Raw genomic sequence first — 55,384 nt, forward strand, 5'->3', positions numbered from 1 at the left:
CGTGGAACTCGTTGGGAATGCCCAGGTCGCGGAGGGGGACGTCCACATCGGAGTCGCGGAGCAACGCGGCCAGGGACCAGCCGAAGCCGCCGTGCCTGCCGCTGTCCTCGACGGTGACCACGAGTTTGTGGCGGGCGGCGAGGTCGGCGAGTTCGTGTGGGACGGGAGCGACCCAGCGCGGGTCGGCGACCGTGACCCCGATGCCCTCGGCGGCCAGGCGTTCGGCGGCGGCGAGGCCCAGTTCGGCGAAGGAGCCGACGGTCACCAGGAGGACGTCCTGGTTCTCGTCGCGGCGCAGGATGTCGACCTGGCCGAGGCGGGTCACCGCCGGGATGTCGTCGCCGACGGTGGCCTTGGGGAAGCGGAGCACGGACGGGCCGTCGTCGATGGCGACGGCCTCGCGGAGCTCCTCGCGGAGGGTGGCGGCGTCGCGGGGGGCGGCGATGTGGATGCCGGGGATGACGCCCAGGATGGACAGGTCCCACATGCCGTGGTGGCTGGCGCCGTCCGGGCCGGTGATGCCCGCGCGGTCGAGGACCACCGTCACCGGCTGGCGGTGCAGGGCCACGTCCATCAGCAGCTGGTCGAACGCCCGGTTCAGGAACGTCGAGTAGATCGCCACCACCGGGTGCAGGCCCGCCATGGCCATGCCCGCCGCCGAGGTGATCGCGTGCTGTTCGGCGATGCCCACGTCGAAGCAGCGGCGCGGGAAGCGCTCGGCGAACGGGGCCAGGCCGGTGGAGCGCAGCATCGCGGCGGTGACCGCGACGACGTCCTCGCGCTCCTCGCCGATGCGGGCCAGCTCCTCGGCGAACACCGACGTCCACACCGTGCCCTTGGACTTGCGCGGTTTGCCGGTGACCGGGTCGATCGGGTCGGTCTGGTGCATCTGGTCGAGCACGTCGTTCTCGGCCAGCGGGTAGCCGTTGCCCTTGCGGGTGACCGCGTGCACGATCACCGGGCCGCCGAAGTCGCGGGCGCGGCGCAGGGCCTGCTCCAGGGCCTCCAGGTCGTGGCCGTCGACCGGGCCGAGGTACTTCAGGCCGAGGTCCTCGAACATGGCCTGCGGGCTGAGCGCGTCCTTGATGCCGCGCTTGGCCGCGTGCAGGGCGGCGTAGATCGGCTTGCCGACGACCGGCGTGCCCTGCAGCACCCGCTTGCCGCCCTCCAGGGCGCGCTCGTAGCCGGGGCGCAGCCGCAGGGTGGCGAGGTGGTCGGCGAGGCCGCCGATGGTGGGCGAGTAGGAGCGGCCGTTGTCGTTGACGACGATGACCACGCCCCGGTCGGTGCCCGCGGCGATGTTGTTCAGCGCCTCCCAGCACATGCCGCCGGTGAGCGCGCCGTCGCCGACCACCGCGACCACCGTGCGCTTCTCGCCGCGCAGCTGGTGGGCCTTGGCCAGGCCGTCGGCGTAGGAGAGGGCGGCGGAGGCGTGGCTGTTCTCCACCAGGTCGTGCTCGCTCTCGGCGCGGCACGGGTAGCCGGAGATGCCGCCCTGCTGGCGCAGCTCGTCGAAGCCGTCCCGGCGGCCGGTGAGGATCTTGTGCACGTAGGCCTGGTGGCCGACGTCGAACACCAGGGAGTCCCGCGGGGAGTCGAACACCCGGTGCAGGGCCATGGTCAGCTCGACCACGCCAAGGTTGGGGCCAAGGTGACCACCCGTCCTGGTGACCTTGTCCACCAGGAAGGAGCGCACCTCGACCGCGAGGCGGTCCAACTCCTCCGGGGTCATCCGCCTCAGATCGGCCGGTCCATGCACGGAATCCAGCAGGGTCACCGCGTTGTCACCTCGTCCTGTCGTGGATGGCTGCTCTCCTGATCTCGGCCGGGTTCCCGCCCCGCGCGCCGGCTTCGGACCAGTCTACGAGTGCCCCGGGAGCACCGACCTTCGGTATCGGCCCCCGGACAAGTGACGAAGATCCCCCGATCGGGTCGTGTCGGTCACTGGCTGTTCCTTCGACTCGCACCTTTCGGACCTGCCCACCGGGTAGGGTTCCCGGCACGTCAGGGGGAGGGGAACAGCAGTGCGGGGGAAGTCATGACCGAGCCGGGACCGGTGCTCGACCAGCGGGAACTCGACCGGCTCACCAAGGCCGTCGGCCGCGCCATGGTGCGTGCCGCAGGCGAGCACTGGCGCCGGATCCGGGCCGAATACCGCTCGGTCGGCCGACACATCGAGGTGGATGTCCTGATCACCGGCCGCGACGGTGTGCCGCGCGCGGTCCGGCCACCGGCCGAGGTGGTGGAGGGGCTGGGCAGGCTGCGCGCGGGGATGTACCGGCCGGGTCGGGGGACCTGGCTCGGCGCGGCCTACGAGATCGAGCCGCCGGGGACGTTCTCGGCCGAGTTCGAGCCGGACCAGGAGCCGGTCTGGCGTCGGCTGCCGCCGCCGATCGGGTTCCAGGACGAGCTGCGGACGTTTCCCCGGTCGGAGGAGTTCATCCCGGACTGGTTCCGGGTCCGGGCCGGGATGCCGCCCGCCGTGCCGCCGGAGACGCAGGACGCGGGGACGCCGCCGCGTGGGATCGAGCGGCCCGGTGCCTCGGGGCATGGCTCCGGGCAATCCGTTCCGGGACAGGCGGATCAGGGGCAGGTTCGGTCGGGGCAAGCGGGTCCTGGGCAGCCGGGACCGGGGCACGGCGGGGCTCCCACACCCGGCCAGGGGACGCCTCAGCAGCCCGTGCCGTCCGGTGGCCGCCATGCCGCACCGCCGCCGCCCTGGGAGAACCCGCCCCCGGGGAACGGACCGGGTCGTCACGCCGCAGGTCCGTACCGACCGCCACAGGGCGACCCGCGCGCGTACCCGAACGCGCCCCGAAACGACCCCCGGCACGGCTGAGCCCGGGACCTGTCCGACCGAGTTCGCGAGATGATCTTCTGGCGGCCGGATGGATCACTCGGCAGGATGGGAGACATGTCCGCCATTCCCGGGAGTTCCGCCGACATGGCCATGGAAAACGACTACGACGGCTTCGCCGAGGCTTACACGATCGAGAACGAGACCAGCCTGATCAACGCCTACTACGCCAGGCCCGCGATCGTGGACCTGGCAGGTGATGTGGCAGGCCGACGGATCCTCGACGCGGGCTGCGGCTCCGGTCCCGTCTCCGCCGCGCTACGCGACCGGGGCGCCGTCGTGAGTGGCTTCGACCGCAGCGCCAGGATGGTGGAGCTGGCCCGGCAGCGGCTCGGTGACGACGTGGACCTGCGGGTCGCCGACATCACGCGCCCGTTTCCCTACCCCGACGGCGCGTTCGACGACGCCGTCGCCGCTCTGGTGCTGCACTACCTGGAGGACTGGACCGCGCCGCTGGCCGAGCTGCGGCGGGTGCTGAAGCCCGGTGGCAGGCTGATCGTGGTCGTCAACCACCCCATCATGCTCAAGATCGTGCATCGCGAGACCGACTACTTCGCGATCACCCGGTGGTCCGACGAGTACGACTTCAACGGCCAGAAGGCCGTACTCACCTACTGGCACCGGCCGCTGCACGCGATGACCGACGCCTTCACCGCGGCGGGTTTCCGCACGGCCATCATCAGCGAGCCGCCTCCGGCGCCGGAGGCGCACGAACTCTTTCCCGATGAGATGGCCGGATTCCCCTCCGGCGCCTTCATCAGTTTCCTGTTCTTCGTCCTGGAGGCTGCCTGACCGCGCGCCGCAAAGTCCGACCGGACAGGTCAGGTAGATCCGGACACTCCGCTCGGAGAACCTTCCGGATCTACCTGGCGAGATCGACGCGCGCGGCCAGCACCGCGTCGGCCAGTTCGGCCGTGGTGAGCCGGTCCGAGCGCAGCACGACAGTCCCTTCCGGCTGGCGGGCGGCCGCGCCCGGGTCCAACCGGCTCAGGGCCCAGGCGAGGGTCTCCTGCGGATCACCCGGGGACGGCCGGGCCATGATCCGCTCCCGCAGCACGTCGACGTCCGCGTCCAGGAAGACGTGCAGGATCTCCTCGCCCGCGTCGGACAGGCCGCCGAGGATCTCCGCCCGGTAGGCGTCGCGGACCAGGGACATCGGCACGATGAGCGTGTCCGTGTGGTGCCTGCGCAGCGACCGGGCCGTCGCGACGACCAGTTCCCGCCAGCTCGGCAGGTCCTGGAAGTCCTCGTTGGGCGGCACCCACTGCCACAGCGTGATGCCGAGGTCCTCGGGGTTGAACACCAGCGCGTCCGGGAGCCGCCGGTGCAGCTCCGCCGCCAGTGTCGTCTTCCCCGCCGCGAACCCGCCGTTGAGCCAGATGATCACAATCGCAACCTACCCGCGTGGTCCGCGCCCGCGCCACCGCCATCCGAAATGGACAGAAGGCCGGGCGCGGCAGTCAGCGGGTCAGGAGGGCCACCGTCTCCACGTGGTGGGTCATCGGGAAGGTGTCGACGGCACGCAGGTCGGCGAGGCTGTAACCGTGGGTCGCGAAGGTGGCGATGTCCCGCGCCAGGGCGGCGGGATCGCAGGCCACGTAGACGATCCGGCTCGGGCCTCGGGCGGCGATGGCGTCGACCACGGGGCGGCCCGCGCCCTTGCGGGGCGGGTCGAGGACGACGACATCCGGCGCGGGCAGGTCCGACAGCAACACGTCCTCGACCTTGCCCGCGAACACCCGGACCTGCGGCAGGTCGGCCAGGTTCTCCGCACTGTCCTCGGCCGCCTGCCGCGAGGACTCCACCGCGATGACCGTCCCTTGTGGACCGACCTGCCCGGCCAGCACCGCGGCGAACAGCCCCACACCCGCGTAAAGATCCCAGGCGACGCCACCATCAGGCACCGCCGCCCACTCGCCGACCACCTCCGCGAGCACGTCGGCCGCGTCCGGGTGGACCTGCCAGAAACCGTGTGCCGCCAACCGCCATTCGCGGCGGGCGGCCTGTTCGACGGCGACCGACGAGCCGAGCACCCGGTGCGGGCGCAGCACCGGTTTGCCGCTGCGCAGCTTCCCCCGGTCGGGCAGCAGCTCACTCGCGTGGGTGCGGCCGGTCGCGTCCACCGACACATCCAGCTCCGCGCCCGGCGTCCATTCCTTGTCCGCCAGCACATCCACCGTGCCGGGTGCCGCGATCACGCAATCGTCGACCGGCACAACCCGATGGCTTCGGTGTGCACGGAAACCGATATGCCCCGCCCGATCCACCGCCAGCCGGGTTCGCGTGCGCCAATGCGACAGCCCGCCCGCGAGTTCCTCGACCTCGACATCCCACTGCACATCCGCCAGCCGGGACAGCTGCTCCTCGATCACGAAAGCCTTGAGCCGCCGCTGTTCCGCCGCCGACGCGTGCTGCCAGTCGCATCCCCCGCAACCGCCGGGACGGGCGAACACACACGGCGGTTCCACACGTTCCGGAGAAGCCGACAAGATCTCCACCGCGTCGCCGCGACAGAAAGACCCGCCTTTGTCCTCCGTGATCGAGACGACGACCCGCTCCCCCGGCAACGCGTGGCGGACGAACACCACGCGCCCCTCCGCGCGAGCGACGCAATGGCCGCCATGGGCGACCGCGCCGATCTCGACCTCCAGCCGTCGACCGTTCCAGTCCGTCACGCGCCACCGTCCTTCTTGGCCCCGTAGGCGCCCTTACCGGTCAAACCACGACGAATCGCGCCCGGGGCCACGACCTCGCGCTCGGACACCTTCTCCGACGACGCCAGCTGCCACGGCACGCTCGTCACCATCACGCCCGGCTGGAAGAGCAGCCTGCCCTTGAGCCGCAACGCGCTCTGGTTGTGCAGCACCTGTTCCCACCACCGGCCGACCACGTACTCCGGAATGAACACCGTCACCACGTCCCGCGGATTGTCGGAACGCACCCGCCGCACATACTCCAGCACCGGCTTGGTGATTTCCCGATAGGGCGACTCGACCACCTTCAACGGCACCGAGAACCCTTCGGTGTCCCAGTCCGCGACCAGCCGCTTGGTGTCCACATCGTCCACGTTGACCGTGATCGCCTCCAGCACGTCCGGCCGGGTCGCGCGCGCGTAGGCGAGGGCGCGCCGGGTCGGCAGGTGCAGCTTGGACACCAACACGATCGCGTGCACCCGGGACGGCAGCACGAACGCGCCGTTGCCCTCCGCCTTGGCCAGTTCCTCGGCGACCCGGTCGTAGTGCTTGCGGATGCCCGTCATCACCAGGTAGATGCCCGCCATCGCGGCGATCGCGATCCACGCGCCGAGCAGGAACTTGGTGATCAGCACGACCACCAGCACCGCGCCGGTCATCGCCAGGCCGAACGCGTTGATGGCCTGCGAGCGGCGCATCCGCCTGCGCTCGGCCGGGTCGGTCTCGTTGGCCAGGTGCCGGTTCCAGTGCCGGATCATGCCGGTCTGACTCATCGTGAACGACACGAACACGCCCACGATGTAGAGCTGGATGAGCCGGGTGACCTCCGCGTCGAACGCGATCACCAGCACGATGGCGAACCCGGCCAGGCCGATGATGCCGTTGGAGAAGGCCAGCCGGTCGCCGCGGGTGTGCAGCTGGCGGGGCAGGTAGCGGTCCTGGGCGAGGATGGAGCCGAGCACCGGGAAGCCGTTGAACGCGGTGTTGGCGGCCAGCACCAGGATCAGCGCGGTGACGATGGTGATGAAGAAGAACCCGGGCGGGAACACGTCGAACACGGCCTCGGCGACCTGCGCGACCATGGTCTTCTGCTCGTAGCCCGCGGGCGCGCCGACCAGCTGCCGCGCCGGGTCCTCGGCGATGTGGACCTTGGTCACCTGGGCCAGCACGATCAGGCCCATCAGCATCACGACCGCGATGAGGCCCATCGCCAGCAGCGTGGTGGCGGCGTTCTTGGACTTGGGCTTGCGGAAGGCGGGCACGCCGTTGCTGATGGCCTCCACCCCGGTCAGCGCGGCGCAGCCGGAGGAGAAGGCGCGCAGCACCAGGAACACCATGGCCAGCCCGGCCATCTCACCGTGCTCGGCGTTGATCTGGAAGGTCGCGCTCTCGGCGGGCATGTCGTCGCCGAGGATGACCGCCCGGAACAGGCCGAAGAGGATCATCAGCACGATCCCGACCATGAACGCGTAGGTGGGGACGGCGAACGCGGCCCCGGACTCGCGGATGCCGCGCAGGTTGATCGCGGTGAGCACCACGATGGCGACGACCGCGAACTCCATCTTGTGCGTGGCCACGAACGGCACCGCGGAGCCGATGTTGGCCATCGCGGACGATATGGACACCGCGACGGTGAGGACATAGTCGACCAACAGCGCGCTGGCCACCGTGAGCCCCGCCTGTTTGCCCAGGTTGACGGTGGCGACCTCGTAGTCGCCGCCGCCGGACGGGTAGGCGCGGACGTTCTGCCGGTAGCTGGCGACCACGGTGAGCATGACCAGCACCACCACGACGCCCACCCACGGCGCGATGGTGTAGGCGGACAAGCCGGCTACCGAGAGGACCAGGAAGATCTCTTCGGGCGCGTAGGCCACCGAGGACATCGCGTCGGAGGCGAAGACCGGCAGCGCGATGCGCTTGGGCAGCAGGGTGTGCGCCAGCCGGTCGCTGCGGAACGGCCGCCCGACCACCAGTCGTTTCGCCGCCGTGGAGAACTTGGACACGGACGCACAGCGTAGGCGGTCGCGTCACCGATCCGGAGCAGCCACCGGTAGGTTCACCGATGTCACACGCGGATCAGGCACCATCAGTGGCAGTTCGGTGCCCGAAGGGGGCACCCGATCCCGTGGAACCGGGAACGAGGAGGCTGGTCGTGCACGTGGTGATCATGGGCTGCGGCCGCGTCGGGGCCTCCATGGCCGCGGCGCTGGAGCGGCTCGACCACACCGTGGCCGTCATCGACAAGGACGCGCAGGCCTTCCGCAGGCTGGGTGCCGACTTCCACGGCCAGCAGGTCGTCGGCACCGGTTTCGACCGCCAGGTGATGGTGGAGGCGGGCATCGAGCGCGCTGGCGCGTTCGCGGCCGTCTCCAGCGGTGACAACTCCAACATCATCTCCGCCCGGGTGGCTCGGGAGACCTTCGGCGTCGAGCACGTGGTGGCCCGCATCTACGACCCGAAGCGGGCCGAGGTCTACGAGCGGCTGGGCATCCCCACCGTGGCGACCGTGCCGTGGACCACCGACCGGCTGCTGCGCACGCTGCTGCCGGACGGGGTGGCCTCGGCCTGGCGGGACCCCACGGGCAAGGTCGCGCTGCTGCAGGTGCCGGTGCACGAGGGCTGGATCGGGCACACGGTCAAGGAGTTCCAGGGCGCCACCGGCTGCCGGGTGGCGTACGTGATGCGCTTCGGTACCGGCGTGCTGCCCACGGCCAAGACCGTGATCCAGGCCGACGACCAGGTTTACGTCGCCGCCCTCTCGGGCACCGTCAGCGACGTCACAGCGGCCGCCGCGCAGGCGCCGGAGGAGGGGCACTGATGCGGGTCGCGATCGCCGGGGCGGGTGCCGTGGGCCGCTCCATCGCCGCCGAGCTGGTCGGCGGCGACCACCAGGTCATGCTGATCGAGCGGGACTCCCGCCAGTTCGAGCCGCACACCGTGGAGCAGGCCGAGTGGGTGCTGGCCGACGCCTGCGAGCTGGCCTCGCTGGAGGACGCCGGGCTGCAGCTGTGCGACTGCGTCATCGCCGCCACCGGCGATGACAAGGTCAACCTGGTGGTGTCGCTGCTGGCCAAGACCGTGTTCGCGGTGCGCCGGGTGGTGGCCAGGGTGAACGACCCGGCCAACGAGTGGCTGTTCACCGGCGCCTGGGGTGTGGACGTGGCGGTGTCGACGCCGCGGGTGCTGGCCGCCATGGTCGAGGAGGCGGTGAGCGTCGGCGGGCTGGTGCAGCTGCTGACGCTGCGGCAGGGCCAGGCGAACCTGGTGGAGATGACGCTGCCGGACGACACACCGTGGGCGGGGCGGCCGGTGCGCGAGGTGAAGCTGCCCCGGGACGCGGCGCTGGTGACGATCCTGCGCGGCGGCCGGGTGATCGTGCCGCAGCCGGACGACCCGCTGGAGCCCGGCGACGAGCTGCTCTTCGTGGCCTCGGCCGATGTGGAAGGCGAAATCCGCAACGCGCTCGGTCACTAGTGGTGCGACTCAGAACGTCGGCCGTGTATCGGCGGGTCCACGGCGTGGCCGGCGGTGCCGCCGGAACGGCCTCGTACTGGATGTACTTGGTCGTTTCCGGCGGTGCCGCCAGGCACGTCGTGGGCGGGTCGAGACATGGTCGACGTTCTGGGTCGCACCACTAGGCCCCCTCATCCCCGCCCGGCATCGTCCCCGACCTGGCAGCCGTATCGCTGCGACAGTCGATGAGATGTCCGGGGAACGGACCCGGATCAGCAGGGATCAGTCGGACTCCGGGCCCGTCGGGTTCTCCACCGATGGGCCCGGACGGCGCATGGTCAGGTGGTCGAGCGCGGCGAGGCCCGCGGCCACGAGAAGCAGCAGCATGATCCGGTCGGACCGTTGGTCGCCGCTCAGGTCCGCCCAGGTCGACAGGGCGGCGATGGTGGCGGCGATGAGAAACAGCCAGGGAAGCGTGCGCACCGGCGCAGCCTAGGGCGTCCGAGTCAGCTATCGCCGTACTTCGCGCGGAGGGCCTGTTCGACGGCTTCGTCGTCGGCCTGCTCGGCCTCTTCCAAGGCTCGCTGGCGCTGGCCTGCCCGGCGGACCGCCCAGACCGTGACGATCAGGGCGAGCGCGAACAGCGGGTAGCCCATGGCCAGCCGGGCGAACGCGAGCCAGCCGGTCTGGTCCGCGTCGTAGAGCCACTTCTGCACCACGAACCGGGCCGCGAAGATCAGCACGAAGGCGCCGGTGGCCAGGTCGTAGCCCAGCCGGGCCTGCTTGTCCCCGCGCCAGCCCTGGCCGTGCCCGTTGAGCGCGGACCAGACCACGCCGACCAGCGGCCAGCGCACCAGGATGGACACCAGGAACGCGCCGCCGTAGACCAGGCTGGTCCAGATGCCGAAGAGGAAGAACCCCTTGGCCGACCCGGTCTGGTAGGCGATGAACGCGGCGACGGCGACGCCGAAGAACCCGGAGATGGCGGGCTGCAGCGGCTCCTTGCGGACCACCCGCAGCACGGTGATCGCCACCGCGCTGCCCACCGCGCACCAGATGCCCGCCTGCAGCCCCCAGAACGCGTTGGCCAGCACGAACACCAGGACCGGCACCGAGGAGTAGATCAGGCCGCTGACGCCGCCCATCTGCTCCAGCAGCGTCTGCTCGGCCTTCTCCTCGGTGACTTCCGAGGCTTCCGAGGCATCCAGGGTGTCCGGCGCGTCCCGGTCGTCCGGTGTGACGGACTTCCTCGGCGTCGCGGCGGTCTCGGGCTCTTCTGGCTCGTGCACGTCAGCGGCCGGGTGGGTCATGGCACCGGTTTCGTCAGGGAGCCGCCTGCTGCAGCTCGTAGTACGGGTTGTACAGCACCTTGCGCCCGTCCCGTACCGCGATCCTTCCCTGGGCCTTGACGGTCCGGCCAGGTTCGATGCCCGGGATACGGCGGCGCCCGAGCCACACTAGTGTCACGCCCTCGGTCCCGTCGAACAACTCGGCCTCCAGCGTCGCCGCCGCGTCCCGCGGACACAGTTCGACACTCCGTAAACGGCCGTAGACGGTCACTTCCTCACCGGAGCGGCAGTCGCAGGCGCGTCGGGCCCCCTGCGCCTCGGCGTGCGTGGACAGGTCGTCCGCGTCCAGCTGCGCCACGTCGGTGGTGAGCCGCTTGACGAGACGGTGCCAATAACCGTCCCCCTTGGTGCCCATGTGCGGTCGTCTCCCGTGCTGGGGGCCGGCCCCGACTCACCGGCCCATCCGAGTCAGCGTAACCGCGCCGGGTGGCAACTGGACAAGGATCGAGCCGTGAGTGTGACCGAGCAAGCTGTCGCCGTTCTGCTGCCCGGAACGGGTTCGGACGAGGTATTCGTCCGGGATGTCTTCTCCCGCCCGCTTCGGGCCGTCGGACTGAGGCTGTGCGCGCCCCGTCCACAACCCGGGAAAGACCTGGTCAAGGCATATCTGGCGGCGCTGGACGCGGCAGCGGCCGATGGGCAGGTGATCGTGGGTGGGATCTCGCTCGGGGCACATCTGGCGGCCGGGTGGGCGCTGCGCAATCCGGACCGTTGTGCGGGATTGCTGCTCGCCTTGCCTGCGTGGTCCGGGTGCCCGACGGCGGACACGCCTGCCGCGTTGGCAGCGCGGTACAGCGCGGCCGATGTACGTGCGCGGGGGACTGCGGCGGCGTTGGCATCGGCCACGGCCGGGGTGCCCGGGTGGCTGGCGGCCGAGTTGAGCCGGGCGTGGACGGGGTATGGGTCGGGGCTTGCCGACGCGCTGGAGATCGGCGCTGAACATCCCGCGCCTGCCCTGGCCGAGCTGGCGATGATCATGGCTCCGGCCGGGGTGGCGGGATGTGTAGACGATCCTGTCCATCCGGTCGAGGTGGCCCGGTCTTGGACTGCTGCCCTGCCGAACGGTCGGCTGAACGAAACCCGGCTGGCGCTTGTCGGGGCCGATCCTGCCGCTCTGGGGCGCGCGGCTGTGCAGGCGTGGTTGCGCGCCCGCGATGACCACTGATCAACAGCTGTTCGGGTTTGTCTACTTGTGTAGATAAACCTGTTTCGCGGCCTCGGCCGAGTGCCGGGTTGGACCGGAGCGTGCCGGAGGTCGAGGTTGTCCACAAGCACCGCAGTTCAGGGCAGAAACCCCGCTATCGACATCCCCAAACGTCCCGACCCCCGAACAAGGGGTCGGGACGGTCACAAGGTCACTATTCCGGCTGGCCGGCGTTCTGCGCCGCGATGTGCTCAGCGATCGCCTGCGGCAGGTCGATCTGCAGCGGTGTACGCACCGGCATCGGCTGCGTCCCACGGACCACGACCGTGTTGCGCATGATCGTGCGCAGGGCGTCCACCGCCGGGTCGACCAGTTCCGGGCGGGTCGCGATGACGCCGCGCAGCATCCAGCGGGGGCCGTCGACGCCGACGAAGCGGAGGCTGGCGTCGCCGAGGGCGGCGCCGAGTTCCTGGCCCCAGTCGCCGACGTGGCTGCGGACCGAGGCGCCGTCGGAGCGCAGTTGGTCGGCGAGTTCGCCGCATACCTCGCGCCAGAGGCCGCCGGAGCGGGGGGCGGCGTAGGCGTTGAGGGTGACCCGGCCGATCGGGGTGACCACGTGCACCGCGCGCACCGGGCCCGCCGGGTCCATCTCCACCTGCAGCTGGGCGCCGTCGGGGACCGGGACGCGGATCGACCCCAGGTCCAGCCGGGGGAAGTCGTCGTCGGGCTCGTCGGCCTCGTCGTAGGGACCGTCCGGTGCCTCGATCGGCTCCGGGTGGTCCGCGTCATCCTCGGGAGTGCCCGCCGCCGCGCTCGCCGGGGCCTCGTCGGCCTCGTGCTTGCGTCTCCCCCGCCCGAACAGTGCCACTAGTCCTCCGTCTTGTGTCCCGAGGCCGCCGAACCGGTGAGCACGCCGTGCCCGCCGGTCGACCCGTACCCGCCCGTGCCGCGCCGGGTCTCCCCGAGCTCGGTCACCTCGCGGAATACCGCGTGCTCGACCCGCTGGACCACCAGCTGCGCGATCCGGTCGCCCCGGCGCAGCTCGACGGGTTCCCGCGGGTCGTGGTTGATCAAACAGACTTTGATCTCGCCGCGGTAGCCCGCGTCGATGGTGCCCGGCGTGTTCACCACGCTCAGCCCGAGCCGGGCGGCCAGCCCGGACCGGGGGTGCACGAACCCGGCGTAGCCCTCCGGCAGCGCGATCGCGATCCCGGTGCCGACCAGGACCCGCTCCCCGGGGGCGATGGTGACGTCCGTGGTCGTCACCAGGTCCGCCCCGGCGTCGCCGGGCCGGGCGTAGGCGGGGATGGGGACACCGGGGTCCAATCGGGTGAGCAGGACCTCCACGCTGGGCACGAGCCGCGAGACTACCCTGGACCCGTGACCGACACCTCAGGCCCGGCCCCGCGCTACCGGGAGCGGCTCTACGTCACCTGGTACTGGTGGCCGCTGCCGCTGGTGGCCGCCGGACTGCTGGCCGCCGAGATCCACATGGGCTACCCGGGCGTGCGCGCCTGGCTGCCGTACGTCCTGCTGATCCCGCTGACGCTGCTGCTGCTGTGGCGCGCGGGCAGCACCAGGGTGCGGGTGGCGGACGGCGAGCTGTGGGTGGGCGACGCGCACCTGCCGCTGGCGTTCGCGGGCGAGGTGTCGGTGTTCGAGCTGCGCGACAAGCGGCGGGTGCTGGGCCCCAACCTGGACCCGGCCGCGTTCCTGGTGCACCGCGGCTGGGTGCGGCCGCTGGTGCGGGTCACCGTGACCGACCCGGACGACCCGACCCCGTACTGGGTGTTCAGCACCCGCGACCCGCACGGCCTGGTCGCGGCGCTGACCGCCGAGGCGGCCGCCACCGCGAGGGCCTGACCCCGGGCGGTCCGCGACCGTCCCCGGGCACAGCAACAGCCGGGCGCCCACCCCGGGCCACCCGGCTGTTCCCCAGCCCCCAGCGCGGCTCGGCCGGGAGTCCCGGCCGAACTGGTCGTCAGGCGCAGTCGCGGCAGACGAGCACGCCCCCGTTGTCCTCGGCCAGCCTGCTGCGGTGGTGCACCAGGAAGCACTTGGAACAGGTGAACTCGTCGGCTTGCTTGGGCACCACGCGCACGGTGAGGTCCTCGCCGGACATAGCCGACAGGTCCGCTCCCGGAAGCTCGAAGCTCTCGGCGGTGTCCGTCTCATCTACGTCGACGACCCCGGACTGGTTCTCGTTGCGCCGGGCCTTGAGCTCCTCAAGGGAGTCCTCGGCCAGATCGTCGGCCTCGCTGCGCCGTGGTGCGTCGTAGTCGGTCGCCATCTATTTCACCCCTGCGGTCCTTCAGGATGTGGGTCGTGCCGCTGGACAACGTTCCAGCGCCCCGGTTTGTGCCCGCCGTTCGAGTGACGGAGGTCTCGCAGCCCGCTTCGGGTTGTCCTGCCCCACGGAATCGATTCCGCAGACCCTCTTCGGTGACTGGAGCGGGCAGAGGGTAGCCCATGCCGCCCACTACCGCGCACAGCGTCACCCACCCGGGTGTGTCCGCCCCGGTCGCCCCGGCGCCCCCGGCGTGTCGCGGTCCCACCGGGGGAACTCCCTTGCCCCCGGTGGGTGTGCGTGGTGCGATGCCGGGGAAGTCCTGTCGCGTTCCGGGTGCCGGAACGCGGTGCAGGACACACAGGTTCACCCAGTGGGTCATGTTCTGCACCCGAGCCCGAAACGAATAGGCTGAGCAGCGACGACACACGGGTCGGAAAACCGGCACGGGTCGTGTTCACGGGGGTGGGGCCGCATGAGGTCCGTAGGGAGGGTCCGCGAGTGGCAACCGGCAACCTGAGGACCCGGCAGCAGTACCGCAGGCGCAGGCCGCTGCCCGCGATCATCCTGATGGCCGTCCTCGGCCTGGTCGCCGCGTTCGTCTGGATCCGCGTGATCGACGGCGACTCGACGACGGCGACCACCCAGTCGTGCAACCCGCCGGTGGCGGTGCCCGCGGTGGAGGGGAAGCCCGCGCCCGCCGCACCCGGACAGGCCTTGCCCGCCGACGCGTTGGATCGGACCGTGCCCGCGCCCGCCGCCGAGGGGCTGGTCCGTGTGGTGAACGCCAGTGGGCAGAATCGGCTTGCCGGATTGGTGACCGAGGAACTGCGGGCGTTGGGGTATAGCCAGTTGGGGCAGCCGGATACCGATTCGGTTTATCCCAATGGGACGTTGACGTGTCGGGCGCAGATTCGGTTCGGGCAGGCCGGGATGTCGACCGCCCGGACGTTGAGTCTGGTCGAGCCGTGCGCGGAGCTGGTTCGGGATCAGCGGCCGGACGCCACGGTGGATCTGGCACTGGGGAAGAAGTTCGACCACGTGGAGCCTTCTTCGGAGGCTCGGCGGATTCTGGAGGACCTGGCGGACTGGGCTCAGGCCAATCCGGGGGCCAGTGGGGGGTTGCAGACCGATGGCGGGGCCGCGCCGCCGGTGGATGAGGCGCTGGTGAAGGCCGCCCGGGATACGCGCTGCTGATTTCGGCTCTTCAATTTCCCAAGGCGCGGGTCCCATTTATCTTATTGTTCGACGGCTGCCGGTCGACGTCAGTCGAAAGCGCCCATGCCGCTGTCGATCAGGGCCGCGAGCAGTGGTTCCGCGATTGATGGGGCTGCGGCGAAGATTGCGTCATGCCCCAGGTCGGGGTTGCTGCCGGGGAGAGAAATGACCGCGCCTGCCTCCTCCGCGATCAACGATCCGGCCGCCCAGTCCCAACGCGACAGGCCGCGTTCGCAGTAGGCGTCCACCCAGCCTGCCGCCACCGCGCAGAGGTCCAATGCCGCCGAGCCGTTCCGGCGGATGTCCCGGACCTGGCCGAGCAGCTTCGCCACGGCCGCCGCCTGGGCGCGGCGGCGCTCCGGGGCGTAGGCGAAGCCGGTGGCCAGCAGGGTCAGGTCCAGGCCGACCGGGGACGACACCCGGAGGCGCTGGTCGCCGAGCCAGGCTCCGTGGTCTCGGGCGGCGTGCCAGACGCGGCCGGAGGCGGGTTCGACGACGGCTCCCGCCACCGAGATTCCATCGATCTGGGCGGCCACGGACACCGAGTACCACGGGTAGCCGTACAGGTAGTTCACGGTTCCGTCGATCGGGTCGACCACCCAGGTGACCCCGTCACCCGCCGTGCCGCCCTGCTCCTCCCCCAGCACCGCGTCCCCGGGACGCAGTTCCGCCAGGCGGGTCCGGATCAGCCGCTCCGCGGCCTGGTCGGCCGCGGTCACGACGTCGGTCGCGGTGGTCTTGGTGGTGATGTGGTGGATGGCGTTGCCCCGGGTGTCCCTGGCCAGGTCGGCGGCCTCGGTGGCGACCGCGGTGGCGATGGCGGCCAGGTCCTGTGTCGTGGTGCCCACGGGGGACATCCGATCACACCTGTGGTTGGCCCACCTGCGGGCCGTGGCGGCTAGTGTCTGGCGGGACGGCTGCTGAATCGAGTAGGAGAGGACCGTTGGGGATGGGTGCTGCCCGCGGCTTCGGCGTGGACATCGGCGGTTCGGGGATCAAGGGGTGCGTGGTCGACCTCGACGCGGGGGTGCTGGTCGGGGACCGGGTCCGGATTCCCACCCCGGTTCCCTCCACGCCCGAGGCGGTGGCGGAGGTGGTGGCCGAGATCGTCGAGCGGTTCGAGTGGGCCGGGCCGGTCGGGGTGACGCTGCCCGCCGTGGTCAAGCGCGGGGTCGCGCACTCGGCGGCGAACATCCACAAGTCCTGGATCGGGACCGACGCGGCGGCGTTGTTCGCGAAGCGGCTGGGGCGGCCGGACGGGGAGGTCGTCGTGCTGAACGACGCCGACGCGGCCGGGATCGCCGAGATCCGGTACGGGCGGCCGGACGACCAGGAGGGGGTCGTCGTGCTGCTGACCTTCGGGACCGGGATCGGCAGCGCGCTGTTCCTCGACGGGCGGCTGGTGCCGAACACCGAGTTCGGGCACCTGGAGATCGACGGACACGACGCCGAGACGAGGGCGGCCGCGTCGGTGAAGGAGGAGAAGGACCTGTCCTGGGACGAGTGGGCCCGGCGGGTCACCCGGTACATCTCCGGGCTGGAGAACCTGATCTGGCCGGACCTGGTCATCGCCGGTGGCGGGGTGTCCAAGAAGGCGGACAAGTGGCTGCCGCTGCTGGACGTCCGGACCAGGGTGGTGGCCGCCCAGCTGCGCAACGACGCCGGGATCGTCGGCGCGGCGGTGGCCGCCCGGCAGGTCACGGGCGGATAGGCGACCCCGTACGGGGCACCGCCACACATTTCGACCTTGGCGTTTCCCGGGGACACGCCGTACGTCGCTACAATGGAACACAGCCCGGCGGCGGAACCAGCCTCAGGGCACTCCCCCGAACTCCGGCAGCGGCCGGGCCGACCGCTCAGTGGTCCGGCCGAGGCCGTGATGGACCTGTTGTGAAAGGGCGTACGTGGCAGCCGCACGAACCGCAACCCGACGCTCGACGGCGTCGGCGAGCGCCGCGAAGACCAAGAGCGCCGAGGACGAAGAGCTGACCGGCGACGACGGCACCAAGGCGACGGCGAAGAAGGCCGCGGGCGCGAAGCCTGCGCGTGCCCCCAAGAAGACCGCCGCCGCGGGCAAGGCCGCTCCGAAGAAGGGCGACGGTCCCGAGGGCGAGGAGCCGGAGGACCTGGAGAACCCCGACCTCTCCGATCTGGAGGAGGTCGAGGTCGACCCGGTCGAGGAGGCCCTGGAGGAACCCGAGGAGAAGGACCCGAAGGAGACCTCCACCAAGGAGAGCGACTTCGTCTGGGACGAGGAGGAGTCGGAGGCGCTGCGGCAGGCCCGCAAGGACGCCGAGCTGACCGCCTCCGCCGACTCGGTCCGCGCCTACCTCAAGCAGATCGGCAAGGTCGCCCTGCTCAACGCGGAGGAGGAGGTGGAGCTGGCCAAGCGGATCGAGGCCGGGCTCTACGCCGCCGAGCGGGTGCGCAAGTCCGAGGACGACAACGAGAAGCTGCAGCCGCAGCTGCGCCGTGACCTGCGCTGGATCGTGCGCGACGGCGAGCGCGCCAAGAACCACCTGCTGGAGGCGAACCTCCGCCTGGTCGTGTCGCTGGCCAAGCGCTACACCGGCCGCGGCATGGCGTTCCTGGACCTGATCCAGGAGGGCAATCTCGGTCTGATCCGCGCGGTGGAGAAGTTCGACTACACCAAGGGCTACAAGTTCTCCACCTACGCCACCTGGTGGATCCGCCAGGCGATCACCCGCGCGATGGCCGACCAGGCCCGCACCATCCGTATCCCGGTGCACATGGTCGAGGTCATCAACAAGCTCGGCCGCATCCAGCGCGAGCTGCTCCAGGACCTCGGGCGCGAGCCCACCCCGGAGGAGCTGGCCAAGGAGATGGACATCACCCCGGAGAAGGTGCTGGAGATCCAGCAGTACGCCCGGGAGCCCATCTCGCTGGACCAGACGATCGGCGACGAGGGCGACAGCCAGCTCGGTGACTTCATCGAGGACTCCGAGGCCGTGGTGGCGGTGGACGCGGTGTCGTTCACGCTGCTGCAGGACCAGCTCCAGTCCGTGCTCGCGACGCTGTCCGAGCGTGAGGCAGGCGTGGTCCGGCTGCGCTTCGGCCTCACCGACGGCCAGCCGCGCACGCTGGACGAGATCGGCCAGGTGTACGGGGTGACCCGGGAGCGCATCCGACAGATCGAGTCCAAGACGATGTCCAAGCTGCGCCACCCGTCGCGCTCCCAGGTGCTGCGCGACTACCTGGAATAAGGACAAGGACCAGCGGAACGGCGAACGGCCGTCCACTCCCAGCCGCGAGGCTGGCGGTGGACGGCCGTTCGGCTTTCGTCAGTCCTGCTGTCGGGCGGCGGACTCCAGCAGCTCGGCGCCGCGGGTGAAGCCCGCGCCGAGCTCGCGGGCGGCCGCGGCGGTGAAGGTCTGGTCGCCCAGCGGGTCGCCGGTGTCCAGGCGGATCTCCAGGAACGCGGGCTCGACCGCGCCGAGCGCGTCGCACCAGCGGGATACGTGGACGACCGCGGTCTTCTCCTCCACGCTGGCCACCACGGCCAGCGGGACGTCGCAGTGGTGCCCGGAGGTGAGGGCGTCGGCCAGGTCACGGGCCCGGTTGGCGGCGTTGGCGCACCCGGGCAGGCAAGGAGGGGGTTCGGCGTGCACGGCCCCAGTGTGCCGGTCCCGTCCGGAGCCCCCGGGTCGGGGGAGTCGATCAACTCCAGCGAGTGATCAGTCCGTCGAATGGCTACCCTCGGTAGTCATCTCCGCACCGCTGTCCGACCCCGACACCCGGCAGAGCACGGATTCGACGGTTTGTCTACGACTCGGTAGCCGTTCGCCGATGGTGAACGACGTAAGCAAAGAACGGGTGTCCTACTCCTCCCGCAGCCGGACGAAGTCCAGCTCGGGGCCCGAATCGGCCCGATCCTCTGGGCCATCCGGGTTAATCGGCGGTGACGTACTCGCGCAACAGGCGCGGGAACACTGCCGGAGGCCCGGACGTCTGTAAGAGTAGGTAGTGCGAACACGGCGGAGCGTTTCCCTCCGTGACCGCAGCCGACAAGGGCACCGGGCGAACACCGGTGCCGGGACGGAGGGAGAACTCCCATGACGACGACGACGCTCACCCGCCCCGAGCTGACCGCTGCCGACCGGTGCGACCGGTGCGGGGCGGCTGCTCAGGTCCGCGCCGTACTTCCCTCCGGAGGCGAGCTGCTGTTCTGCGGGCACCACGCCCGAGCCCACGAGGATCGGCTGCGCGAGCTCGCGGCGGAATTGCAGCGAGGCTGATTTCGCCCGGAACGACACCGACGACCACAGCGGGCGGGCCCATTACGGGCCCGCCCGCTGTGCTGTCCCCGGACCGCTTTCCCGGCAGTCCGCCCGAGGGCCCCACGCAAAGTCGTTCCACCCGATCAAGCCGAGAACGAAACTCGCGAACCACCAAAGACACCGAAGCCCCGAACGCAACCCGCACAGCAAACCGACGGCCTTCACGCCGCTCGTCCATCCGTGTCTGAATCGAGCCAGTGTGCTTCCGGTCACCTAGAACCCGGGCATATGTTGTGAGTCCCAACATACTCGACCGGACGCCCGCCCCAGGGCCCAGGTGGCGCGTCCCCCGCTTCGAGAGGGACTCCCATGCGCGCCATCCACCGCACGTTAGCCCTGCTCGCAGCCCTGACCCTCACCGCATGCGGCGCCAACAAAGCCACCGAGGCACCCCAGGCACCCGCGGCCGAGACACCCACCGCCCCCGGCATCAAGATCGGCGTCATCCTCCCCGAGACCGCCACCTCGGCCCGCTGGGAAAGCTTCGACAAACCCATGCTCGAAGCCGCCATGCGCGCCCAGGGCCTGGACGCCGACATCCAGAACGCGCAAGGCGATGTCCAGAAGTTCAGCACCCTCGCCGACGGAATGCTCAGCCAGGGCGTCAAGGTCCTCGTGATAGCCGCCATCAACAGCGAGATCGGCAGTTCCGTCGCCGCCAAGGCGAAAGCGCGCGGGATTCCCACCATCGACTACGACCGCCTCAACCTCGGCGGCGGTTCCGACTACTACGTCTCGTTCGACAACGTCAAAGTCGGTGAGCTGCAGGGCCGCGGCCTGGCCGACGCGCTCAAGGACAAACCCGGCGCGCAGGTCATCGAGATCGAGGGCGCGCCGACGGACAACAACGCCACCCTCTTCCACGAGGGCCAGGAGAAAGTCCTCAAGCCGCTCTACGACGCGGGCACCCTCCGCCTGGTCCGCTCGCAGCCCATCGACGGCTGGGACAACCAGCGCGGCGGCATCACCTTCGAGCAGATCCTCACCGGCAACGGCGGCAAGGTCGACGGCGTGGTGGCCGCCAACGACGGTCTCGCGGGCGCCGTGATCACCGTGCTGCGCAAGAACGGTCTCACCGGCAAGGTCCCGGTGACCGGCCAGGACGCGACCGCCGACGGGCTGATGTCGGTGCTGCGCGGCGACCAGTACATGACCGTGTTCAAGCCGATCCGCGAGGAGGCCGAGTCCGCGGCCAAGCTGGCCGCCGCGCTGGCCAAGGGGGACACGGCCACCGCCGACAAGATCGCGACCGACAGCAGCGACGACCCCAAGGGCAACCGGACCGTCAAGTCCGTGCTGCTGCAACCCCGGCTGACCACCAAGGACAACGTCAAGGACGTGGTCACCCAGGGCTATGTCAAGGCAACCGACATCTGCGGCGGTGACCTGGCAGGTACCTGCTCCCGGCTCGGCATCGGCTGATGAGCGGCGAACCGATCCTCGAACTCACCGGCGTGCGCAAGGGCTTCGGGCCGGTGCGGGTGCTGCACGACGTGGACTTCACGGTCCGCGCAGGCGAGGTGACCGCCCTGGTGGGCGACAACGGCGCGGGCAAGTCGACGCTGGTCAAGTGCGTGGCCGGGATCCACCCGATGGACGCGGGCACGGTCCGGTTCGCGGGTGAGCCGGTGCGGGTCGCCGGTCCGCGGGACGCCGCGCGGCTGGGTATCGAGATCGTCTACCAGGACCTGGCGCTGGCCGACAATCTCGACATCGTGGCCAACATGTTCCTCGGCCGGGAGCGCGGGCCCGGGGGGCTGCTGGACGAGGCCGCGATGGAACGGGCCGCGCGGGAGACGCTGGCGTCGCTCGGGGTGCGCACGGTGCGGTCCGTGCGCACCCCGGTGTCGGCGCTGTCCGGCGGGCAGCGGCAGACCGTGGCGATCGCCAAGGCGGTGCTGTGGGACAGCCGGGTCGTGCTGCTGGACGAGCCGACCGCGGCGCTCGGCGTGGCGCAGACCTGGCAGGTGCTGGACCTGGTGCGCAGGCTCGCCGACCAGGGCCTCGGCGTGGTGCTGATCAGCCACAACATGGCCGACGTGTTCGCCGTGGCGGACCGGATCGCGGTCCTCTACCTGGGTCGGATGGCGGCCGAGGTGGCGACCCGCGAGGTGACCCAGACCCAGGTGGTGGAGCTGATCACGGCCGGGCGGTCCGGCGAGCTGGGCCTGGCCCGACCAGAGACCGCAGTTGTGTGAGGGGGACGGGATGAGCACGAGGACCGAGAGCCCGGCCGCCGCCGACTTCGGCATCGACACGACCAGCCGGTCCACCGGCGAGGCGGTGCGCGACTACCTGGCCCGGCTGCGCGCGGGCGATCTCGGCTCGCTGCCCGCGGTGCTCGGGCTGGTCGCGCTGGTGGTGGTGTTCCGGGTGCTGTCCGACGGGTTCCTGACGCTGGACAACACGGCGAACCTGCTGGCCCAGGGCGCGGGCAAGATGATCATCGCGATGGGGCTGGTGTTCGTCCTGCTGCTGGGCGAGATCGACCTGTCCGCGGGCACCGCGTCCGGGGTGTGCGCGGCGGTGATGGCGATGCACTACGTGCGCGCGGGCAACCTGCTGGGCGGCATGGGCACGACGGTGTTCCTGGTGTTCGCCTGCGGCCTGGCGGTGGCCGCGCTGCTGGCGGTGTTCCTGCGGATCTGGGCGGGCGCGGCGTTGTCGCTGCTCACGCTGGTGCTGGCGGTGGTCGGCGCGCCCGCGAATCCGTGGCTGGAGATGCTGCTGGCGCTGGGCGTCGGCGCGGCCATCGGGGTGATCACCGGGTTCCTGGTGTCCACGATCGGCATGCCGTCGTTCGTGGTGACGCTGGCGCTGTTCATCACCTGGCAGGGGGTCATCCTGCGGTTCATCGGCGAGGGCGGGGTGTTCGGCATCGGCACCGACCCGGTGCTGTTCGCGGTGGCCAACGGCAACATGTCCGTACTCGGCAGCTGGCTGCTGTGCGCGGTGGTGATCTGCGGCTACGCACTGGTCGTGCTGGGTGAACACTTGTCGAGGCTGCGGCGGGAGCTGGTGACGACACCGACTCCGCTGGTGGTGACGAAGACCGTGTGTGTGGCGGTCGCATCGATCGCGGCCACGTATGCGTTGACGCGTAACCGGTCCACCAACGAGTACGCCGACATCCGCGGCGTGCCGTATGTGGTGCCGATCGTGCTGGTGCTGCTCGCCGTGGGCACCTATGCGCTGAACCGGACCCGCTACGGCAGGCATGTCTACGCGGTGGGCGGCAACGCGGAAGCCGCGCGGCGCGCCGGGATCAACGTCAGCCGGATCCGGGCGAGCGTGTTCGTGGTCGGGTCGAGCACGGCGGCACTGGGCGCGATCGTGTACTCGTCCAAGGTCGGCTCGGTCGACCCGCAGGCGGGCGGGCTGAACACGCTGCTGTTCGCGGTCGGCGCGGCGGTCATCGGCGGCACGTCGCTGTTCGGCGGCCGCGGCAAAGTACTGCACGCGGTGGTCGGCGGACTGGCCCTCGCGGTCGTGGAAAACGGCCTGGGCCTGCTCAAACAGCCCGCCGCGATGGTCAACATCGTGACCGGCCTCGTCCTGCTGCTGGCCGCCACGGTCGACGCCCTCTCCCGACGCCGAGCAGCCCGGGGCTAGGCCCAACCGCGCAAACCCATGGCAGCATGTCCCAGCACGGCAACTCTCCACGACCTGCCCAACACCGCGCACCGGGGTCGCGACCACCAACACGTTCCTGCCGCGGTGCGGGCATGCCCGCCAAGTCGGGCACGAAACCGGCGACCGCCCACCTGCCAAGTCGGGCACGATGCCGGGCGGGGATGAGGGGGCGGGCGGCGGGAGGGAATGACACAGCGGCGGGTGGCGGGAGGAAATGACACAGACCAGCACGCCTACGGCGGGTGCCCGGCCCGACGAGGTGCGCAGGCACAACCGGACCGCGGTGCTGCGCAGGCTGCACGTGGACGGCCCGTGCACGCGGGCCGCGCTGGCCACCGAACTGGGCCTCAACCGCAGCACGATCAAGGCGGTGGTCGACGGGCTGGCCGAGTCCGGGGTGGTGTCCGAGCACGTGCCCCGGGCCCGGACCGGCGCGGGCAGGCCGTCGCTGTTGGTGCTGCCGCGTCCACTGGCGGCGGTGGTGCTGGCGGTGGACATCCGGGTCGAGCAGGTGGCGGTCGCGCTGGTCGGGCTTGGCGGCGAGGTGCTCGGCCGCAACAGCTGGATCCTGCGTGCAGGCGACCCCGCCGACGTGCTCACCGACGTGGTGGAGTCGGCCCGCCTGCTGACCGAGGACCTGGCCGCCCAGGTGGTCGGCGCGGGCGTCTCCATCCCCGGCGTCGTCCGCCGCCGCGACGGGTTCGTGCACGAGGCCCCCAACCTCCGCTGGCGCGACGTCCCCCTGGGCGACCGCCTCACCGCGGTCCTGGGCGTGCCCACCCTGGTGGCCAACGATGCCGAGATCGCCGCCCGCGCCGAACACCTGCGCGGCGCCGCCCGCGGCACCCTGGACGCGGTCTACGTCTCGGCCGACGTCGGCGTGGGCGCGGGGGTGATCTCCGACGGCAAGATCCTGCGCGGGACCGCCGGATACGTCGGCGAACTCGGCCACATGGCCATCAACCCCGCCGGTCTCGCCTGCTACTGCGGCAACCGGGGCTGCTGGGAGACCGAGGTCGGCGAACTTGCCCTCGGCCGCGCGCTGGACCTGCCCGAACACACTCCACGCGGGGTGATCATGGCCGCCCTGCGCGCCCTGCCGGAGCCCCGGATCGACGCGGTGCTCGGCGAGTTCACGGAATGGCTGGCCACCGGCCTGGTGACGATCGTCAACGCCTTCGCCCCGGAACTGGTCGTCCTGGGCGACTTGTTCACCGCCCTGCCCACCACCGTGGTCACGGCCGTGGGCAGGGCGGTCACCGAACGCAGCCTGGTCAGCCGGGCCATCGGCGGCACGAGGGTGTTGACGTCGACCATGGGCACCGACGCGAAACTGATCGGCGCCGCCGAACTCGCCTTCGAACCGGTCCTGGATACGGTCTGACCGTCAGCCCCGCAGTCCTCGGGAAGCGACCAGGAACGCCTTGAACGAGGCGGCGGGCACCATCAGGCACGGCCCACCCTGGTTCTTGCTGTCCCGCACCGCACCCGCGTCGGGTAGACACGCGAGTTCTACACACTGAGGATCGTTGCCGCCGTTGGTCCGGCTGCTCTTGCGCCAACGCACATCCATGGCCACGGCTCCTAGCGTTCGATGAGGTCCAGCGCTCCTTGACCGGACGCAGTAAGGAAGGCCCTGAACGAGGTGGTGGGAACGAACAAGCACGGACCAGCTTGGTTCTTGCTGTCGCGCACCGCACCCATCTCGGACAGACACGCCAGTTCAACGCACTGGGCGTTGTTGCCTGCGTTGGTCCGGCTGCTCTTGCGCCAACGCGCACCAACCAGAGCGGTGCCATCAGTCAGCATGGCTGATACTCCTAACGATCATCGAGGTCAGTGATCCGAGCTTCCAGTATCGCCGCTGTCTCCTCCTCAGGGGAGGCGAGATTCCACGCCTGGTCGAACGCGGCCATGTACGGGCCGGTCGCCTTGATGTAGTCGGCGCGGGTGAGACCTGCCACGAAAACGATAGACCAGGTCGGCTCCACATGGAGCAAGGTGAAACCTGCACTCAAGGCAGGAACATTGCCCACCTCACGTGGGATGACACGGCAGCGGACGTTGGGCAGCTCCGCGATCGAACGGATGTGTTCAAGTTGCTGCCGCAGTACCCCCGGTGCCGCGCTGGACCGCTCCAGCGCCTCGATTCCGAGAACCACCCAGACATCGGGACCGTCGGGCCTGATCACCAACCGACCGCGCTCCGCGCGTTCCTCGGCGATGTCAAGCACATCGGCCGCAGCGACCACCGGAGATCTCGACAGAGCAGCGTGGGCATACGGCGTGATCTGCAGCAACCCGGGAATCTCGTTGTAGACCATGCGAATCTCGGAAGCCCGCCGCTCCAACGCTACATACTGTCGCGATTGGACATCGGTCTTGGCCGGTCGCGCCCGACGTCGTCCGTCGACAGCAAGCCGCGTCAACTCGGCGGCTTGGGCGGCGGTCGGCCGGTAGCGCTTGATCATCCACTCGATGTCGGCGGGTTGTGGCGCGATAGTGCCACTCTCGATCTTGGAGAGCTTGCTCGCGTAACCACCCATCTCGCGGTCGGCGACGCCGGGCTCGATGCCCGCCGCCTCCCGAAGTTGGCGGGTCAACTCACCGCACTGGAGACGGGCGATCACGGGATCGACGTCGTCGGTCATGCCGGCAGTGTGCCGCATCCACGTCCAGCGGCGACGCGGGGCCCTGCTGTGCAAATTGCAATGCATCGATTCACCCGTTCGGCCCGTGCGGAGATTGCATTGCTCTCTTAGGCTGGACCAGCCGGGTCGACGTCAGTGATCCGAATCAAGTCGCCCCGGCACCGGCGGGGTGCGGCAGGCGAGCACATATCGCGCCCCGCCGGTCCGTCCACTCACCAGCGAAAGGCGTGCCTGTGCACTCGACGAGGATCCTGGTCTCCACGGCCATCGACAAGGACCCGATCAACTACCGGGTCAGCGACGCTGACGATGTCGACTTCACCATCGGCGACGAGTCGACCACGGCCGTCGAGGTGTGCTTCAGTCGCGCCGGGTTGGCGAATCTCGTGCGACTGGGCGGTCAGGCGCTGGCGGAGATGGACACCCTGGCCGACTGATCTCCGCGCCTTCGGCCCGGGACAGTCCACAAAGGAGTATCACCACGAGCGGAGGGTGGCGATCCGTTCTTCCAGCTGTTCCACCGTCGCCAGCGCCGTGGGTGGGCCACCACAGGATCGGCGGAGTTCGCCGTGGATCATGCCGTGCGGTTTCCCGGTGCGGTGGTGGGCCATGCCGACCAGGGCGTTGAGTTCCTTGCGCAGGGAGGCCAACCTCTCCTGGACGGACTGCGACACCCGTTCCTGCGGTTCCTCCGGCTTCTTCTCCGCCGCCCGTCTACTGCGGTCGTCGAGCTGCTGTTCCTGCCGCTGTCGCAGCAAGGCGCGGACCTGGTCCGGTTCCAGCAGACCCGGCAGTCCCAGGTATTCCTCTTCCTCGGCCGTGCCGGAGAACGCCGCCGTGCCGAACGAGGAGCCGTCGAAGATCACCTGGTCGAGCTCGGCGGAGGCGCCCAGCGAGGTGAACGCCTTCTCCTCCTCGCCGAGCTCGTCCTTGGTCCGGTTGGCGTCCGCGAGAAGGTCGTCGTCCCAACCTTCCTTCTCCCGGTGCGGTTTCCCGAGTACGTGGTCGCGCTCGGCCTCCAGCTGGCTCGCCAGGTCGAGCAACACCGGCACCGACGGCAGGAACACGCTCGCCGTCTCCCCCGGGCGGCGCGCGCGCACATAGCGACCGATCGCCTGGGCAAAGAACAGTGGTGTGGAAGCACTTGTGGCGTAGACGCCCACCGCGAGGCGCGGGACGTCGACGCCCTCGCTCACCATGCGGACCGCGACCAGCCAGCGACTGTCCGAGTCGGCGAACTCCTGGATCCGGCCCGATGCCTTGGGATCGTCCGACAACACCAGCGTCGCCTGCTCGCCCGTGGTGCTCTCCAGGATCTTCGCGTACGCCTTGGCCGACTCGTGGTCGGACGCGATCACCAGGCCGCCCGCGTCCGGCACGTGTTGGCGGACCTGCGAGAGCCGCGTGTCCGCCGCCCCCAGCACCGACGGGATCCACTCGCCGGTCGGGTCCAGGGCCGTGCGCCACGCGCGGGCGGTCTGCTCGGCGGTCAGCGGCTCGCCCAGACGCGCGGTGAACTCCTCGCCCGCGCTCGTGCGCCAGCTCGCCTCGCCGGAGTAGGCGAGGAAGATCACGGGGCGCACCACGCCGTCACGCAGCGCGTCGGCATAGCCGTAGGTGTGGTCCGCGCGGCTACGCAGGAAACCCGCGCCGTCCGGTTCGTACTCGATGAACGGGATGGGGGAATCGTCACTGCGGAATGGGGTCCCGGTCAGCGACAGCCTGCGGACGGCCGGGGTGAACGACTCGCGGACCGCGTCGCCCCAGCTCTTGGCGTCGCCGCCGTGGTGGATCTCGTCCAGGATGACCAGGGTCTTGCGCTGCTCGGTGCGCACCCGGTGCAGGCTCGGGTGCGCCGCGACCTGCGCGTACGTCACCGCGACGCCGCGGTAGTCGCGGGAGGTGGCGCCCATGGAGTTGGTGAAGTTGGGGTCGATGGGGATGCCCGCCGCGGACGCCGCCGACGCCCATTGGTGCTTGAGGTGCTCGGTGGGCGCGACGATGGTGATCGTCTCCACGGTGCGGTCGGCCAGCAGCTCGGCGGCCACCCGCAGCCCGAAGACGGTCTTGCCCGCGCCCGGCGTGGCGACCGCCAGGAAGTCCTTCGGCCTGCTGGTGAGGTACTTGGTCAGCGCCCGGCGCTGCCAGTCCCGCAGCGGGCGCGCCGCGGGAGCGCTGCCTCGGGTGTCCGGTTCCACCTCGGCCCGGGTCACGGGATGCCCCAGCTCCTCTCCACCGCTCGTGTCCAACCCCAAGCGCAGGCGACCCGCGCCTGACACATCGAAGCCCCCGGCGGTCCCGCCCGCGAACGGTGCGCGGCGGAGGATGGACCCGGCGGAGGGCGTCGTCGAGGATACCGTCCGGCGACCCAAGATCGCCGACAACCGCGACACGCGGATGTGATCATCACCGAGTCCTGGGCCGAAGCACCCGGGATGGACCATGCTGGGGGAGGTATGACCGCGCAGCCCGGACCCCAGCACGGCCGCGACGGCGCCACCGACCGCGCAGCGCGGCGCCGGGCCCCGTCCCGGCTGATCCTGCGCACGCTGGCCAAGGCCTGGGACGGCAACGTCTTCTCCGAGGCGGCGGAGGCGGCGTTCTGGCAGGTCCTGTCGCTGCCGCCGCTGCTGCTCGGGCTGCTGGGCAGCCTCGGCTACGTGGCCGAGTGGTTCGGCCAGGACGTGGTCAAGGCGGTCGAGGCGGACATCATCGACCTGTCCCGCAAGGCGTTCAGCGGCAACGTGGTGACGCAGATCATCCAGCCGACGGTCGCCGACATCCTCACCGTCGGGCGCGGCGAGATCGTGTCCGTCGGCTTCCTCATCTCGCTGTGGGCCGGGTCCTCGGCGATGTCGTCGTTCGTGGACGCGATCACCGTCGCGCACGGGCAGTACGGGGTCCGACACGAGGTGTGGCAGCGGATCTTCGCGCTGCTGCTGTACATGGCCAGCCTGGTGCTGCTGATCATCGGCCTGCCGGTGCTGGCGCTCGGCCCGGACCTGCTGCCCCGGCTGTTCCCGGTGTCCTGGCAGCCCACCGTCACCACCTGGGTCGACATCGCCTACTACCCGGTGATCGCGCTGCTGCTGGTGCTGGCGCTGGCCACGCTCTACAAGCTGGCCCTGCCGCGCAAGCTGCCCTGGCACCGCGGCCTGCCCGGCGCGGTGCTGGCCATGGTCGTGTTCGTGCTGTCCAGCATCGGCCTGCGGTTGTACATCGGGTGGATCACCACCACCGGCTACACCTACGGCGCGCTGGCGACCCCGATCGCGTTCCTGCTGTTCGCGTTCTTCATCGGCCTCGCGGTGGTGATCGGCGCCTACTTCAACGCCGCCATCCAGGACATGTGGCCCGCGAAGATGACCAAGCGGCAGCGCAGGCGGTGGCAGCGGCTGGAGATGGAGCGGGCCGCCGGGATGATCAACTCCCGGAACCTGGCCAGGGCGAAGAAGTCCGCGGAACCCGCCGAACACTCCGGACTGTCGCCGGAGGACGACCGGGAGTCATCCCCCGAGGGGAACCCCACCGGCTGAGTCATACTTTTGTATGAGTCGGATCGACCCTCTGGACTGAGTCGCGCCTCAGCATCGTCATGCCACAGTTCCCTGGAATCGCCGGTACCGGACCGCAGTACGCGGTCGGGGGGCCACCGGTGCGCCATGTATTCGAGGGGATATCCGCAATGTCCGTGTTGACCAGGCTCAGCCTGAGCAACCGAGGTCTGGTGGGCCTGCTCGGCCTGCTCATCATCGGCTTCGGGGCCATCGCGCTGCCGTCGCTCAAGCAGCAGCTGCTGCCGTCCATCCAACTGCCCGGCGCGGTCGTCGTGGCCGCCTACCCGGGCGCCTCGCCCGACGTGGTCGACAACCAGCTCGCCGACCCGATCCAGTCGAGCCTGCGCGGCATCGCGGGCGTGGAGCAGATCACCACCCGCTCGGCCGAGGGCTCGGCCACGGTGCAGGTGCGCTTCGTGTACGGGACGAACGTCGACAACGCCGTCAGCCAGGTGCAGCAGGCGGTCAACCGGCTGCGGCCGCAGCTGCCGCAGAACGTCGAGCCGACGGTGCTGCAGGGCAGCACGGACGACATCCCGGTGGTGGTGCTCGCGGCCACCACGGGCGGTGACGAGTCGGCGGCGGCGCAGCGGCTGCGCGCCCAGGTCGTGCCGGAGCTGGAGGCGATCCAGGGGGTCCGGTCGGCCGAGGTGAGCGGGGCCCGCGCGCAGCAGGTGACGGTCACCGTCGACTACGCCAGGCTGGCCGCCGCCGGGATCGACCCGACCGCGCTGGCCGGTGCGTTGCAGTCGGCCGGGGCGACGCTGCCCGCGGGCGGGGTCACGCAGGACGACAAGACGATGGCCGTGCAGGTCGGCGGGCCGCTCAAGAGCGTGGACGACCTACGTGCCCTGGTGCTGCCCGGACAGGGCAAGCCGGTGACGCTGGGCGACGTCGCGACGGTGGACGCCGGGCTGGCGCCCGCGACCGTGATCACCCGGACCGGTGGGGCGCCGACGCTCAGCGTGGGCGTCACGATGACCCGCGACGGCAACGCCGTGGCCATCTCCAAGGCCGTACAGGACAAGCTCACCGACCTGGAGCGGTCCGCGCAGACCGACCTGACCGTGGTCTACTCGCAGGGCCCCGAGGTGGAGAAGTCGATCAGCGGCCTGACCACCGAGGGCATGCTCGGCCTCGGCTTCGCGGTGCTGGTCATCCTGCTGTTCCTGCTGTCCATCCGGTCCACCATCGTGACCGCGGTGTCCATCCCGCTGTCGGTGCTGGTGGCGCTGCTGGTGATGTGGACCGGCGACCTGTCGCTGAACATGCTCACCCTGGGGGCGCTGACCATCGCCATCGGCCGGGTCGTGGACGACTCGATCGTGGTGCTGGAGAACATCAAACGACACCTGGAGTACGGGGAGGACAAGCAGCACGCCATCCTCACCGGCACCAGGGAGGTCGCGGGCGCGGTGACCGCGTCCACGCTGACCACGGTGGCGGTGTTCGCGCCGATCGCGTTCGTCGGCGGCATCGCGGGCGAGCTGTTCGTGCCGTTCTCGCTGACCGTGACGGTGGCGCTGATCGCGTCACTGATCGTGTCGCTGACCATCGTGCCGGTGCTGGCGTACTGGTTCCTCAAGCAGCCCAAGGCCGCGGCCGACCCGGTGGCGGCGCAGCGGCTGCTGGAGCGGGCGCTGGAGAAGGAGCGGCGAAGCCCGCTGCAGCGCGCCTACGTGCCGGTGCTGCGGTTCGCCACCAAGCGCCGCTGGCTGACGCTGGCGCTCGCGCTGCTGATCCTGGTCGGCACGTTCGCCCTGGGCGGCGGCCTGAAGACGAACTTCCTGGACGGCGACGAGGGCACCGCGGTGCGGATGACCCAGCAGGCGGCCCCGGGCACCAGCCTGGCCGCCCGGGACGCGGCCGCGAAGAAGATCGAGGCCGTGCTGGCCGCCACCCCGGAGGTGGCGGTCTACCAGGTCACCGTGGGCACCGACGACTCGCTGGCAGGCTTCGGCTTCGGCGGCGACGGCAGCACCACGGTCACCGCCACGCTGAAGGAGGGCACCGACCGGGCCGCGGTGCTCAAGCGGATCACCGACCGGGTCGGCACCGCGGACGGCAAGCTGGAGACCGACCAGGACCAGCAGGCCGGGTCATCCGACCAGGTCGAGGTCGTGGTGACCGCCCCGGACTCGGCTGCGCTGACCGCGGCGGCCAAGACCGTCCAGGACACCATGGCGGCCACCCCGGGCCTGACCGACGCGACCAGCGACCTGGCGAAGAGCTCGCCGCGCGTCGAGGTGCAGGTGGACCAGCAGAAGGCGGCCGCGCACGGGCTGTCGGCCCAACTGGTCGGCCAACTCGCGGCGCAGGCGCTGCGCGGCACCCAGGTCGCCGAGCTGCCGATCGGCGGCGTGCGACAGCAGATCGTGCTGCGCACCGGCGCGGCCCCGGCGGACGTGAACGCGCTCAAGGCGCTGCCGCTGCCGGGCCGGGTCACCCTGGGCGAGATCGCGGCGGTGTCGACCGTGGAAGGCCCGGTGCAGGTCTACCGCACCGACGGCGACCGCAGCACCACCATCACCGCCAAGTCCACCTCGGCCGACCTCGGCGCGGTCACCGCCGACATGAAGTCCCGGCTGGACGCGCTCAAGCTCACCGACGGCGCCGAGTACAAGATCGGCGGCGCCTCGGCCGACCAGGCCGACTCGTTCGCCGACCTCGGCCTGGCCATGCTGGCCGCGATCGCCATCGTGTTCCTGATCATGGTGGGCACCTTCCGCAGCCTGGTCCAGCCGCTGATCCTGCTGGTCTCCATCCCGTTCGCGGCCACCGGCGCGATCGGCCTGCTGCGCGCCACCGACACCCCGCTCGGCGTGCCGTCGCTGATCGGCATGCTGATGCTGGTCGGCATCGTGGTCACCAACGCGATCGTGCTGATCGACCTGATCAACCAGTACCGGGCGGACGGCATGAGCGTCCGCGACGCGGTCATCGAGGGCGGCCGCAGGCGCCTGCGGCCCATCCTGATGACCGCGGCCGCGACCATCTTCGCCCTGCTGCCGATGGCCCTGGGCATCACCGGCCACGGCGGCTTCATCGGCAAGCCACTGGCCCTGGTGGTGATCGGCGGCCTGATCAGCTCGACCCTGCTGACCCTGGTCCTGGTCCCGACCCTCTACACGATGGTCGAGAACTCCAAGGAGAAGCGCCGCGCCAAGCGGGCGGCCCGACACGCCCGGGGTGCGGAGGAGACCCGCCAGCTGGAACACGTGTAGTCGGCGGAAACGCAGGAAGGGCCACCTCGTCCGACGAGGTGGCCCTTTCACGTCTCATCGCTCAGGGAGTCGCGGTGGCTACTGGATGTCAGAGCCCTGTGGCAAGGTATGCACCGCCGAGGGGAGCGACATGGACAGCGACACGGACTACGACGCGGCGATTGTCGAGATCGTCGAACTGTCCGCGGCGGAGGCGGCCGAGGCGTTCGACGCCCTCGCCCGCCGAGCGATGGGCCTGTCCGGCGCCGAGTTCCTCGCCCGCTGGGACTCGGGCGAGTGGGCAGACCGGGACCTGGACGAGGTGCCCGGCCTGGTGGATGTCTGGATGAGCCTGCCGATGCTGCGCTGAGCAGCCTGCCTGGCTCGCGCTACCGGCACGGAGCCGCATCGACGGCAGCCGCCCACGAACGGCTGGTCGGATGCGAGGCGCAACCGCCTGCTCTCCCGCACCCGATCGGACCGGGCCCGACCGGCGGATGTGCCGCCAGGCGGTCACGTCGCCGAAGCGAAACGCGGGCCACCGCCGCGCCGCCCGAAGCGGCGCGTGGGGCGGCGGTCCGGTGTCAAGCCTTCATGGACTCGTAGATCTTCTTGCAGTCCGGGCAGACCGGGGAGCCCGGCTTGGGGGACTTGGTCACCGGGAAGACCTCACCGCAGAGCGCGACCACCATGCTGCCCGTGACGGCGCTCTCGACGATCTTGTTCTTCCGCACGTAGTGGAACATCTTCGGCGTGTCGTCGCCGGTGGTCTCGGTGCCCTCGGGCCGGGTGTCGACCTCCGGCAGGGTCTGTGTCGGTGCGCTCACCTCACCATTGTGCAACAACGGGGTCCGCGGGCGTGCCCGGTGCCGGCAGGATGCGGCCATGTTCCAGAAGGTCCTGGCCAGTTTCGGCGCGGGCGCGGCCAAGGTCGACGCCCGCCTGCTCGACCGGGCGGCGCGGCCCGGTGGTCCGCTGCGAGGTGAGGTGCTGCTCATCGGTGGGCAGGTCGACCAGGAGGTGGAGTCGCTCGGGGTGACGCTCCTGGCCCGGGTGCAGGATGGGGAGAACACCAAGGACCTGCCGTTCCAGGAGGTCAACCTGTCCGGCCGGGAGCTGGTGCGGGCGGGCGCGCAGATCCGGGTGCCGTTCGAGGTGCAGCTGCCCTGGGAGACCCCGATCACGTCGGTGTTCGGCAAGTACCTGACCGGGATGGCCGTGGGCCTGCAGACCACGCTGAAGCTCGCGGGCGCGGTGGTGGACCCGCACGACGTGGACGCGGTGTCGGTGGAGCCGCTGCCCGCCCAGCACCGGCTGCTCGACGCCCTCACCCACCTGGGGTTCCAGTTCCGCGGCGCGAACCTGGTGCACGACCGGCTGGACGGGGTGGAGCAGCAGCTGCCGTTCTTCCAGGAGATCACCTTCACCGCCCCGCCCGCGTTCCCCGCGGTCCGCGAGGTGTCGGCGACGTTCCTGGCCCGATCGCACGACATGCGGGTCGTGCTGGACGTGCTGAAGCAGGTGCGGGTGACCAAGGGCCGGGGCAGGCTCCAGTCGTTCCCCGGCTCGTTCGCCGTCGACTACCCGGCGGTGGGCCGGACCAACTGGGAGCAGCAGGTCGAGGCCTGGTTGCGCCAGGCGGCCGCGCCGCGGGGGATCTTCGACTGAGCATGGGCGCCGTCGAGGCCGTGGCCGCCGCCGGAGGCGGGACCTGGGAGTTCTACCGGGACGAGCGGGGCCGCGCGGTGGTCCGGATGGAGATCCACCGGGCCGGGGCGTCGGAGCACGAGCGGGCGATGATCCTGGCCGAGCTCAAGCACCTGATGCGGGCCGCGCTGGACGGCGGCCTGGTGCCGCACCTGGACCTCAAGCACATCGCCCGCGACCCGCTGATCTACGAACTGCGCCTCGACCTTGGCGCGGACGGCGTCACCCCGCGGCGGCTGTACCGGCTGTACTTCGCCTGGCACCGGCACGGCGGCCCGCTCCGCCTCGCCCTGAAGTTCGGCGGCAAACCGCTGGGCCCGGACGGCCACGACATCCAGAACACCCACATCGACGAGGCGAGTGCCCGATACCGGTCCTGGCTGGCGCGGCACGCGGCAGGCTAGTATCAACTGCACTTGATGGGAGGTGGACATGCGCGACGAGCTGGACGACCTGCTGGGCATCGATACCGAGGACCCCACGCAGCGGCTGGCCCTGGAGCTGGTCAGGTCCGACCGGCAGCTGCTGGCCGGTCTGGTCGCCCACCGGCGCGCCCGGGGCCTGAGCCAGAGCGAGGTCGGCAGGCGCATGGGCGTCACCCAGCCCGCCGTGGCCGCGTTCGAACGAGCCGACGCCGACCCCAAGCTGTCCACGATCCGCCGCTACGCCCTCGCCGTGGGCGCGGACGTCCGCCACCTCGTGCGCGACCACGCCGCCACCCCGCCGCTGGTCGCCTCCGGCCCCACCGGCTCCCGCTCGCAGACCGCGCACACCACGGTCACCTCCCCCAGCGTCCTCCTGAAAGTCACCCGATGAACCTGACAGTCCTGCTGGCCGACTTCGCCCAGGGCGGCGACGGCGCCAAGGTCAACGCCCTGGGTCTGGGCTGGAGCCGGATCGGCACCCCGCTCGGCCTGCACTCGGTCCTGCTGGTCATCGACCTGGAACCGGCCGAGCTGGGCACTCCGCACCACATCGCCCTGGAACTGGTCGACGTCACCGGCCGCACGGTGATCGACCCGGCGGGCCAACGCATCGAGGCCAGCGCCGAGGTCCTGGTCCACCTCGACGAGGGCGCCACCGTCCCCGGCGTCCAGATGATCACCGTCAACCTGACCCAGGGCCTCCCCCTCGACCCCGGCGTCTACGCCTGGGAAGCCCACTCCCCCAGCGCCCCCGGCGCGGTGTGGCGACGCCCGTTCGAGGTCTTCGCGGCCGCCTAGTGGTGCGACCCGGAACGTCGGCCGTGTATCGGCGGGTCCACGGCGTGGCTGGCGGTGCCGCCGGGACGGCCTCGTACTGGATGTACTTGGTCGTTTCCGGCGGTGCCGTCAGGCACGTCGTGGGCGGGTCGAGACATGGTCGACGTTCCGGGTCGCACCACTAGGAAACCAGGAAGGCCGAGCACGGAGCGGGAGCACGATCACGGACCCATCCGCCATGATGGCCGGGTGAGCGACCACCTATCCATCACCCCAGAGGTAGCCGACGCCCTCTCCGCTGGCCAGGGCGTGGTGGCCCTGGAAAGCACCCTCCTCGCCCACGGCCTCCCGCCGGGCCGCAACCGCGAGGTAGCCCAACGCCTGGAGCACATCGTCCGCCAGGCAGGCGCCATCCCGGCCACCATCGCCGTCCTCGACGGCACCCCCCACATCGGCCTGACCGAGCCCGAGCTGGACCGCCTCTGCGCCCCCGACGCGGGTTTCGCCAAGCTCTCCCGCCGCGACCTGGCCCCCGCCTACGCGCTCAAGCGAAACGGCGCCACCACCGTGGCCAGTACCGCCACGCTCGCCCACCAGGCAGGCATCAAGATCTTCGCCACCGGCGGCCTGGGCGGCGTCCACCTGGCGGCCCCGGGCGAGACCTCCTGGGACGTCTCCGCCGACCTCGACGTCCTGGCCCACACCCCGGTCACCGTCGTCTGCTCCGGCGTGAAGTCGATCCTCGACATAGCCGCCACGGTCGAAGTGCTGGAAACCCGCTCGGTCCCCGTCGTCGGCTACGGCACAAACCACTTCCCCGGCTTCTACCTGCGAGAATCCGCTCACACCGTCCCCTGGCGGGTAGACACAGCAGCAGAAGCCGCAGCCATCGTGCACGCCCACGGATCGGTCCCCGGCGAGTCCGGCGTGCTGCTCGTCAACCCCGTGCCGGAGGCACACGAACTCGACCGCGACCTGCACGACCGCCTACTCGCCGAAGGCATGGCGATGCTGCGGCAGAAGGGGATCCGGGGCAAGGACATCACCCCCGCCCTGCTGGCCCACTTCCACGCGGGCAGCGGCGGCGCGAGCCTGTCGGCCAACACCGAACTCGTCGCGGACAACGCGCGCGTGGCGGCCGAGGTCGCGGTGGCGCTCGCTCAGCTGCGGTAGAGCTTCGCGATCACGTCCTCGATCTCCGGCTCCTGCACCGACAGGTCGCGCAGCGGCACGGCCCCGGCCAGCGCGGCGACGACCTCACCGGCGGTCGCCCCGTCGAGGGCAAGGGTCACCCGGTGTCCGTCGGCTGTCACCGAGGTGACGTCGGCGCCGGGCAGGGTGAGCCCGTCCGGCCAGGGCGTGTCCAGGTCGGCGACGATCACGCGGCGGGAGCGGTAGCGGGCGTGCAGCTCGTCGACCGTGCCGTCGTGCACCACCCGTCCGTGGTCGATGACCACCAGACGTCGGCAGAGCTTCTCGATGTCGGCCAGGTCGTGCGTGGTGAGGACGACGGTGGTGTCGCCGCGCGTGGCCACGCCCGCGAGGAAGTCGCGCACGGCCTGTTTGCTGAGCACGTCCAGGCCGATGGTGGGTTCATCGAGGAACAGCACCTCCGGTCCGTGCAGGAGCGCGGCGGTGAGTTCCCCGCGCATGCGTTGTCCCAGAGAGAGTTGGCGCACGGGAGTCTCGATGAACTCGTCCAGTGCGAGCAGCTGCGAGCACATCTTCAGGCGCGCGGCGTGGTCGCTGTCGGGGACGCGGTAGATGTGCCGTAGTAGGGAGAACGACTCGGCGAGCGGTAGGTCCCACCAGAGTTGGGAGCGCTGTCCGAACACGACTCCGATGCGTCGGGCGAGCGTGGTGCGTTTGGCGACCGGTGCAAGACCGCACACGGTCACCTCGCCGCCGCTGGGCGTGAGCACGCCCGTGAGCATCTTCAGCGTGGTGGACTTACCGGCGCCGTTGGGGCCGATGTAGCCGAGCATCTCCCCGCGCTCGACGGAGAGATCCACCCCGTCCACGGCGGACACCACGTGCCGCTCCCGGCGGAAGCGGCCGACCTTCCGGTTGACGGTGAAGTCCTTGCGCAGCCCGCGCGCCGAAATGATCATGACCCCGTACTCCGGTAGTGCCGCACGCCAAAGCGCCAGAACACGGCGGCCAGGCACATCGCGGCGAGGGTGACCAACGGTGAACACCAGTGCAGCCAGCCCGGCACGCCCAACGGGTCCGGCTGACCGGTCAGTGCGAGCGCCGGGAAGTACGCGACGAAGCCGAAACCGAGACCCAGGGTGAACAGGTCGCGGAACCAGCCCCCGTACATGTTGCTGGGATAGGAGGTGAAGTCGCGCCCGCCGTAGGTGAACGCGTTGGCGACCTCGCCGGACTCGATCCACCAGAACGCCACCGTCGCGCCCGCCACGAACAGGCTGCAGAAGAACGCCGCGCCGGTGAACGGGACCACGATGGCGAACAGGAGGCGTGGGATGTCCCAGTCGATGTCCGCGACGCAGAGCGCGACGGTATAGAGCGTCAGACCCAGTACCGCGCGCCCTACTCTGCGCAGGGCGAAGGTGACCGCCATCAGTTGTCCGAGCGCGGAGAGCGGCCGCAGCAGCAGCGAGTCGAACACGCCTCTACGGATGTAGACGCGCAGGTTGTCGACATTGCCCATGGTCAGGTCGGCGGTGGCGAAACTCGCCGCCGACAACGCCGCCATCAGCAGTACCTCGCGGGCACCGAAACCGCCCAGGCCGCCGCCGACGGAGAACAGCACGAACACGGTGGCGATATCGAGAGCGTTGGTGAGCATGCTGGCGAACAGCTCGAACGCGAACGACAGTCGGTACTGCGCCTGACTGCGGATCTGTGCGCGCAGCACGCGCGTGTAGATGGTGAGCCTGCCCGGTTCAGCCACCCTGCACCACCAGCTTCCGCACCGCGCGAGCCTGCGCCCACTTGCACACCAGCAGCAGAATCCCCACCCACGCCACCTGCCCCACACACACGAGCAGCGCATTGCCGATACCGCCGCGCTCGACCATCACGTCCAGTGGCCCCTGCATCAGCCCCGGGAACGGTGTGGCCACCCACAGCGCGGTGCTCAACCAGCCGGGCAGCACCGCCAGCGGGAAATACAGCCCACTGGCGAAACCGGACACGAACACCCAGAACACCGTCACGCCCCGGATGTCCAGCAGCCAGAACGCACTGAGCCCGATGAGGTAGCGGCAACAGAAGCTGATGAGCACAGCCGCCAGGGTGGACAACGCGAACAGTGCATAGGTCACCGCGTGCTGCGGCCGATAAAGACCGAAGGCGATGGCACCGATCAGCGTGGGGACCAGGAACCGGGTCAGCACCATGAAGCAGGCGCGGCCGAGCTCACCCCACAGATATGTCCACAGTGGATCGACCGGGCGCAGCAGGTCGGCCACCACGTCCCCGGAGCGCACCCGTTCGGCCAGGTCGAGCTGGTCCCAGCTGGCCACGACGGCCAGCAGGCCCTGCCCCATCCACACGTACGTGGCCAGCTCCGGCCCGCCGTACCCGGCGACCGTCCCGCCCGCGGTGGCGGCGACGGAGAGCAGGATGTAGCAACGGAGGAAGCCGAAGACGGTGTTGGTGAACGCGCCCGCGACCGTGGCCTGCCGGTAGGTCGCGTAGCGGCGGAACCCGGCCGAGGTCAGCGCGAGCTGCACACGCGGCATTGCGACTCCTCGGCAGGGGGGCTTTGACCGCGGACGCGGCGATCAAGAGGAGTTTCTACCCTAGGCGGGCCGAACGCGCGAAGCCATTTCCGGGAGGGCGAGATGCTGGTGGTCGTGGGGGACGCGGCGCTCGACGTCGTCGCCCGGCACACGGGACCGATCGCGGCCGGGGACGACACGCTCGCCCGCGTCACGCTCACCGCGGGCGGGGCGGGCGCGAACGCGGCGGCCTGGCTGGCCCACCTGGGCGCGGACGTGACCCTGGTGTCCCGCGTCGGCGCGGACGCGGCGGCGGCGCAGCTGCGGGAGGAGCTGACCGCGCGTGGCGTGCGGTGCGCGTTCACGGTCGACGCGGAGGCCACGACGGGATGCGTGGTGGTGTTGGTGGACGAGACGGGTCAGCGCACGATGCTGCCCGACCGGGGCGCGAACGGGCGGCTGCGGTCCGCGGACGTGGACCTGACCGGCGCGCGACACGTGCACCTGTCCGGATATGTCCTGTTGGAGAAGAGTTCCCGACAGGCCGGTGTGGAGATACTGGCGGCGGCGCGCGCGGCAGGCGCGACAACATCCGTGGATCCACAATCCGCATCACTACTCGGCGACGGGTCGTCGTTCCTCGCTGCCGTACAGGGGGTGGATCTGTTGCTGCCCAACGCGGAAGAGCTCCGAGTGCTGGGTGATTCACACGTGCTGGACACGGTGGGAGCGGTCGCGGTGACCGATGGCGCGGCCGGTGCGCGGTGGATCGAACACTCGGGCACGGTGCGCGTACCGGCGCGCGCGGTCGAGTGCGTGGACACCACCGGCGCGGGTGACGCGTTCAACGCCGGACTGTTGCACGCGTGGCTGTCCGGCGAGTCCCGGGAATCGGCGCTGGCCGCGGGCGTCGCGGCGGGTACACGCGCGGTGTCGCAGGTGGGCGCGCAGCCGCGTTAGCCGCCCTCGACGACCCGGCGGTTCTCGATCGCGCGGGCGTCGCGCTGGTAGCGGTTGACCTTCTCCACCTTGCGCGGCGCCCGGTCGTTGGCGATGAGCACCGCCATCCAGGGCAGCGGGATGGACAGCGCCACGAACCCCAGCGCCAGCCACCAGGTGTGGTGGAACAGCCCGGCCAGCAGCAGACACGGCAGCCGCAGCCCCATCATGATCATGTACTTGCGCTTGCGCGCGGCGAACTGCTCCTCGTACGACGGCGCGGCCTCGGTGATCAGAACCGGGGTGTCGTCCCGCTCGGCGCCCATCACGACACCACCTCCGTCCCCCATCCTCTCACCTCGGCGCGGCAACTGCGCCATACGGGTATTTGTCGGTCGAAATCCGTCGCACAGCCGGTACAAAGAGTGGCTATGACGGGATTCGCGGTCGAGGGCTTCGGCGCACCTACCCGACACCGCATGGCCGAGGCCAACCTGGCCCGCCATCTGACCACCCCGGCCCGCGTCCTGGACGTCGCGGGCGGCCGCGGCGAGGACGGCGTGCCGCTGGCCGCGCTCGGCCACGAGGTCACCATCCTGGACCCGGCGGGCGCGGTCCTCACCGGCGCGCTCGCGCACGCCTATGCCCGCGGTGTGACCGTGCACGTGGTGCAGGCGGCCGCCGAGGACGCCCCGGACCTGTTCCGGGCCTGCGACTTCGACGTGGTCCTCTGCCACGACCTGCTGCACTACGCCGAGGACCCGATCGGCCTGCTGCGCGCCGTGACCACCCCGCTGCGCCCCGGCGGCCTGCTGTCCGTGCTCGGCCCGCTCCTGTCCGCCCAGGAGGCCCGCGACGCGGTCCAGGCGATCGGCGCGGAGATCATCGCCCGCTACCGCCTCCCCGGCCACTACCACCTCCTGGCCCGCGTCTGACCAGCACCTTCCCCTGGCCTGTTGACTTGCCTAGCGGAACCGAGCGCAGCATCCTGAAGCAGGCTGGCATCGGCAGGAGGGCACCGTGACCAACTTCGTGATCATCATCGAGCGTGCCGAGGACGGCGGTTTCGGCGCGTGGTGCCCCGACCTGCCGGGCTGTGTCGCGCTCGCCGACACCTACGACGAGACGGTCGCGGAGATGCGGACGGCGATCGAGTTCCACCTGCGCGGCATGCGGGAGAGCGGCGAGCCGGTCCCGGTGCCGACCGCGGTCGGTGCCGCGATGGTGGCGGCTGCCTGATCGGCCCCGCCCCCGGGGCGTGCGAGCATTCCGGGGTGCTTCCCCATTTCACGAACGAGTTCTGCGCCCGGCTGCGCGACACCCTGCGCGAGATCGGCTACGACGCCGACGGTGTGGTGGCCGCGTTGGGCGACCAGGCGCACGCCGCGTTGGGCCGGGGTGAGCCCGAGCCCGCGCGGCGGGCCACCGCCGACGGGTCGTCGTTGGCGACGCTCATCCGGTTGTTCCTGGTCGGGGACGCGGTCCCGGCCGACCGGGTGCGCCGGGCGCTGTCCGGGGCCGTGCTCGACGAGGCCGCCGCCATCGGGCTGGTCGCGCTCGACGGCGACACCGCGCGCGCCGGGCTCGACCTGCGCCCGTTCGGGGACGAGCAGGGCTCGTGGTGGGTGGTGGCCGATCTGGACGCCGACCAGGCCGGGCGGCCGGTCGGGATGGACCACGTGCTGGGGATCGGGCACGCGTCGTTGAGCCTGGCGCGGGCGACGCTGCGCAGGCCGGTGGGGTCGCTGCTGGACCTGGGTACCGGGTGCGGGGTGCAGGCGCTGCAGGCGAGCAGGCATGCGGCGCGGATCACCGCGACCGACCTGTCCGAGCGGTGCCTGGCGCTGGCGTCGGCCACGTTCCGGCTCAACGAGATCGAGGTCGAGACCGCGCGCGGGTCGTGGTTCGAGCCGGTCGCGGGCAGGCGGTTCGACCAGGTGGTGTGCAATCCGCCGTTCGTGGTGGGGCCGCCGCGGGTCGACTACGTGTACCGCGACTCCGGGCTGGCGGGCGACGACGCGAGCGCGCTGGTCGTGCGCGGACTGCCGGACGTGCTCGCGCCGGGCGGGGTCGGGCAGCTGCTCGCGTCCTGGCTGCACCGGCGCGGCGAGGACTGGGCCGACCGGGTCGCGTCCTGGCTGCCGGACGAGGGCGTGGACGCCTGGTTCGTGCAGCGGGACGTGGCCGAGCCCGCCATGTACGTGGGCACCTGGCTGCGCGACGCCGGGATCGACCCGCGCTCGGCGGCGGGCTCGGCGCAGGCGTCGGCCTGGCTGGACTGGTTCGCCGAGCACGACGTGGTCGGCATCGGGTTCGGGTTCGTCACGCTGCGCACCACCGACACCGACACCGAGCTGGCCTGCGAGGACCTGCGGCACGCGTTCGACGACCCGCTGGGCCCGGAGGCGGGCGGCTGGCTGGACCGGGTGGCCTGGCTGCGCGCGCACGCCGACCCGAAACGGCTGCTGTCCACGACGTTCGTGGTGCCCGACACGGTCGTGCTGGAGCAGGTGTCCGAGCCCGGCGACACCGGCTGGCGGGAGGTGGTGCGCAGGCTGCACCGCACCGACGGGCCGGGCTGGCAGCAGGAGACCGACGAGCTTGTCTCCGCGCTGCTGGCGGGCTGCCGCGGCCACCTGCCGCTGGCCGAGCTGCTGGCGCTGCTGGGCATCGCGCACGACCTGTCCGCGGACGCGGTGGTCGCGGCGGCGCTGCCGGTCGTGGCCGATCTGGTCACGCACGGCATGCTGCTGCCCAAGGAGCTCGCGTGAGGGCGGTGGTGGCGCGGGTCACCCGGGCGTCCGTCACGGTCGGCGACGAGGTGGTCGGGCGGATCGACGAGCCCGGCCTGCTGGTACTGCTCGGCGTGCACATAGCGGATACACCGGACAAAGCGGTGACGATGGCCCGCAAGTTGCACGAGCTGCGCGTGCTGCGGGACGAGGAGTCCTGCGCCACCACCGGCGCACCCTTGCTCTTGGTGAGCCAATTCACACTGCACGGGGACACCCGCAAGGGTCGCCGCCCGTCGTGGACCGCGGCCGCCCGACCGGAGCACGCGGAGCCGCTGGTCTCCGCCACGGTCGCCGAACTGCGGGCGCGCGGCGCCCGGGTGGCCACCGGCCGGTTCGGCGCGATGATGGCGGTGGAGAGCGTCAACGATGGGCCCTTCACCGTTTTGATTGACACCTGACCGGGGACACCGACAACACACCGTCGTCGTTGGACGGTCACCTCACCCGCAAGGCTGATACCGAAGTGCACCCGAAGGAGGATGTGACACCGCAATCTCCAATGCCACCGTGGGTTCCGATGACCAGTGCCGACTTCTCAGCGAAACCTCAGGTAAACCTGAGCAACGCTCCGCTCGTCGGAGGCGTCATCACCAGTGGGGAAACGCGGGAACGATTCCACGCCCCGCGACGTTTCACAGGCAGAACCACCGTGACAGGGGGAGGGAGCACCATGACGGTCCCGCAGCAGCGCGAGCCCGAACAGCTCACCTACGAAGCCGATCTCGACGCGCAGGGACCCGCGGCCGACCTGGTCCGCGTCTACCTCAACGGGATCGGGCGCACCGCGCTCCTCACCGCGGCGCAGGAGGTGGAGCTGGCCAAGCGCATCGAGGCGGGGGTCTTCGCGCAGCACATGCTCGACACCGCCGCCGACCTGTCCCCCGCCCGCCGGGCCGAGCTGCGCGCGCTGATCGCCGACGGCCACACCGCCAAGAACCACCTGCTGGAGGCGAACCTCCGCCTAGTCGTGTCGCTGGCCAAGCGCTACACCGGCCGCGGCATGCCGCTGCTGGACCTGATCCAGGAGGGCAACCTGGGTCTGATCCGCGCGGTGGAGAAGTTCGACTACACCAAGGGCTTCAAGTTCTCCACCTACGCCACCTGGTGGATCCGCCAGGCGATCACCCGCGGCATGGCCGACCAGGGCCGCACCATTCGGCTCCCGGTCCACCTGGTGGAGCAGGTCAACAAGCTGGCCAGGATCAAGCGCGACCTGCACCAGCAGCTCGGCCGCGAGGCCACCAAGGACGAGCTGGCCAGGGAGTCCGGCCTCACCCCGCAGAAGGTGGCCGACCTGCTCGACCACGCCCGCGACCCGGTGAGCCTGGACATGCCGGTCGGCTCCGAGGAGGACGCCCCGCTCGGCGACTTCATCGAGGACGGCGAGGCCACCGACGCCGAGAGCGCGGTCATCTCCGGCCTGCTGCAGGACGACATGCGCCGGGTGCTGGCCACCCTCGACGACCGCGAGCAGTCCGTCATCCGGCTGCGCTACGGCCTCGACGACGGCCAGCCGCGCACCCTCGACCAGATCGGCAAGCGGTTCGGCCTGTCCCGCGAGCGCGTCCGCCAGATCGAACGCGAGGTCATGTCCAAGCTCCGCCAGGGCGAGCGGGCGGAGAAGCTGCGCGCCTACGCCAGCTGACGACGACGCAGGCTCACACCTGCACTGACTGACGACGGGTGACCGGGCACCGCGCGAACGGTCCCGGCACACCGGCGTCACTCTGATAGCGGCGTTGACATGTGACCCCAGTCACGGCAGCGTAGTCGGCACAGGACCACGCGGTGCGGAACAGCAACCAGAGTCCGCGACCGCTCACCACGGGAGGTCGGGACGGCCGGGGGCCGCCCCGGCCTTCCGGCCTGACCCCCCATGTTCGCGGAAATCGCTCACCTGGTGGCCTTCAGGTGTTGTCTCTGGGGGCCGAGCCCCCAGGCCCCCACGGTGCGAGCTTCGTACGTTGGCGGGCGCTGGGCGCGATGCCAGCGAACCAGCGGGCAGATCGCCGCAAGCTTCGTACGTTGACGGGCGCTAGGCACGATGCCAGCGAACCAGCGGGCAGATCGCCGCAAGCTTCGTACGTTGACGGGCGCTAGGCACGATGCCAGCGAACCAGCGGGCGGATCGCTGCGCTCCCGAGGGGGCGGGTAACGCGTGGTGGGGGTGCCCTCTTGATTGCGCTTGGGCGATTCTCTTTGTGGGATTTCCTTGGTGGATCTAGGAGGGTGGGGGTTTGGGGAAGTTTACTTCCACGGTGGATTGCAGGGTGTCCAGGCGGGTGTTCACCGAGGTGATGAACTCGTCCAGGCGGTGGGAGAGTTTGTCGAGGCTGTGGTGGATGGCGGCGAGGTTGCCGGGGATGTCCTCCGGCGCGCGGATCGGGGGCTCGTCCACGGGCTGAAGGCGGGTACCGGCGGCGAGCGAGCGCAGGTGTTCCGGGTGTAGTTCGAGGGCCTCGGAAACGGCGCGGAGAATGTGGTCGGCACGGTGACGTTGCCGTTTGTTGTACTGCAGTTCGGCGACGGTCGCCTTGGACACGCCGGAACGCTCGACCAGGGTGGCCTGGGTCATCCCGATCTCGGTCATGCGGGTCTGTATCGCGTCCGCGACCGCGGGCCAGTCCTCCGTCGCGGCTGCCACAGAACTCCTTCGACTCCCGATGTCCGGTGGCCCGAGAATAGCGCTACCCATTTTTCGACATCGAGCGCCTTCGACATTCTTCCCACCCCCGGGAACCGTGGGATGAAATCATCCCGATAAATAGCTTGAAATCATCTTCTCCTGTTGCGGTGGCGGTAAACCCGATGAGTGCGGCGGCTATTGCGCCGATGATCCGGATCAGCGTCGGATGACGGCGCGTGAATCGGATTCGGGAGCCAGACGTGGGGTGTTCCGCCGACTGTTCGGCATGGTGGGAGTCGGAATGGCGGGTCGAGAGCGGTCGCTGCCCGGCGATGTGTCGGGCAGTGTGGGCGCGGCCTCGACCAGGACCGTGGGAGTACCGCGACAGCGAATGGGCGCTACGGGCGGCGCGCGGCCGGTGGCTGGGGCGGCACCGGGAGTGATCAGGGTGGTCAGGGCCACGTGTCGACCACCTGGCGCGGGCGGTTCGGCGGAGTACGTTTCAGGGAATCTCGGACGCGCGCAAGGGAGCCCGCACATCGTGACCGCCACCGCGAACTTCGACTACACCGACGTCCTGCCGCTCGGCCCGGACCGGACCACCGAGTACCGGCTGGTCAGCACCGAGGGGGTGCGGGTCGTGGAGGCCGCCGGGCGGCGCTTCCTTGAGGTCGACCCGACCGTCCTGACCGCGCTGGCCAAGGAGGCGGTCAAGGACATCCAGCACCTGCTGCGGTCCTCGCACCTGACCCAGCTCAAGGCCATCGTGGACGATCCGGAGGCGAGCGGCAACGACCGGTTCGTCGCGCTGGACCTGCTGCGCAACGCCTGCATCTCGGCGGGCGGCGTGCTGCCGATGTGCCAGGACACCGGCACCGCGATCGTCATGGGCAAGCGCACCGAGACCGTGCTGACCGGCGGCACCGACGAGCAGGCGCTGGCACGCGGGATCTTCGAGGCGTACCAGGAGCTGAACCTGCGGTACTCGCAGATGGCCCCGGTGACCTTCTGGGACGAGAAGAACACCGGCACCAACCTGCCCGCGCAGATCGACATCCACACCAAGCCGGGCATCGACCCGGTGTACGAGCTGCTGTTCATGGCCAAGGGCGGCGGCTCGGCCAACAAGACCTTCCTGTACCAGGAGACGAAGGCGGTGCTGAACCCCAAGCGCCTCGCGTCGTTCCTCGACGAGAAGCTGCGCGGCCTGGGCACGGCGGCCTGCCCGCCGTACCACCTGGCCGTGGTGGTCGGCGGGTTGTCCGCGGAGCAGAACCTCAAGGTCGCCAAGCTGGCCTCGGCCCGCTACCTGGACACCCTGCCCACCGAGGGCTCCGCGCTCGGCCACGCGTTCCGCGACGTCGACCTGGAGCAGCAGGTGCTGGCGATGACCCGCGAGTTCGGCATCGGCGCCCAGTTCGGCGGCAAGTACTTCTGCCACGACGTCCGCGTCATCCGCCTCCCCCGGCACGGCGCGTCCTGCCCGGTCGGCATCGCGGTGTCCTGCTCGGCCGACCGCCAGGCCAAGGCCAAGATCACCCCGGACGGCGTCTTCCTGGAGCAGTTGGAACGCGACCCGGCCCGGTTCCTGCCCGACGTGCACGGCGAGGACCTGTCCGACGAGGTCGTCCGGATCGACCTGACCCGCCCGATGGACGAGATCCGCGCGACCCTGACCAAGCTGCCGGTGAAGACCCGCCTGTCGCTGACCGGCCCGCTGGTGGTGGCCCGCGACATCGCGCACGCCAAGATCAAGGAGCGGCTGGACGCGGGCGAGCCCATGCCCCAGTACCTGCGCGACCACCCGGTCTACTACGCGGGCCCGGCCAAGACCCCCGAGGGCTACGCGTCGGGTTCGTTCGGCCCCACCACCGCGGGCCGCATGGACTCCTACGTCGAACAGTTCCAGGCCGCGGGCGGCTCACTGGTCATGCTCGCCAAGGGCAACCGCTCCAAACAGGTCACCGACGCGTGCGCCACCCACGGCGGCTTCTACCTTGGCTCGATCGGCGGCCCGGCGGCCCGGCTGGCACAGGACTGCATCAAGAAGGTCGAGGTCCTGGAATACCCGGAGCTCGGCATGGAAGCGGTCTGGCGCATCGAGGTCGAGGACTTCCCGGCGTTCATCGTCGTGGACGACAAGGGCAACGACTTCTTCGCGGGCACCACGACGCCGACCCTCCAGATCTCCTTCCGTCGGTGATTCCGCTGGTGGGGTCGCTCTTCTCGCGGCCCCACCCCAGTCCTTCCGACGGCAGAGGTCAGCTACGGATTCCGGGACAGGAATTGTCGGATAGGCGCCGGAATTGGAGAGCGGCAAGGTGAACCCATCCGTTCATCACGGCGCGGGCAAAAACGATATCGCCGGGCGCGACGAAAAACAGCCGGTGAATCCTGGAAATGGGCGTCACCGGCGGGAACCCGAGTGGGCGCTCGGGTCTGCGGCCGGGACAGGGCGCAGGGTCTGTCCCGGCCGGGCTTGCGGGGGACTAGGAAACGGCCTCGGTGACGACCACCTTGCGGTCGCCGACGGGCTGGTCTAGCGGGATCTCCACGGCTCGGGGCGTGAGCACGGTGGCGCAGACCTTGCCGCCCTCGGGGCCGCCCTGGGGTGAGGTCTGTGGGGCGAGCACGACCGTCACCATGGCGTCGGTGGCCTGGGCGACCGAGGCGTCGATGCCCGCGCAGGCGTCCCGGGCGATGGCGATGAGCTGGAGGGACTTGCCGTCGGCCGAGGCCCAGACGCGGCGTTCCTGGTAGCTGTCCGGCAAGGCCTTGGCGTCGACCTGGGCGGCGGGCAGCTCGTGGAAGCCCTCGGGGGCGGTGATCTTGCCATCCGGTTGGACGGACAGCTGTGGGGCGGGCGCCTTGGTCGGCACCGGACCCGTGGGCTGCCCGGCGGCGGGGGCGCCGGTGGTGGCGGCCGCGCCGGGCGAGGTGCCGCCCGGGGTGGGGGCCGGGTCGGCCGAGCCGCTGCAGCCCGCGAGGGCGAACAGGGCCAGGGCCGCGACGGCCGTGGACAGAGTGGTCTTCATGAGCCCAGGACGGTAGCCGACCCCCACGTGGTTGCACGGTGAGCAACACAGGGTGGTGCCCCGGTCGGTGGGGCAATACCGACCGGGGCACGCGGGAGGAAGGTTCAGGTCGTGCGTTGCTCGCTCTTGAGCACGACCGTGCGCTCGCCGAGTGGTCGCGCGAGCTCCACGGTCAGCCTCGGGTAGCGGATATCCATCGTGCACTGCATGGGCTTGGCCGGTTGCGTCTCCACCAGGGTGATCACGACAGCCCCTGCGGACTGGTCGCCGACCTCGGCGCTCGCCTTGCCGCAGCCGCCTTCCTGGGCGACCACGCCCACCGTGCCGCCGCCGTCCTCGGTCCACACGGTGACCGGGTAGTTCTCGGCCAGGCCCTGCGCGTCGACCTGACCGGTCGGGACGGCGGTGCCGTCGGACGGGGGGACGCGGGCGGGTTGGCGGTCGGGCTCAACAACCGTCGGATCCGATGGTGGCGCGGGCGCGGGTGTGGTACCCGTGCCGGCGCAGGCGGACAGAGCCGCGAGAAGAACGCCCGCGCCAATGATGGTGTGAAGGCGTCTCATGCCCCCAGGACGGATCCGCCCGCGCGCGGGGTTGCATTAGTGGCTCACTAGTCGACCGGAACAGGCTCGATCGCATGGCCTGCCAGCGGTTTCGCACACGCCGAACACACCAACAGCGTCTCGTACGGGTGGCAGGCGCCGCGATGGGTGAGCAGCATGGCCGGGCCCTCGGGGGCGTGGAACCAGCGTTCGCCCCAGTCGAGGCCGGTCATCAGGACGGGGAAGAACGCGCGGCCCTTGTCGGTGAGCCGGTAGAGCGAGCGGTCCGACCGGTCGGGGTCGCCGGTCGCGGTGAGCACGCCGAGGGCGCGGAAGGTGCGCAGCCGGTCGGCGATCACCGTGGCGGGGGCGCCCAGCCTGCGCTGGAACTCGACGGCGCGGCGGGCGCCGAGGAAGGCGGCGCCGAGCACGGCGGCGGACCAGCGGTCGCCGATGAGGGCGCGGCTCTGCGGGAAGAACCCGGCGCCCAGGCTGGTGGAGCCGCTGGAGCGGCGGCGGAGCGTGGCGTTGGGCGCCGACCGCGGCCACGAGCCGCTGGGTCCGAACTCGGCGGCCACGTCGCGCGGGGCCACCGGGGCCAGGCACGTCCGGCACACCAGGGTCGGGGTGAAGTGCTCGCCGCAGCCCGCGTGCCGCATGGCGGGCAGCTCGGCGCCGTATCCCGCGGCCCAGACCGCCTCCCAGGCCCAGACGGTGACCATCAGCGGCCATAGTCCTATGCCACGCGGGCTGAGCAGATAGTCCTCACCGTCCTGGACGAGCACACCGGTGTCGCACAGGTGGCGCAGCCGGGCGGTGAGCACGGCGTTGGTGATCGGCAGCAGGTCCTGCCAGTCCTTGGCGCGCCGGGTGCCGCGTTGCAGGGCGTGGCGCAGGATCAGCAGCGCCCACTCGTCCGCGGCGGTCCCGATGGTGAGGGCGATGGCGTTGTCGCCACCCGCGCCGAGCTCGCTGGGTCGGTCCGGGGGGTGCGTCATCGCCGACCCGGGGCACGGCGGGGGCACGGGTCAGTGGTCATCGCGTCAGACTTGTGGTCAGGGTGGCCGTCCTCATCGCGCTCCGGACGGCTGCGCAACGGTCGTGGGGACCCAGCATAGCGAGGCGGGACCGGCGACAAGGGCGAAACGGGATCACTCGATCGACGCGTGCGGTGATCAACCGCACACGGACCGTCAACCTCACGTCTACGTCCACAGTGGACCGGACGGCCGCGGTGGTTGCCCGCGCGCCCGCCCCCGACTACAACTGCCCGTGACCAGGCGGTACGGAGGGGGTGCGCGGTGGGCGGCGACGCGTACCTGCTCGACTACGTGCGCACCGCGCGCGGCCGCGGCTCGTCGGGCGGCGGACTGCGCCATCTGGGCCCGCTGGACCAGGTGACGCCGCTGCTGCACGCGCTCGTGGAGCGCAGTCCCGGCCTGGACCCGGGCATGGTCGACGACCTGGTGCTCGGTTGCGCGACGCAGACGGGCGAGCAGGGCGGCAACCTCGCCCGCACCGCGACGCTGCTCGCCGACTGGGGCCACCGGGTGCCGGGGGCGACGGTCAACCGGTTCTGCGCCTCGGGCATCGACGCGGTGGCGCAGGTGGCGGCCCGGATCCGCGCGGGCGAGCTGGGACTGGCGGTGGCGGGCGGCGTGGAAAGCGCGTCCCGGGTGCCTGCCGGGGCCGACCATGCTCCCTTGTGGACGGACGTGGAGGTGGTGCGGCGCACCGGGTCCACCCATCCGGGGGTGGCGGCCGACCTCAACGCGACCATCGACGGGTTCACCCGGGAGGAGCTCGACGGCTACGCCCTGGAGTCGCACCACAAGGCGGCCGCAGCGGCCCGCGCGGGCGCCCTCGCCCGGTCGCTGGTGCCGGTCGGCGGTCTCGGGCACGACGAGCTTGTTCGCGCGGACCTTGGCAGGGCCGAGCTGGCCGCGTTGCCACCCGCGTTCGCCGGTCTGGGCGCCGATGGCCAGGACGAGCTGGCGTTGACCGGTCGTACGTGGCCCGCGCGGATCGACCATCGGCACACCGCGGGCACCTCCCCGCCACCCGCCGACGGCGCGGCCCTGTTGCTGGTCGGCGACCTCGCCACGGCGGGACGGCTGGGCTTGGTGCCGCGGGCGCGGATCGTGGCCTCCGCCGTGGTCGCGCAGGATCCGGTGACGATGCTGACCGCGGGCCAGGAGGCTGTCGGCCGGGTGCTGCGCCGGGCGGGTGTGACGCCGGACGAGGTGGACGTGTTCGAGTTCGCGGAGGCGTTCGCCGCGCCCTGCCTGCGGTTCCGGCGCGCGTTCGACGCGGGACCGGACCGGCTCAACCCGGCGGGCGGCACTATCGCGGCCGGGCACGCGGCGGGCGCGACCGGCGCGATGCTGGTGGGCGGCTGCCTGGACGAGGTGGAGCGGCGGGCGGGCCGGTACGGGGTGGCCGGGGTCAGCGCGATCACCGGACTGGGCGTCGCACTGCTGTTGGACCGGGGTTGATCATCGTGGCGCGTTCGGCGTAGGGGGTTCAGCCCGGCGCGGGCCGCTCGCTCGATCGTGTTCACTGGATGGCTGTGGCCCAGCACCTGGTTCGCCGTCTCTGCGTCCTCGTCGCCTGCACGGCCCTGGCCGCCTGTTCGGCACCGCCCGCGAACCGCGTCGACATCACCGCGGTGGCGCCGACGCCCGCCTCGACGGAACTCCCGACCGCAGCCACCGGCAGCTACACCGTCGACTGCGGGCGGGACGAGGAGAACCACCGCAACAACGACAACCTGGTCGCCTCCCCCGGTGTCCACGACGGCGCGCACCACCTGCACGACTACGTGGGCAACCTGGCGACCGACGCGTTCAGCACCGACGACGTGCTGGCCGCGGCCAAGACCACCTGCCGCGACGGCGACCAGTCGACCTACTACTGGCCCGCGCTGCGGCTGGGCGGCCACCACGCCGAGGTCCGCACCCCGGACTCGGTGCGGATCGTGTTCGAGGGCAGCCCGGTGAGCAAGGTCGTGGCCATGCCTCGCTTCCTGCGCACCGTCACCGGTGACGCGAAGGCAGGCCCCACTGGCCTGCCGACCTGGACGTGCGCGGGGTTCACGGATAGAGCTATCCGCGACTACCCGCGTTGCCCGGCCGGATCGCGAATGCTGCGTGTGTATGTGTTCCCGAGCTGTTGGGACGGCCGGAGCACGGACAGCCCGGACCACAAGGCGCACCTGCGTTTCCCCACCGCGAACGGTTCCTGCCCGCATGCCACGTTCCCGGTGCCGCGCCTCCGCATCGAGGTGGGCTACGACCTGCCACCGGACACGGAGTTCAGCATCGACAGCTTCCCGGACGTGGCCGACAGGGCTGCCGCGTCCGACCACGCGCACTTCATCGACGTGCGCACCGACCGCGCCATGGCGGACCTGGTGAGCTGTATCAACCAGGGCCGCGTCTGCCCGTGAAGTCTGTTTCGAACCGAACCGGCCCGGCGGCCGTGTCAGCCGGGAAGCGCAACGCCGTTGGACAGGGAGTCGGCATGGCGAGGCTGTTCGCCCGCGACCGGGCGACGTCGAGGGACGAGGCGCTGGTCCGCTCGCTCTACGAGGAACACGGCAGGGCCCTGCTGGCCTACGCCACCCGGCTCACCGGCGACCGCGCGGCGGCCGAGGACGTCGTCCAGGAGACCCTGGTGCGCGCGTGGCGGCACGCGGACAAACTCCTGAGCCGGGAGGGGTCGGTGCGCGCCTGGTTGTTCACCGTGGCGCGCAACCTGGTCGTGGACAAGATCCGGGCCAAGGCGGCCCGACCGGCCGAGGTGGCCGAGTCGCCCGTCTCGACCGCGGTCGCGGGCGACCACGCCCAGCGGGTAGTGGACTCGATGAGCGTGCTGGCGGCCATCGAGGGGTTGTCGGAGGACCATCGGAAGGTGCTGGTGGAGATCTACTTCCGGGACCGCAGCGTGGCCGAGACGGCACAGGAGCTGGGCATCGCGCCCGGCACGGTGAAGTCCCGCTCGCACTACGCCCTCCAGGCCCTCCGCACCGCGATGACCGGCAGGCGCGCCAAGCTGGAAGGGACGCCCGCATGAACCCCACGCACGAGTCCCCCCTACTCGGCGCCTACACCCTGGGCGCGCTGGACCACGACGAACGACGAACCGTCGAGGAACACCTGGCGGGCTGCCCCGACTGCCGCGCCGAACTGGCGGAACTGGAGGAGGTGCGCGACATGGCCGGAGAACTCCCGGCGGAGGCCCTGCTGCACGGCCCCCCGGACGACGGCGATCTTCTGCTGGCCCGCACCCTCCGCCAGGTCCGCACCGAGGCCACCACCAAACGCACCCGCACACTGGCGATCACGGGCGTGGCGGCCGCGGTGGTGATCGCGGCCGTTCTCGGCACGGGCGTGTTGATCGGCCGCTCGACCCGGCAGGTCGCGGAACCGCTGCCGACGACTGCGTCGCCGACCGAGACGCAGGACCCGGCTACCCGGTATGTCTCCGGCATTGATCCACGCACGCACACCCGGCTCACGGCGGCTATCACGCCTGCGGCGGGGTGGGTGCGGGTCAATGCGTCGATCACGGGGATTCCGGCGGGGGAACGGTGTCGGGTGATCGTGGTCGCCAAGGACGGGACGCGGGAGACCGCCGGTGGGTGGTTGGTGTCGGCCAAGGGGGCGGTGGAGGGGACGAACCTGGACGGGGCGGCGTTGGTGGCGCCGGATCAGGTGGCGTCCATCGAGGTGGTCGACACGGAGGGGAAGAGATTCGTGTCCGTGTCGGTCTGAGCCTGTGTTCCGGGGCTTCCGTTCGGTCGGAAGCCCCGGATACCGACGCGGACGTACCGGTATTCGACGCCGACCGCCATGATCCACAACTCGGTCGCGGCGCACACCCCGCCCTCCCTAGGGGTTTCGGGTCCCTTGTCAAGCGTACGAAATGTGGATCGTTGTCAATAGGGGCGGCGCGGGGTTGGGGATGGGTTCGAGGGGATGTGGATAAGTCGGGGTCAGCGGATGGGGCGGAGGCGGCGGGGGCCGGTGTCGGGGCGGGATGGGGGTGGGCCAAGGGTGGCGCGCGCGCCGGTTACGTAGGCGCCTGCGGCGGAGGCGAGGATGGGTTCCAGGGTGAGAGTGCGGATTTCGGGGATGTCCTCGGCCAGGGCGGCGACACGCAGGACCAAGCGTTCCAGGGCGGGTAGGTCTGCCGGTTCGCTGCCCGCGTAGCCGGCCAGTAGTGGGGCGGAGCGGGGGGCTCGGACCAAGCCTGCGGCGTCGGTGTCGGTGAGGGGGAGGGCTCGGTAGGCGCGGTCGCCGACCAGGTCGCTCAGGAGTCCTGCCAGGCCGAAGGACACGACGGTGCCGAACGACGGGTCGTCGTGCAGGCCGATGGAGCAGGAGGTTCCCTTGGGGGCCATGCGTTGCACGTGCACCTCGGGGCTGGCCGCGACGGCGCTCAGGTCGGCGTAGGCGTTGCGGATGGCGTCCTCCGTGGTCAGGTCCAGACGAACGCCGACGAGGTCGCTGCGGTGCCGGAGGCGTTCGCTGGTGGTCTTGAGAACGACCGGCAGGCCCAGTTCCAGGCCGACCGCGACGGCCGTGTCGGCGTCGGTGACCGTGCGGAACGGGAGGATGTCGATGCCGTAGGCGGCCAGCAGGGCGATCACCCGGTCGTCCGGCAGCGGTCCGTCCTGTTCGGACAGTGCGACCACGGCCGCGGCGGCCGCCGGGACCAGGCCGTCGGGGGTGACGGTGCGGCCGACCGGGGCCGAGCGCCAGCGGGCGTAGTCGGTGGCGCGGGCGAGGGCGGTGACGGCGCGCTCCGGGCTCGGGTAGGACGGGATCGAGCCGCGGCCGGGTGCGCCGTCCGGGCCGGGGACCGCGAGTTCGGCCGGGATTCCCTCGGCGGCGAGGAAAGTCGACACGATCGGTTTGCTGTCGGCCTCGGCGAGCCCCTCGGCCAGCTCCCGCAGCGCGCGGGCGTAGGCGGTGCCGGGGATCGCGAGGGGTGGCACGAAGACCACGATCAGGGAGTCCACGTCCGAGCGACGCACGGCGGCCGCGACGGCGGCGGCGAACTCGTCCGGGCCCGCCTGCGCGCCGACGTCGACCGGGGCGTCCGCCAAGGCCAGGCCCTGCGCCAGCGCGGCGTCGGCGGCGAGTACGCCGATCGCGGACGAGTTGCCGACGACCGCGACGCGTTCACCCGGTGGGAGTGGTTGGTGCGCAAGGAGAAGCGCCGTGTCGAAGAGTTGCGCGATCGACTCGACCCGGATAACGCCCGCCTGCTCGAACAACGCCTGCACGCTCGCCTCGTCGACCGCCACCCCCGTCGCCGCGAGCGCGGGCAGCACCGTGTTGCGGCCGGACTTGACCACCACCACCGGCTTCGTACGACCCAACCTCCGCGCGAGCCGTGCGAACTTGCGCGGGTTGCCGAACGACTCCAGATACAACAACACGACGTCGGTAGCGGGGTCGGTTTCCCAGTACTGCAACAGGTCATTGCCGGAGACATCC

60 protein-coding genes (2 of these 60 only partly in view) are annotated in these 55,384 nt (G+C 70.9%); 34 read left to right on the forward strand and 26 right to left on the reverse strand.

Annotated elements, in window-relative coordinates; all coding sequences use genetic code 11:
- Positions 1–1,777, reverse strand: partial view of a 1-deoxy-D-xylulose-5-phosphate synthase gene (dxs, locus tag C503_RS0123395; RefSeq protein WP_018684662.1) — the 5' portion only. 137 nt of this gene lie to the left of the window's left edge; 1,777 of the gene's 1,914 nt are visible here — the first part of the coding sequence; it begins with the start codon at positions 1,775–1,777; its stop codon lies beyond the left edge, outside the window.
- Between the two features lie 261 nt (positions 1,778–2,038).
- On the opposite strand from dxs, the gene C503_RS43525 reads away from it, so the two are divergent.
- On the forward strand, positions 2,039–2,839 hold the full coding sequence (locus tag C503_RS43525) for a hypothetical protein (protein ID WP_018684663.1): 801 nt from the start codon (positions 2,039–2,041) through the stop codon (positions 2,837–2,839).
- 75 nt (positions 2,840–2,914) lie between these two features.
- On the forward strand, positions 2,915–3,649 hold the full coding sequence (locus C503_RS0123405; RefSeq protein ID WP_018684664.1) for a class I SAM-dependent methyltransferase: 735 nt from the start codon (positions 2,915–2,917) through the stop codon (positions 3,647–3,649).
- Positions 3,650–3,719: 70 nt separating this feature from the next.
- Here C503_RS0123405 and C503_RS0123410 read toward each other — a convergent pair whose 3' ends face one another.
- The 3 genes from C503_RS0123410 to C503_RS40520 form a co-directional block, all read right to left on the reverse strand.
- Positions 3,720–4,244 carry an AAA family ATPase gene (locus C503_RS0123410; RefSeq protein WP_018684665.1) on the reverse strand — a complete coding sequence of 175 codons (525 nt, stop codon included), beginning with the start codon at positions 4,242–4,244 and terminating at the stop codon, positions 3,720–3,722.
- A 73-nt stretch (positions 4,245–4,317) separates the two neighbouring features.
- Positions 4,318–5,532 carry a class I SAM-dependent RNA methyltransferase gene (locus C503_RS0123415; RefSeq protein WP_018684666.1) on the reverse strand — a complete coding sequence of 405 codons (1,215 nt, stop codon included), beginning with the start codon at positions 5,530–5,532 and terminating at the stop codon, positions 4,318–4,320.
- A complete protein-coding gene (locus tag C503_RS40520) occupies positions 5,529–7,553 on the reverse strand; it encodes an APC family permease (protein WP_018684667.1) in 2,025 nt (674 codons plus the stop codon). The genes C503_RS0123415 and C503_RS40520 overlap by 4 nt, the downstream gene beginning before the upstream one ends.
- Before the next feature lie 149 nt (positions 7,554–7,702).
- Between C503_RS40520 and C503_RS0123425 the strand changes: the two genes are divergently transcribed.
- Together C503_RS0123425 and C503_RS0123430 are read left to right on the forward strand one after the other, a co-directional pair.
- Positions 7,703–8,368, forward strand: coding sequence for an NAD-binding protein (locus tag C503_RS0123425; RefSeq protein WP_018684668.1), 666 nt, complete (start codon positions 7,703–7,705; stop codon positions 8,366–8,368).
- Positions 8,368–9,024 (forward strand): potassium channel family protein, encoded by a 657-nt coding sequence (locus C503_RS0123430; RefSeq protein WP_018684669.1) that lies wholly within the window; start codon positions 8,368–8,370, stop codon positions 9,022–9,024. The genes C503_RS0123425 and C503_RS0123430 overlap by 1 nt, the downstream gene beginning before the upstream one ends.
- Before the next feature lie 261 nt (positions 9,025–9,285).
- On the opposite strand, the gene C503_RS0123435 is transcribed toward C503_RS0123430, so the two are convergent.
- From C503_RS0123435 to C503_RS0123445, 3 genes are read right to left on the reverse strand one after another with little or no spacing between them, the layout of a single operon-like run.
- The gene (locus C503_RS0123435) at positions 9,286–9,486 is read right to left on the reverse strand and encodes a hypothetical protein (protein WP_018684670.1); all 201 of its coding nucleotides are present in this window, start codon (positions 9,484–9,486) and stop codon (positions 9,286–9,288) included.
- A gap of 23 nt (positions 9,487–9,509) precedes the next feature.
- The gene (locus C503_RS0123440) at positions 9,510–10,313 is read right to left on the reverse strand and encodes a DUF3159 domain-containing protein (RefSeq protein ID WP_018684671.1); all 804 of its coding nucleotides are present in this window, start codon (positions 10,311–10,313) and stop codon (positions 9,510–9,512) included.
- Between the two features lie 13 nt (positions 10,314–10,326).
- Complete coding sequence (locus tag C503_RS0123445; protein ID WP_018684672.1) at positions 10,327–10,707, reverse strand: OB-fold nucleic acid binding domain-containing protein; 381 nt, start codon at positions 10,705–10,707, stop codon at positions 10,327–10,329.
- 96 nt (positions 10,708–10,803) lie between these two features.
- Here C503_RS0123445 and C503_RS0123450 point away from each other — a divergent pair, with 96 nt between their 5' ends.
- Positions 10,804–11,517, forward strand: coding sequence for an alpha/beta fold hydrolase (locus C503_RS0123450; RefSeq protein ID WP_018684673.1), 714 nt, complete (start codon positions 10,804–10,806; stop codon positions 11,515–11,517).
- A 193-nt stretch (positions 11,518–11,710) separates the two neighbouring features.
- On the opposite strand, the gene C503_RS0123455 is transcribed toward C503_RS0123450, so the two are convergent.
- On the reverse strand, positions 11,711–12,364 hold the full coding sequence (locus tag C503_RS0123455) for a DUF3710 domain-containing protein (protein ID WP_018684674.1): 654 nt from the start codon (positions 12,362–12,364) through the stop codon (positions 11,711–11,713).
- Entirely contained in the window at positions 12,364–12,852 is a 489-nt protein-coding gene (dut, locus tag C503_RS0123460) for a dUTP diphosphatase (RefSeq protein WP_018684675.1), read from the reverse strand. Before dut ends, C503_RS0123455 begins: the two co-directional genes overlap by 1 nt.
- A gap of 24 nt (positions 12,853–12,876) precedes the next feature.
- Here dut and C503_RS0123465 point away from each other — a divergent pair, with 24 nt between their 5' ends.
- Positions 12,877–13,359: a DUF3093 domain-containing protein gene (locus tag C503_RS0123465; protein ID WP_018684676.1), complete on the forward strand. Its 483-nt coding sequence runs from the start codon at positions 12,877–12,879 to the stop codon at positions 13,357–13,359.
- 118 nt (positions 13,360–13,477) lie between these two features.
- Here C503_RS0123465 and C503_RS0123470 read toward each other — a convergent pair whose 3' ends face one another.
- A complete protein-coding gene (locus tag C503_RS0123470; protein WP_018684677.1) occupies positions 13,478–13,786 on the reverse strand; it encodes a DUF4193 domain-containing protein in 309 nt (102 codons plus the stop codon).
- Between the two features lie 498 nt (positions 13,787–14,284).
- Here C503_RS0123470 and cei point away from each other — a divergent pair, with 498 nt between their 5' ends.
- A complete protein-coding gene (gene cei, locus C503_RS0123475; protein ID WP_018684678.1) occupies positions 14,285–14,980 on the forward strand; it encodes an envelope integrity protein Cei in 696 nt (231 codons plus the stop codon).
- A 68-nt stretch (positions 14,981–15,048) separates the two neighbouring features.
- Here cei and C503_RS0123480 read toward each other — a convergent pair whose 3' ends face one another.
- Positions 15,049–15,858, reverse strand: a complete 810-nt coding sequence (locus C503_RS0123480; protein ID WP_018684679.1) for an inositol monophosphatase family protein — start codon at positions 15,856–15,858, stop codon at positions 15,049–15,051.
- Positions 15,859–15,950: 92 nt separating this feature from the next.
- Here C503_RS0123480 and ppgK point away from each other — a divergent pair, with 92 nt between their 5' ends.
- Positions 15,951–16,712: a polyphosphate--glucose phosphotransferase gene (ppgK, locus tag C503_RS0123485; RefSeq protein ID WP_018684680.1), complete on the forward strand. Its 762-nt coding sequence runs from the start codon at positions 15,951–15,953 to the stop codon at positions 16,710–16,712.
- Positions 16,713–16,905: 193 nt separating this feature from the next.
- A complete protein-coding gene (locus tag C503_RS0123490) occupies positions 16,906–18,225 on the forward strand; it encodes an RNA polymerase sigma factor (protein WP_018684681.1) in 1,320 nt (439 codons plus the stop codon).
- A gap of 78 nt (positions 18,226–18,303) precedes the next feature.
- On the opposite strand, the gene C503_RS0123495 is transcribed toward C503_RS0123490, so the two are convergent.
- A complete protein-coding gene (locus C503_RS0123495; protein ID WP_018684682.1) occupies positions 18,304–18,630 on the reverse strand; it encodes a hypothetical protein in 327 nt (108 codons plus the stop codon).
- A gap of 444 nt (positions 18,631–19,074) precedes the next feature.
- Between C503_RS0123495 and C503_RS0123500 the strand changes: the two genes are divergently transcribed.
- The 5 genes from C503_RS0123500 (at position 19,075) to C503_RS0123520 (ending at position 24,316) form a co-directional block, all read left to right on the forward strand.
- Complete coding sequence (locus C503_RS0123500; RefSeq protein WP_018684683.1) at positions 19,075–19,257, forward strand: DUF7455 domain-containing protein; 183 nt, start codon at positions 19,075–19,077, stop codon at positions 19,255–19,257.
- Positions 19,258–19,608: 351 nt separating this feature from the next.
- Positions 19,609–20,721, forward strand: coding sequence for a sugar ABC transporter substrate-binding protein (locus tag C503_RS0123505; protein ID WP_018684684.1), 1,113 nt, complete (start codon positions 19,609–19,611; stop codon positions 20,719–20,721).
- The gene (locus tag C503_RS0123510; RefSeq protein WP_018684685.1) at positions 20,721–21,497 is read left to right on the forward strand and encodes an ATP-binding cassette domain-containing protein; all 777 of its coding nucleotides are present in this window, start codon (positions 20,721–20,723) and stop codon (positions 21,495–21,497) included. The genes C503_RS0123505 and C503_RS0123510 overlap by 1 nt, the downstream gene beginning before the upstream one ends.
- Positions 21,498–21,507: 10 nt before the next feature.
- Entirely contained in the window at positions 21,508–22,911 is a 1,404-nt protein-coding gene (locus C503_RS0123515) for a sugar ABC transporter permease (RefSeq protein ID WP_018684686.1), read from the forward strand.
- 235 nt (positions 22,912–23,146) lie between these two features.
- Positions 23,147–24,316 carry an ROK family protein gene (locus C503_RS0123520; RefSeq protein ID WP_018684687.1) on the forward strand — a complete coding sequence of 390 codons (1,170 nt, stop codon included), beginning with the start codon at positions 23,147–23,149 and terminating at the stop codon, positions 24,314–24,316.
- Positions 24,317–24,319: 3 nt separating this feature from the next.
- On the opposite strand, the gene C503_RS0123525 is transcribed toward C503_RS0123520, so the two are convergent.
- Genes C503_RS0123525 through C503_RS0123535 form a run of 3 tightly spaced genes read right to left on the reverse strand, consistent with a single transcriptional unit; the run spans position 24,320 to position 25,583 of the window.
- The gene (locus C503_RS0123525; protein WP_018684688.1) at positions 24,320–24,505 is read right to left on the reverse strand and encodes a DUF397 domain-containing protein; all 186 of its coding nucleotides are present in this window, start codon (positions 24,503–24,505) and stop codon (positions 24,320–24,322) included.
- Positions 24,506–24,516: 11 nt separating this feature from the next.
- On the reverse strand, positions 24,517–24,741 hold the full coding sequence (locus C503_RS44840; protein ID WP_026316621.1) for a DUF397 domain-containing protein: 225 nt from the start codon (positions 24,739–24,741) through the stop codon (positions 24,517–24,519).
- Positions 24,742–24,752: 11 nt separating this feature from the next.
- Complete coding sequence (locus C503_RS0123535) at positions 24,753–25,583, reverse strand: helix-turn-helix domain-containing protein (protein ID WP_156893418.1); 831 nt, start codon at positions 25,581–25,583, stop codon at positions 24,753–24,755.
- A 233-nt stretch (positions 25,584–25,816) separates the two neighbouring features.
- Here C503_RS0123535 and C503_RS0123540 point away from each other — a divergent pair, with 233 nt between their 5' ends.
- A complete protein-coding gene (locus tag C503_RS0123540) occupies positions 25,817–26,020 on the forward strand; it encodes a hypothetical protein (RefSeq protein WP_018684690.1) in 204 nt (67 codons plus the stop codon).
- Positions 26,021–26,059: 39 nt separating this feature from the next.
- On the opposite strand, the gene C503_RS0123545 is transcribed toward C503_RS0123540, so the two are convergent.
- Positions 26,060–27,796 (reverse strand): DEAD/DEAH box helicase, encoded by a 1,737-nt coding sequence (locus C503_RS0123545; RefSeq protein ID WP_018684691.1) that lies wholly within the window; start codon positions 27,794–27,796, stop codon positions 26,060–26,062.
- Positions 27,797–28,039: 243 nt separating this feature from the next.
- Here C503_RS0123545 and C503_RS0123550 point away from each other — a divergent pair, with 243 nt between their 5' ends.
- The 3 genes from C503_RS0123550 to C503_RS0123560 all read left to right on the forward strand — a co-directional run bounded on the left by C503_RS0123550 (position 28,040) and on the right by C503_RS0123560 (position 32,713).
- A complete protein-coding gene (locus C503_RS0123550) occupies positions 28,040–29,119 on the forward strand; it encodes a YihY/virulence factor BrkB family protein (protein ID WP_018684692.1) in 1,080 nt (359 codons plus the stop codon).
- A 149-nt stretch (positions 29,120–29,268) separates the two neighbouring features.
- A complete protein-coding gene (locus tag C503_RS0123555; protein WP_018684693.1) occupies positions 29,269–32,364 on the forward strand; it encodes an efflux RND transporter permease subunit in 3,096 nt (1,031 codons plus the stop codon).
- Between the two features lie 130 nt (positions 32,365–32,494).
- A complete protein-coding gene (locus C503_RS0123560; protein WP_018684694.1) occupies positions 32,495–32,713 on the forward strand; it encodes a hypothetical protein in 219 nt (72 codons plus the stop codon).
- 214 nt (positions 32,714–32,927) lie between these two features.
- Here the strand turns inward: C503_RS0123560 and C503_RS0123565 are convergent, their stop codons facing one another.
- Entirely contained in the window at positions 32,928–33,170 is a 243-nt protein-coding gene (locus C503_RS0123565) for a DUF3039 domain-containing protein (protein WP_033400973.1), read from the reverse strand.
- Positions 33,171–33,228: 58 nt separating this feature from the next.
- Here C503_RS0123565 and C503_RS0123570 point away from each other — a divergent pair, with 58 nt between their 5' ends.
- From C503_RS0123570 to C503_RS0123590, 5 genes are all read left to right on the forward strand, one after another.
- Complete coding sequence (locus C503_RS0123570; protein WP_018684696.1) at positions 33,229–34,011, forward strand: sporulation protein; 783 nt, start codon at positions 33,229–33,231, stop codon at positions 34,009–34,011.
- A 2-nt stretch (positions 34,012–34,013) separates the two neighbouring features.
- Positions 34,014–34,454, forward strand: a complete 441-nt coding sequence (locus C503_RS0123575) for a hypothetical protein (protein WP_018684697.1) — start codon at positions 34,014–34,016, stop codon at positions 34,452–34,454.
- A 28-nt stretch (positions 34,455–34,482) separates the two neighbouring features.
- Complete coding sequence (locus C503_RS44095) at positions 34,483–34,866, forward strand: helix-turn-helix domain-containing protein (protein ID WP_063710829.1); 384 nt, start codon at positions 34,483–34,485, stop codon at positions 34,864–34,866.
- Positions 34,863–35,273, forward strand: coding sequence for a DUF6941 family protein (locus C503_RS0123585; protein ID WP_018684699.1), 411 nt, complete (start codon positions 34,863–34,865; stop codon positions 35,271–35,273). Before C503_RS44095 ends, C503_RS0123585 begins: the two co-directional genes overlap by 4 nt.
- Before the next feature lie 228 nt (positions 35,274–35,501).
- Positions 35,502–36,425 (forward strand): pseudouridine-5'-phosphate glycosidase, encoded by a 924-nt coding sequence (locus tag C503_RS0123590; protein WP_026316625.1) that lies wholly within the window; start codon positions 35,502–35,504, stop codon positions 36,423–36,425.
- Here C503_RS0123590 and C503_RS0123595 read toward each other — a convergent pair.
- The 3 genes from C503_RS0123595 to C503_RS0123605 are packed head-to-tail and all read right to left on the reverse strand — an operon-like array spanning position 36,413 to position 38,962.
- Positions 36,413–37,363 (reverse strand): ABC transporter ATP-binding protein, encoded by a 951-nt coding sequence (locus tag C503_RS0123595; RefSeq protein WP_018684701.1) that lies wholly within the window; start codon positions 37,361–37,363, stop codon positions 36,413–36,415. The two genes, C503_RS0123590 and C503_RS0123595, sit on opposite strands and share 13 nt — an antisense overlap.
- A complete protein-coding gene (locus tag C503_RS0123600; RefSeq protein ID WP_018684702.1) occupies positions 37,360–38,169 on the reverse strand; it encodes an ABC transporter permease in 810 nt (269 codons plus the stop codon). The genes C503_RS0123595 and C503_RS0123600 overlap by 4 nt, the downstream gene beginning before the upstream one ends.
- Positions 38,162–38,962: an ABC transporter permease gene (locus C503_RS0123605; protein ID WP_018684703.1), complete on the reverse strand. Its 801-nt coding sequence runs from the start codon at positions 38,960–38,962 to the stop codon at positions 38,162–38,164. Before C503_RS0123605 ends, C503_RS0123600 begins: the two co-directional genes overlap by 8 nt.
- Positions 38,963–39,064: 102 nt before the next feature.
- Here C503_RS0123605 and C503_RS0123610 point away from each other — a divergent pair, with 102 nt between their 5' ends.
- Entirely contained in the window at positions 39,065–39,901 is an 837-nt protein-coding gene (locus C503_RS0123610; RefSeq protein ID WP_018684704.1) for a carbohydrate kinase family protein, read from the forward strand.
- Here the strand turns inward: C503_RS0123610 and C503_RS0123615 are convergent.
- Positions 39,898–40,230, reverse strand: coding sequence for a DUF3099 domain-containing protein (locus C503_RS0123615; protein ID WP_211222445.1), 333 nt, complete (start codon positions 40,228–40,230; stop codon positions 39,898–39,900). The genes C503_RS0123610 and C503_RS0123615 overlap by 4 nt on opposite strands.
- 81 nt (positions 40,231–40,311) lie before the next feature.
- Here C503_RS0123615 and C503_RS43530 point away from each other — a divergent pair, with 81 nt between their 5' ends.
- The 5 genes from C503_RS43530 (at position 40,312) to C503_RS0123640 (ending at position 44,320) form a co-directional block, all read left to right on the forward strand.
- A complete protein-coding gene (locus C503_RS43530; RefSeq protein WP_018684706.1) occupies positions 40,312–40,815 on the forward strand; it encodes a class I SAM-dependent methyltransferase in 504 nt (167 codons plus the stop codon).
- Between the two features lie 85 nt (positions 40,816–40,900).
- Positions 40,901–41,119 carry a type II toxin-antitoxin system HicB family antitoxin gene (locus tag C503_RS0123625; RefSeq protein ID WP_018684707.1) on the forward strand — a complete coding sequence of 73 codons (219 nt, stop codon included), beginning with the start codon at positions 40,901–40,903 and terminating at the stop codon, positions 41,117–41,119.
- Between the two features lie 35 nt (positions 41,120–41,154).
- Entirely contained in the window at positions 41,155–42,651 is a 1,497-nt protein-coding gene (locus C503_RS0123630) for a DUF7782 domain-containing protein (RefSeq protein ID WP_018684708.1), read from the forward strand.
- Entirely contained in the window at positions 42,648–43,073 is a 426-nt protein-coding gene (gene dtd / locus C503_RS0123635; RefSeq protein ID WP_018684709.1) for a D-aminoacyl-tRNA deacylase, read from the forward strand. The genes C503_RS0123630 and dtd overlap by 4 nt, the downstream gene beginning before the upstream one ends.
- Before the next feature lie 272 nt (positions 43,074–43,345).
- A complete protein-coding gene (locus tag C503_RS0123640; RefSeq protein WP_018684710.1) occupies positions 43,346–44,320 on the forward strand; it encodes a sigma-70 family RNA polymerase sigma factor in 975 nt (324 codons plus the stop codon).
- A 576-nt stretch (positions 44,321–44,896) separates the two neighbouring features.
- Here the strand turns inward: C503_RS0123640 and C503_RS0123645 are convergent.
- The gene (locus C503_RS0123645; RefSeq protein ID WP_018684711.1) at positions 44,897–45,319 is read right to left on the reverse strand and encodes a helix-turn-helix domain-containing protein; all 423 of its coding nucleotides are present in this window, start codon (positions 45,317–45,319) and stop codon (positions 44,897–44,899) included.
- Positions 45,320–45,842: 523 nt separating this feature from the next.
- On the opposite strand from C503_RS0123645, the gene C503_RS0123650 reads away from it, so the two are divergent.
- Positions 45,843–47,504, forward strand: coding sequence for a fumarate hydratase (locus tag C503_RS0123650; protein ID WP_018684712.1), 1,662 nt, complete (start codon positions 45,843–45,845; stop codon positions 47,502–47,504).
- Positions 47,505–47,790: 286 nt separating this feature from the next.
- Here the strand turns inward: C503_RS0123650 and C503_RS0123655 are convergent, their stop codons facing one another.
- The 3 genes from C503_RS0123655 to C503_RS0123665 form a co-directional block, all read right to left on the reverse strand.
- A complete protein-coding gene (locus C503_RS0123655; RefSeq protein WP_018684713.1) occupies positions 47,791–48,336 on the reverse strand; it encodes a hypothetical protein in 546 nt (181 codons plus the stop codon).
- Between the two features lie 104 nt (positions 48,337–48,440).
- Complete coding sequence (locus C503_RS0123660; protein ID WP_018684714.1) at positions 48,441–48,899, reverse strand: flagellar basal body L-ring protein FlgH; 459 nt, start codon at positions 48,897–48,899, stop codon at positions 48,441–48,443.
- 47 nt (positions 48,900–48,946) lie between these two features.
- Complete coding sequence (locus tag C503_RS0123665; RefSeq protein WP_018684715.1) at positions 48,947–49,876, reverse strand: winged helix-turn-helix transcriptional regulator; 930 nt, start codon at positions 49,874–49,876, stop codon at positions 48,947–48,949.
- A 303-nt stretch (positions 49,877–50,179) separates the two neighbouring features.
- Here C503_RS0123665 and C503_RS0123670 point away from each other — a divergent pair, with 303 nt between their 5' ends.
- The 4 genes from C503_RS0123670 to C503_RS0123685 all read left to right on the forward strand — a co-directional run bounded on the left by C503_RS0123670 (position 50,180) and on the right by C503_RS0123685 (position 53,653).
- Positions 50,180–51,373, forward strand: coding sequence for an acetyl-CoA C-acyltransferase (locus C503_RS0123670; protein ID WP_018684716.1), 1,194 nt, complete (start codon positions 50,180–50,182; stop codon positions 51,371–51,373).
- Between the two features lie 68 nt (positions 51,374–51,441).
- Positions 51,442–52,326, forward strand: coding sequence for a DUF1996 domain-containing protein (locus tag C503_RS0123675; protein ID WP_156893421.1), 885 nt, complete (start codon positions 51,442–51,444; stop codon positions 52,324–52,326).
- Between the two features lie 74 nt (positions 52,327–52,400).
- On the forward strand, positions 52,401–52,952 hold the full coding sequence (locus C503_RS0123680; RefSeq protein ID WP_018684718.1) for a sigma-70 family RNA polymerase sigma factor: 552 nt from the start codon (positions 52,401–52,403) through the stop codon (positions 52,950–52,952).
- Positions 52,949–53,653 carry an anti-sigma factor family protein gene (locus tag C503_RS0123685; protein WP_018684719.1) on the forward strand — a complete coding sequence of 235 codons (705 nt, stop codon included), beginning with the start codon at positions 52,949–52,951 and terminating at the stop codon, positions 53,651–53,653. Before C503_RS0123680 ends, C503_RS0123685 begins: the two co-directional genes overlap by 4 nt.
- A gap of 221 nt (positions 53,654–53,874) precedes the next feature.
- Here C503_RS0123685 and C503_RS0123690 read toward each other — a convergent pair whose 3' ends face one another.
- Positions 53,875–55,384, reverse strand: partial view of a bifunctional acetate--CoA ligase family protein/GNAT family N-acetyltransferase gene (locus C503_RS0123690; protein WP_018684720.1) — the 3' portion only. Its footprint extends 1,160 nt past the window's final position; only the last 1,510 of its 2,670 coding nucleotides appear in the window; its start codon lies off the right edge, out of view; the stop codon is at positions 53,875–53,877.

The sequence above is a fragment of the Actinokineospora enzanensis DSM 44649 genome, assembly GCF_000374445.1.
In the GTDB taxonomy this organism is placed as follows: domain Bacteria; phylum Actinomycetota; class Actinomycetes; order Mycobacteriales; family Pseudonocardiaceae; genus Actinokineospora; species Actinokineospora enzanensis.

Excerpts from the sequence above, each read along its gene's own strand:
- C503_RS43525 (WP_018684663.1), top strand. The coding sequence starts at position 2,039 with ATGACCGAGCCGGGACCGGTGCTCGACCAGCGGGAACTCGACCGGCTC.
- C503_RS0123405 (WP_018684664.1), top strand. The coding sequence starts at position 2,915 with ATGTCCGCCATTCCCGGGAGTTCCGCCGACATGGCCATGGAAAACGAC.
- C503_RS0123430 (WP_018684669.1), top strand. The coding sequence starts at position 8,368 with ATGCGGGTCGCGATCGCCGGGGCGGGTGCCGTGGGCCGCTCCATCGCC.
- C503_RS0123440 (WP_018684671.1), bottom strand. The coding sequence starts at position 10,313 with ATGACCCACCCGGCCGCTGACGTGCACGAGCCAGAAGAGCCCGAGACC.
- C503_RS0123445 (WP_018684672.1), bottom strand. The coding sequence starts at position 10,707 with ATGGGCACCAAGGGGGACGGTTATTGGCACCGTCTCGTCAAGCGGCTC.
- C503_RS0123470 (WP_018684677.1), bottom strand. The coding sequence starts at position 13,786 with ATGGCGACCGACTACGACGCACCACGGCGCAGCGAGGCCGACGATCTG.
- C503_RS0123480 (WP_018684679.1), bottom strand. The coding sequence starts at position 15,858 with ATGTCCCCCGTGGGCACCACGACACAGGACCTGGCCGCCATCGCCACC.
- ppgK (WP_018684680.1), top strand. The coding sequence starts at position 15,951 with ATGGGTGCTGCCCGCGGCTTCGGCGTGGACATCGGCGGTTCGGGGATC.
- C503_RS0123500 (WP_018684683.1), top strand. The coding sequence starts at position 19,075 with ATGACGACGACGACGCTCACCCGCCCCGAGCTGACCGCTGCCGACCGG.
- C503_RS0123505 (WP_018684684.1), top strand. The coding sequence starts at position 19,609 with ATGCGCGCCATCCACCGCACGTTAGCCCTGCTCGCAGCCCTGACCCTC.
- C503_RS0123510 (WP_018684685.1), top strand. The coding sequence starts at position 20,721 with ATGAGCGGCGAACCGATCCTCGAACTCACCGGCGTGCGCAAGGGCTTC.
- C503_RS0123515 (WP_018684686.1), top strand. The coding sequence starts at position 21,508 with ATGAGCACGAGGACCGAGAGCCCGGCCGCCGCCGACTTCGGCATCGAC.
- C503_RS0123520 (WP_018684687.1), top strand. The coding sequence starts at position 23,147 with ATGACACAGACCAGCACGCCTACGGCGGGTGCCCGGCCCGACGAGGTG.
- C503_RS0123525 (WP_018684688.1), bottom strand. The coding sequence starts at position 24,505 with ATGGATGTGCGTTGGCGCAAGAGCAGCCGGACCAACGGCGGCAACGAT.
- C503_RS44840 (WP_026316621.1), bottom strand. The coding sequence starts at position 24,741 with ATGCTGACTGATGGCACCGCTCTGGTTGGTGCGCGTTGGCGCAAGAGC.
- C503_RS0123535 (WP_156893418.1), bottom strand. The coding sequence starts at position 25,583 with ATGACCGACGACGTCGATCCCGTGATCGCCCGTCTCCAGTGCGGTGAG.
- C503_RS0123550 (WP_018684692.1), top strand. The coding sequence starts at position 28,040 with ATGACCGCGCAGCCCGGACCCCAGCACGGCCGCGACGGCGCCACCGAC.
- C503_RS0123555 (WP_018684693.1), top strand. The coding sequence starts at position 29,269 with ATGTCCGTGTTGACCAGGCTCAGCCTGAGCAACCGAGGTCTGGTGGGC.
- C503_RS0123560 (WP_018684694.1), top strand. The coding sequence starts at position 32,495 with ATGGACAGCGACACGGACTACGACGCGGCGATTGTCGAGATCGTCGAA.
- C503_RS0123570 (WP_018684696.1), top strand. The coding sequence starts at position 33,229 with ATGTTCCAGAAGGTCCTGGCCAGTTTCGGCGCGGGCGCGGCCAAGGTC.
- C503_RS0123575 (WP_018684697.1), top strand. The coding sequence starts at position 34,014 with ATGGGCGCCGTCGAGGCCGTGGCCGCCGCCGGAGGCGGGACCTGGGAG.
- C503_RS44095 (WP_063710829.1), top strand. The coding sequence starts at position 34,483 with ATGCGCGACGAGCTGGACGACCTGCTGGGCATCGATACCGAGGACCCC.
- C503_RS0123585 (WP_018684699.1), top strand. The coding sequence starts at position 34,863 with ATGAACCTGACAGTCCTGCTGGCCGACTTCGCCCAGGGCGGCGACGGC.
- C503_RS0123595 (WP_018684701.1), bottom strand. The coding sequence starts at position 37,363 with ATGATCATTTCGGCGCGCGGGCTGCGCAAGGACTTCACCGTCAACCGG.
- C503_RS0123605 (WP_018684703.1), bottom strand. The coding sequence starts at position 38,962 with ATGCCGCGTGTGCAGCTCGCGCTGACCTCGGCCGGGTTCCGCCGCTAC.
- C503_RS0123610 (WP_018684704.1), top strand. The coding sequence starts at position 39,065 with ATGCTGGTGGTCGTGGGGGACGCGGCGCTCGACGTCGTCGCCCGGCAC.
- C503_RS0123615 (WP_211222445.1), bottom strand. The coding sequence starts at position 40,230 with ATGGGGGACGGAGGTGGTGTCGTGATGGGCGCCGAGCGGGACGACACC.
- C503_RS43530 (WP_018684706.1), top strand. The coding sequence starts at position 40,312 with ATGACGGGATTCGCGGTCGAGGGCTTCGGCGCACCTACCCGACACCGC.
- C503_RS0123640 (WP_018684710.1), top strand. The coding sequence starts at position 43,346 with ATGACGGTCCCGCAGCAGCGCGAGCCCGAACAGCTCACCTACGAAGCC.
- C503_RS0123655 (WP_018684713.1), bottom strand. The coding sequence starts at position 48,336 with ATGAAGACCACTCTGTCCACGGCCGTCGCGGCCCTGGCCCTGTTCGCC.
- C503_RS0123660 (WP_018684714.1), bottom strand. The coding sequence starts at position 48,899 with ATGAGACGCCTTCACACCATCATTGGCGCGGGCGTTCTTCTCGCGGCT.
- C503_RS0123665 (WP_018684715.1), bottom strand. The coding sequence starts at position 49,876 with ATGACGCACCCCCCGGACCGACCCAGCGAGCTCGGCGCGGGTGGCGAC.
- C503_RS0123675 (WP_156893421.1), top strand. The coding sequence starts at position 51,442 with ATGGCTGTGGCCCAGCACCTGGTTCGCCGTCTCTGCGTCCTCGTCGCC.
- C503_RS0123680 (WP_018684718.1), top strand. The coding sequence starts at position 52,401 with ATGGCGAGGCTGTTCGCCCGCGACCGGGCGACGTCGAGGGACGAGGCG.
- C503_RS0123685 (WP_018684719.1), top strand. The coding sequence starts at position 52,949 with ATGAACCCCACGCACGAGTCCCCCCTACTCGGCGCCTACACCCTGGGC.